At 74.0% G+C, this 52,727-nt stretch carries 50 protein-coding genes and 1 tRNA gene; 29 read left to right on the top strand and 22 right to left on the bottom strand.

Annotated features, from left to right (window positions below):
• The coding region (locus tag G8D98_RS13340; protein WP_166104291.1) for a DUF3662 domain-containing protein at positions 1–489 on the bottom strand (489 nt) is incomplete at its 3' end.
• A gap of 198 nt (positions 490–687) precedes the next feature.
• On the opposite strand from G8D98_RS13340, the gene G8D98_RS13335 reads away from it, so the two are divergent.
• The 6 genes from G8D98_RS13335 (at position 688) to G8D98_RS13310 (ending at position 7,685) form a co-directional block, all read left to right on the top strand.
• Positions 688–2,070, top strand: a complete 1,383-nt coding sequence (locus G8D98_RS13335) for a glucose-6-phosphate dehydrogenase (protein ID WP_166104287.1) — start codon at positions 688–690, stop codon at positions 2,068–2,070.
• 85 nt (positions 2,071–2,155) lie between these two features.
• Positions 2,156–2,238 (top strand) — tRNA-Leu (locus tag G8D98_RS13330).
• Positions 2,239–2,653: 415 nt separating this feature from the next.
• Positions 2,654–4,291, top strand: a complete 1,638-nt coding sequence (locus G8D98_RS13325; RefSeq protein WP_166104284.1) for a DNA glycosylase AlkZ-like family protein — start codon at positions 2,654–2,656, stop codon at positions 4,289–4,291.
• Between the two features lie 244 nt (positions 4,292–4,535).
• Positions 4,536–5,690, top strand: coding sequence for a glycerate kinase (locus G8D98_RS13320; RefSeq protein WP_166104282.1), 1,155 nt, complete (start codon positions 4,536–4,538; stop codon positions 5,688–5,690).
• A gap of 64 nt (positions 5,691–5,754) precedes the next feature.
• On the top strand, positions 5,755–6,192 hold the full coding sequence (locus G8D98_RS13315; protein WP_229661970.1) for a DoxX family protein: 438 nt from the start codon (positions 5,755–5,757) through the stop codon (positions 6,190–6,192).
• A 41-nt stretch (positions 6,193–6,233) separates the two neighbouring features.
• The gene (locus G8D98_RS13310; RefSeq protein WP_166104279.1) at positions 6,234–7,685 is read left to right on the top strand and encodes a DNA polymerase IV; all 1,452 of its coding nucleotides are present in this window, start codon (positions 6,234–6,236) and stop codon (positions 7,683–7,685) included.
• Positions 7,686–7,712: 27 nt separating this feature from the next.
• On the opposite strand, the gene G8D98_RS13305 is transcribed toward G8D98_RS13310, so the two are convergent.
• Positions 7,713–8,510 carry an alpha/beta fold hydrolase gene (locus tag G8D98_RS13305; protein ID WP_166104276.1) on the bottom strand — a complete coding sequence of 266 codons (798 nt, stop codon included), beginning with the start codon at positions 8,508–8,510 and terminating at the stop codon, positions 7,713–7,715.
• Positions 8,511–8,560: 50 nt separating this feature from the next.
• Here G8D98_RS13305 and G8D98_RS13300 point away from each other — a divergent pair, with 50 nt between their 5' ends.
• On the top strand, positions 8,561–9,874 hold the full coding sequence (locus tag G8D98_RS13300; RefSeq protein ID WP_166104273.1) for a condensation domain-containing protein: 1,314 nt from the start codon (positions 8,561–8,563) through the stop codon (positions 9,872–9,874).
• A 15-nt stretch (positions 9,875–9,889) separates the two neighbouring features.
• Here the strand turns inward: G8D98_RS13300 and G8D98_RS13295 are convergent, their stop codons facing one another.
• Positions 9,890–10,105 (bottom strand): DUF6767 domain-containing protein, encoded by a 216-nt coding sequence (locus G8D98_RS13295; RefSeq protein WP_166104164.1) that lies wholly within the window; start codon positions 10,103–10,105, stop codon positions 9,890–9,892.
• Positions 10,106–10,221: 116 nt separating this feature from the next.
• On the opposite strand from G8D98_RS13295, the gene G8D98_RS13290 reads away from it, so the two are divergent.
• Together G8D98_RS13290 and bfr are read left to right on the top strand one after the other, a co-directional pair.
• A complete protein-coding gene (locus G8D98_RS13290) occupies positions 10,222–10,449 on the top strand; it encodes a (2Fe-2S)-binding protein (protein WP_166104270.1) in 228 nt (75 codons plus the stop codon).
• Positions 10,436–10,930, top strand: coding sequence for a bacterioferritin (gene bfr, locus G8D98_RS13285; RefSeq protein ID WP_166104267.1), 495 nt, complete (start codon positions 10,436–10,438; stop codon positions 10,928–10,930). Before G8D98_RS13290 ends, bfr begins: the two co-directional genes overlap by 14 nt.
• Positions 10,931–10,957: 27 nt before the next feature.
• Here the strand turns inward: bfr and egtB are convergent, their stop codons facing one another.
• The 3 genes from egtB to G8D98_RS13270 form a co-directional block, all read right to left on the bottom strand.
• A complete protein-coding gene (egtB, locus tag G8D98_RS13280; protein ID WP_166104265.1) occupies positions 10,958–12,283 on the bottom strand; it encodes an ergothioneine biosynthesis protein EgtB in 1,326 nt (441 codons plus the stop codon).
• Between the two features lie 92 nt (positions 12,284–12,375).
• On the bottom strand, positions 12,376–15,165 hold the full coding sequence (locus G8D98_RS13275) for a DEAD/DEAH box helicase (protein WP_166104262.1): 2,790 nt from the start codon (positions 15,163–15,165) through the stop codon (positions 12,376–12,378).
• Positions 15,166–15,247: 82 nt separating this feature from the next.
• Positions 15,248–15,850: a TetR/AcrR family transcriptional regulator gene (locus tag G8D98_RS13270; protein ID WP_229661971.1), complete on the bottom strand. Its 603-nt coding sequence runs from the start codon at positions 15,848–15,850 to the stop codon at positions 15,248–15,250.
• A 121-nt stretch (positions 15,851–15,971) separates the two neighbouring features.
• Between G8D98_RS13270 and G8D98_RS13265 the strand changes: the two genes are divergently transcribed.
• Genes G8D98_RS13265 through G8D98_RS13245 form a run of 5 tightly spaced genes read left to right on the top strand, consistent with a single transcriptional unit; the run spans position 15,972 to position 20,911 of the window.
• The gene (locus tag G8D98_RS13265) at positions 15,972–16,751 is read left to right on the top strand and encodes an SDR family oxidoreductase (protein WP_166104259.1); all 780 of its coding nucleotides are present in this window, start codon (positions 15,972–15,974) and stop codon (positions 16,749–16,751) included.
• Between the two features lie 13 nt (positions 16,752–16,764).
• Positions 16,765–17,817, top strand: a complete 1,053-nt coding sequence (locus tag G8D98_RS13260) for an NADPH:quinone oxidoreductase family protein (protein WP_166104257.1) — start codon at positions 16,765–16,767, stop codon at positions 17,815–17,817.
• Positions 17,814–18,569: a 3-oxoacyl-ACP reductase FabG gene (fabG, locus tag G8D98_RS13255; RefSeq protein WP_166104254.1), complete on the top strand. Its 756-nt coding sequence runs from the start codon at positions 17,814–17,816 to the stop codon at positions 18,567–18,569. The genes G8D98_RS13260 and fabG overlap by 4 nt, the downstream gene beginning before the upstream one ends.
• Before the next feature lie 3 nt (positions 18,570–18,572).
• A complete protein-coding gene (locus G8D98_RS13250; protein ID WP_166104251.1) occupies positions 18,573–19,631 on the top strand; it encodes a phosphotransferase family protein in 1,059 nt (352 codons plus the stop codon).
• A 29-nt stretch (positions 19,632–19,660) separates the two neighbouring features.
• Positions 19,661–20,911, top strand: coding sequence for an acyl-CoA dehydrogenase family protein (locus tag G8D98_RS13245; RefSeq protein ID WP_166104248.1), 1,251 nt, complete (start codon positions 19,661–19,663; stop codon positions 20,909–20,911).
• A 22-nt stretch (positions 20,912–20,933) separates the two neighbouring features.
• Here the strand turns inward: G8D98_RS13245 and G8D98_RS13240 are convergent, their stop codons facing one another.
• The 8 genes from G8D98_RS13240 to G8D98_RS13205 all read right to left on the bottom strand — a co-directional run bounded on the left by G8D98_RS13240 (position 20,934) and on the right by G8D98_RS13205 (position 28,371).
• Positions 20,934–21,950, bottom strand: coding sequence for an alpha/beta hydrolase (locus G8D98_RS13240; protein ID WP_229661972.1), 1,017 nt, complete (start codon positions 21,948–21,950; stop codon positions 20,934–20,936).
• 74 nt (positions 21,951–22,024) lie between these two features.
• Positions 22,025–22,996, bottom strand: a complete 972-nt coding sequence (locus tag G8D98_RS13235) for a hypothetical protein (RefSeq protein ID WP_166104245.1) — start codon at positions 22,994–22,996, stop codon at positions 22,025–22,027.
• A gap of 122 nt (positions 22,997–23,118) precedes the next feature.
• Entirely contained in the window at positions 23,119–23,673 is a 555-nt protein-coding gene (locus G8D98_RS13230; RefSeq protein WP_166104242.1) for a YdeI/OmpD-associated family protein, read from the bottom strand.
• Positions 23,674–23,683: 10 nt separating this feature from the next.
• A complete protein-coding gene (locus G8D98_RS13225) occupies positions 23,684–24,841 on the bottom strand; it encodes a WD40/YVTN/BNR-like repeat-containing protein (protein ID WP_166104239.1) in 1,158 nt (385 codons plus the stop codon).
• Between the two features lie 155 nt (positions 24,842–24,996).
• Positions 24,997–25,860, bottom strand: a complete 864-nt coding sequence (locus tag G8D98_RS13220; RefSeq protein WP_166104235.1) for an aldo/keto reductase — start codon at positions 25,858–25,860, stop codon at positions 24,997–24,999.
• 62 nt (positions 25,861–25,922) lie between these two features.
• Positions 25,923–26,678, bottom strand: coding sequence for an acyltransferase domain-containing protein (locus tag G8D98_RS13215; protein WP_166104232.1), 756 nt, complete (start codon positions 26,676–26,678; stop codon positions 25,923–25,925).
• Positions 26,675–27,502, bottom strand: a complete 828-nt coding sequence (locus tag G8D98_RS13210) for a class II fructose-bisphosphate aldolase (RefSeq protein ID WP_166104229.1) — start codon at positions 27,500–27,502, stop codon at positions 26,675–26,677. Before G8D98_RS13210 ends, G8D98_RS13215 begins: the two co-directional genes overlap by 4 nt.
• Positions 27,499–28,371 (bottom strand): SIS domain-containing protein, encoded by an 873-nt coding sequence (locus G8D98_RS13205; RefSeq protein ID WP_166104227.1) that lies wholly within the window; start codon positions 28,369–28,371, stop codon positions 27,499–27,501. The genes G8D98_RS13210 and G8D98_RS13205 overlap by 4 nt, the downstream gene beginning before the upstream one ends.
• Before the next feature lie 237 nt (positions 28,372–28,608).
• Here G8D98_RS13205 and G8D98_RS13195 point away from each other — a divergent pair, with 237 nt between their 5' ends.
• Positions 28,609–31,923, top strand: a complete 3,315-nt coding sequence (locus tag G8D98_RS13195; RefSeq protein WP_187566670.1) for an ExeM/NucH family extracellular endonuclease — start codon at positions 28,609–28,611, stop codon at positions 31,921–31,923.
• 19 nt (positions 31,924–31,942) lie between these two features.
• Here G8D98_RS13195 and G8D98_RS13190 read toward each other — a convergent pair whose 3' ends face one another.
• From G8D98_RS13190 to G8D98_RS13170, 5 genes are read right to left on the bottom strand one after another with little or no spacing between them, the layout of a single operon-like run.
• Entirely contained in the window at positions 31,943–32,920 is a 978-nt protein-coding gene (locus G8D98_RS13190; RefSeq protein ID WP_166104225.1) for a quinone oxidoreductase family protein, read from the bottom strand.
• Between the two features lie 2 nt (positions 32,921–32,922).
• A complete protein-coding gene (locus G8D98_RS13185) occupies positions 32,923–33,285 on the bottom strand; it encodes a hypothetical protein (protein ID WP_166104223.1) in 363 nt (120 codons plus the stop codon).
• On the bottom strand, positions 33,282–34,145 hold the full coding sequence (locus tag G8D98_RS13180; RefSeq protein ID WP_166104220.1) for a DODA-type extradiol aromatic ring-opening family dioxygenase: 864 nt from the start codon (positions 34,143–34,145) through the stop codon (positions 33,282–33,284). Before G8D98_RS13180 ends, G8D98_RS13185 begins: the two co-directional genes overlap by 4 nt.
• A gap of 24 nt (positions 34,146–34,169) precedes the next feature.
• Entirely contained in the window at positions 34,170–34,952 is a 783-nt protein-coding gene (locus G8D98_RS13175; protein WP_166104217.1) for a citryl-CoA lyase, read from the bottom strand.
• The gene (locus G8D98_RS13170; RefSeq protein WP_166104214.1) at positions 34,949–36,130 is read right to left on the bottom strand and encodes a CaiB/BaiF CoA transferase family protein; all 1,182 of its coding nucleotides are present in this window, start codon (positions 36,128–36,130) and stop codon (positions 34,949–34,951) included. The genes G8D98_RS13175 and G8D98_RS13170 overlap by 4 nt, the downstream gene beginning before the upstream one ends.
• Positions 36,131–36,342: 212 nt before the next feature.
• On the opposite strand from G8D98_RS13170, the gene G8D98_RS13165 reads away from it, so the two are divergent.
• Positions 36,343–37,821 carry an amidohydrolase family protein gene (locus tag G8D98_RS13165; protein WP_166104211.1) on the top strand — a complete coding sequence of 493 codons (1,479 nt, stop codon included), beginning with the start codon at positions 36,343–36,345 and terminating at the stop codon, positions 37,819–37,821.
• A gap of 63 nt (positions 37,822–37,884) precedes the next feature.
• Entirely contained in the window at positions 37,885–38,700 is an 816-nt protein-coding gene (locus G8D98_RS13160; protein ID WP_166104209.1) for an IclR family transcriptional regulator domain-containing protein, read from the top strand.
• A 41-nt stretch (positions 38,701–38,741) separates the two neighbouring features.
• Here the strand turns inward: G8D98_RS13160 and G8D98_RS13155 are convergent, their stop codons facing one another.
• Positions 38,742–39,692, bottom strand: a complete 951-nt coding sequence (locus G8D98_RS13155) for an ROK family protein (RefSeq protein ID WP_240920868.1) — start codon at positions 39,690–39,692, stop codon at positions 38,742–38,744.
• 87 nt (positions 39,693–39,779) lie between these two features.
• Between G8D98_RS13155 and G8D98_RS13150 the strand changes: the two genes are divergently transcribed.
• The 4 genes from G8D98_RS13150 to G8D98_RS13135 all read left to right on the top strand — a co-directional run bounded on the left by G8D98_RS13150 (position 39,780) and on the right by G8D98_RS13135 (position 43,826).
• Positions 39,780–40,586, top strand: a complete 807-nt coding sequence (locus G8D98_RS13150) for a DeoR/GlpR family DNA-binding transcription regulator (protein ID WP_166104206.1) — start codon at positions 39,780–39,782, stop codon at positions 40,584–40,586.
• 185 nt (positions 40,587–40,771) lie between these two features.
• Positions 40,772–42,028 (top strand): ABC transporter substrate-binding protein, encoded by a 1,257-nt coding sequence (locus tag G8D98_RS13145; protein WP_166104203.1) that lies wholly within the window; start codon positions 40,772–40,774, stop codon positions 42,026–42,028.
• A 5-nt stretch (positions 42,029–42,033) separates the two neighbouring features.
• Entirely contained in the window at positions 42,034–43,005 is a 972-nt protein-coding gene (locus G8D98_RS13140; protein ID WP_166104200.1) for a carbohydrate ABC transporter permease, read from the top strand.
• Positions 43,002–43,826 (top strand): carbohydrate ABC transporter permease, encoded by an 825-nt coding sequence (locus G8D98_RS13135; RefSeq protein WP_166104197.1) that lies wholly within the window; start codon positions 43,002–43,004, stop codon positions 43,824–43,826. Before G8D98_RS13140 ends, G8D98_RS13135 begins: the two co-directional genes overlap by 4 nt.
• A gap of 198 nt (positions 43,827–44,024) precedes the next feature.
• Here the strand turns inward: G8D98_RS13135 and G8D98_RS13130 are convergent, their stop codons facing one another.
• The gene (locus G8D98_RS13130; RefSeq protein ID WP_166104194.1) at positions 44,025–44,729 is read right to left on the bottom strand and encodes a M50 family metallopeptidase; all 705 of its coding nucleotides are present in this window, start codon (positions 44,727–44,729) and stop codon (positions 44,025–44,027) included.
• Positions 44,730–44,800: 71 nt separating this feature from the next.
• Between G8D98_RS13130 and G8D98_RS13125 the strand changes: the two genes are divergently transcribed.
• The 6 genes from G8D98_RS13125 to G8D98_RS13100 all read left to right on the top strand — a co-directional run bounded on the left by G8D98_RS13125 (position 44,801) and on the right by G8D98_RS13100 (position 49,983).
• The gene (locus G8D98_RS13125) at positions 44,801–45,724 is read left to right on the top strand and encodes an N-acetylglucosamine-6-phosphate deacetylase (RefSeq protein ID WP_229661974.1); all 924 of its coding nucleotides are present in this window, start codon (positions 44,801–44,803) and stop codon (positions 45,722–45,724) included.
• 58 nt (positions 45,725–45,782) lie between these two features.
• Complete coding sequence (locus G8D98_RS13120) at positions 45,783–46,334, top strand: CBS domain-containing protein (protein WP_166104189.1); 552 nt, start codon at positions 45,783–45,785, stop codon at positions 46,332–46,334.
• Complete coding sequence (locus G8D98_RS13115) at positions 46,331–47,632, top strand: ArsB/NhaD family transporter (protein WP_166104186.1); 1,302 nt, start codon at positions 46,331–46,333, stop codon at positions 47,630–47,632. Before G8D98_RS13120 ends, G8D98_RS13115 begins: the two co-directional genes overlap by 4 nt.
• Before the next feature lie 9 nt (positions 47,633–47,641).
• The gene (locus tag G8D98_RS13110; protein WP_166104183.1) at positions 47,642–48,928 is read left to right on the top strand and encodes a cation:proton antiporter; all 1,287 of its coding nucleotides are present in this window, start codon (positions 47,642–47,644) and stop codon (positions 48,926–48,928) included.
• Positions 48,929–49,018: 90 nt separating this feature from the next.
• Positions 49,019–49,681: an LON peptidase substrate-binding domain-containing protein gene (locus G8D98_RS13105; RefSeq protein WP_166104178.1), complete on the top strand. Its 663-nt coding sequence runs from the start codon at positions 49,019–49,021 to the stop codon at positions 49,679–49,681.
• A gap of 20 nt (positions 49,682–49,701) precedes the next feature.
• Complete coding sequence (locus G8D98_RS13100) at positions 49,702–49,983, top strand: MazG nucleotide pyrophosphohydrolase domain-containing protein (protein WP_166104175.1); 282 nt, start codon at positions 49,702–49,704, stop codon at positions 49,981–49,983.
• Positions 49,984–49,993: 10 nt separating this feature from the next.
• Here G8D98_RS13100 and G8D98_RS13095 read toward each other — a convergent pair whose 3' ends face one another.
• Positions 49,994–50,692 carry a dienelactone hydrolase family protein gene (locus G8D98_RS13095; RefSeq protein ID WP_166104172.1) on the bottom strand — a complete coding sequence of 233 codons (699 nt, stop codon included), beginning with the start codon at positions 50,690–50,692 and terminating at the stop codon, positions 49,994–49,996.
• Positions 50,693–51,207: 515 nt separating this feature from the next.
• Between G8D98_RS13095 and G8D98_RS13090 the strand changes: the two genes are divergently transcribed.
• Both G8D98_RS13090 and G8D98_RS15705 read left to right on the top strand, forming a co-directional pair.
• Positions 51,208–52,194 (top strand): hypothetical protein, encoded by a 987-nt coding sequence (locus G8D98_RS13090; protein WP_166104170.1) that lies wholly within the window; start codon positions 51,208–51,210, stop codon positions 52,192–52,194.
• Between the two features lie 96 nt (positions 52,195–52,290).
• On the top strand, positions 52,291–52,727 hold a 437-nt coding region (locus G8D98_RS15705; RefSeq protein WP_420813551.1), incomplete at its 3' end, for a chaplin family protein.

Raw genomic sequence — 52,727 nt, 5'->3', positions numbered from 1 at the left:
CATCGCGGCGGCGCCGGCGGCCGCACCCGCGGAGCCGGCGGCGGGGGCGGCCGGGGCACCCGGGCCGGGGTGGGGGGCACGGGCGGCCTGGTGCACCCCGGTCATCCCGGTGGCGCGCGGGCGCGAGGCCTTGGACGGGCGCAGCCGGAAGACGCCGGTCTCGAGGTCGTCGTGCTCCTCGAAGACGATGTCGATCGGCCCGGCCGGCTGGTAGCGCTGGCCGTCGCAGTGCTCCTCGGCGGCCGCGACGAGGTCTTCCTCGACGCCGGGAAGGTCCGGGGAGAGCCGGTCGTAGTCGCCGGGGCTGAGCTCGATGACGAAGACGTTGGGGACGATGGCCCGCCCGGAGGCGGTCACGGCACGGTCGTCCATCGCCCGCCGGATGTGGCTGGCGATCTCGACGGGGTGCACGGCCGAGCGCAGGTGCCGGGCGAACGTGCCCTGGACGGCACGCTCGATGCCCGCCTCGAGGCGGTCGAGCAGACCCACCGTGCACCTCCTCATCGGTCTCGGGTACGGCAGACGTCCCTCCAGCGTATCGGGCGAGGCTGAGGGATCACCCAACCCGCGCGCCCGTGGCGCCCATGAGCCCGCCGGCCCGGGTGCGCTTCGCCGCCTCCGGTGCCGGTGCGGCCCGCGCGCCGCGTTCCCACCCCGAGTCCAGGTCGCTGCGGCATGCTCGAGGCCATGGCGACCCGCACCTCCCCGCCCGTGACCCTGCTCGTGCTCGGCGCCGCCGGCGACCTGACGCGGCGTCTCCTGCTGCCCGGGCTGGCCACCCTGCTGGGCACCGAACGGGACCGGCGCGTGCGGGTCCGTGGCGCGGACCGCGCCCAGCTGTCGCCGGCGCAGTGGCGCGCGCGGGTCGAGGACGCGTTCTCCTCGGTCGAGACGCCCACGGCGGTGACCTCACGGGTCGTCGAGGACACCGACTACGTGAGCGCCGACATCCTCGACCCGGACGCGCTCTCGCAGCTCGTCGGCTCGTGTGGCGAAGGCCCCCTCGTCGTGTTCTTCGCGCTGCCGCCGTCGGTGACGATGGACTGCTGCGAGCTGCTCGCCCGGGTCGACCTGCCCGAGGTCACCCGGCTCGCCCTCGAGAAGCCGTTCGGCACCTCCCGCGAGAGCGCTCGCCGGTTCAACGGGCTGCTGCACCGGGTCGTGCCCGAGGAGCAGGTCTTCCGGATCGACCACTTCCTCGGGGTCAACACCGTGCTCAACCTCGTCGGGCTGCGGTTCGCCAACCGGCTCCTGCAGCCGGTCTGGGATCGCGACCACATCGAGCGCGTCGAGATCGTCTACGACGAGGACCTCGCCCTCGAGGGCCGCGCGGGCTACTACGACGGTGCGGGGGCGCTGCGCGACATGCTCCAGAGCCACCTGCTGCAGGTGCTCGCGCTGTTCGCCATGGAGTCGGTGGCCACCCTCGACGCCGAGGAGCTGCAGGACCAGAAGGCGCAGGTGCTGCGCGCCACCCACCCGTGGGGGCGCAGCCCCTCCCGCGCGGCGCGGCGGGCCCGCTACACCGCCGGGCGGCTGGGCCGGCGCCGCGTGCCCGACTACACGGCCGAGAAGGGCGTCGACCCCTCCCGGATGACCGAGACGCTGGCCCAGGTGACCCTCGGGGTGGAGACCAACCGATGGGCGGGCGTCCCCTTCGTCCTGCGCAGCGGGAAGGCCCTCGGCACGGCACGCAAGGAGGTCGTCGTGACCTTCCGCGAGGTCGCCCACCTGCCCGAGGGGTTCACCGGCCGACCCGGCCCGGACCGGCTCGTCATCGGGCTCAAGCCGGGGTCGATGGACCTGACGATGACGATGAACGCCGAGGGCGACCCGTTCGACCTGGAGCAGAAGATGCTCTCGGCCAAGCTCGCGCCGCCGCGCATGCAGGCCTACGGCGAGGTGCTCGGGCAGGTGCTCGACGGCTCACGGCTGCTGTCGGTCCGCGCAGACTCGGCCGAGGAGTGCTGGCGGATCGTCGAGCCGGTGCTGCGCGCCTTCGGGCGTGGCTCGGTGCCGATGGAGGAGTACGCGGCGGGCTCGGACGGGCCGGAGGGCTGGCAGCGGTGAGCCCACCGGGCCCTGCAGGGGAGGGGGCGGCTTTGGCCGAACCGGGGTCCATCGGGCACACTGGGACAGCTCAGCAGAGCACCACGCGCAAGTGGCGGAACGGCAGACGCGCTGTCTTCAGGTGGCAGTGTCCTTACGGGCGTGGGGGTTCAAATCCCCCCTTGCGCACTCTGGGCTGGTCAACGAATCAGCTGGAAAAGACGGACGAAACTCCCGGTCGGGTCATCCGGCCGGGAGTTTCGTATCTGTTGGGGCGCCGACGTCACGCCCGGCCGGTAGTCAGGACGCCGTCGATGGATGCTGGGCCTCGTCGTCAGTGTCATAGGAAGACCTCAAGCACGAGTTGACGCCAATCGCATGACCGACGTCGGCACCCCGAGCAGTACCACTGGTCGGCACGTTCTGTCGTCGGACCTGAACTGGGAGTCGGCGATGAACTTGGCCAGGTGCAGGCATCGCACTCGTGCGGCCAGCCAGCCGAGTCCTGAAGCGTTGGGTGCCGGCCAGGCACTCATGTATTAAAAAATATGACTCCACGGGGCTAGACCGCATCAACGCGTATAACTATGCAATACTGTGGAGTATGGACACGAGTGACCTCCTTCGGGGTGGCGAGACGCTGACGACCGAGTTCAAGTCTCATCTCAACGATCGGGACCTCACCAAGGCCGCGACCTGCCTGGCGAACGCCCAAGGCGGCACACTCCTGCTCGGTGTGGATGACGACGGACGGGTCGTAGGTGCCCAGCCGCGCCCTGGCGGCCACATGGATCCGGCGCGGGTGGCGGCATACGTCCAGAACAGCACCGACCCCCCACTTGGAGTCGCGGTGAGCCTGGAGCACATCGACGGACAACAGGTGTTCCGCATCGATGTGCCGACGGCTACGCCAGGCCCTGTAGCGACCAAGGATGGGTACTACACAAAGCGAGTGCTCGACACCCTCGGCCAACCCCAGTGCGTGCCCATGTCGCCGCAGGAGATCGTGAGCATGGGGATGGTCACCCGCGGGCAGGACTACGCCGCTGCCGTCGCGGTGGGCGCCACCCAGACGGATCTCGACCCGGTTGAGTTCGACCGATATCGCCGACTCTCCAGCCTGACCAGGGACAGCACCGCGAACCTCCAGGACGAGGACATCCTTCGAGCTCTCGGTTTGGTCCCCCTTGCGGCTCCGGTGAGCCTCGGCGCCATCCTGCTGTTCGGCAGGGTTGAAGCAGTCGCACGATGGGTGCCCAACGCAGAGTTCATCTTCCAGGACCTGCGGGGGGCAAGCCCTTCCAACGAACGTCTGGTCGGGCCACTCCTGCGTGTCACCGAGGAGATGCAGGCACTCATCGATGCGCGAAACAGCGTGACGGAGCTGATGGCGGGTATCCACCGACTCGACGTCCCGCTCATCCCGTCAGTGACCCGACGCGAAGCAGTCGCGAATGCCATCGTGCACCGCGACTACTCGGCCCTCGGTCCGACGAGGGTGCAGATCGACGACGCCGAGTTCGTGGTGAGCAACCCAGGCGGTCTGCCACCTGGCGTCACGATCCACAACATCCTGGATGAGTCTCGTCCCAGGAGCCCGATCCTTGCCGACGCCTTCAAACGGGCCGGACTGGTCGAGCGCAAGGGCAAGGGGGTCAACGAGATGTTCGAGCAGCAGCTGCGGGCCGGCCGTGACGCGCCGAGCTATGCACGCTCCACGACGAACTCAGTTCTGGTTTCCGTCCCTCTCGGAACGGCGGACCTCGATCTGGTCCGCTTCCTGCTGACGTTTGAGAACGAACAGCAGCGCTCTCTGGGGTTGGACCAGTTGCGGGTGGTGCACGAGATAAAGGCGATGGGCTCAGCCGCTCCGAGCGAGCTCGCCGAGGCGCTGGCCATGCTCCCCGCAGCGGTGCGAAGCACCACCACGCAACTGGTCGAGCTGGGCATCCTCGAGAGCCGAGGCGTCGGCCGGAGCCGACGCCTGCACCTGACTCCCCGATTCTACGACCTGGCGCAGGATCGGACCGCCTACGTGCGCGTGAAGGGTGCAGACCCCATACAGCAAGAGCGAATGATCGGTGACTACGTGGATGCGTACGGATCGATCACCCGAGCGCAAGCGGCGGGGCTGTGCCAGGTGTCGCCGACGCAAGCCAGGGGGGTGCTCAAGCGCATGGTCGACCGCGGTGAGCTGCGATTGGTTGGCGAGCGCCGCGGCGCCAAGTACGTCCGGGAATGAGAACTCAGAGGTGTGCCTGGAGTCCACCATCGGCTGTGCCTGGAGAGCAACTGTGTGTTGTGTGGACGCAGGTCAGGGAGTTCGGGAACTACCCACTCGACCGCGACGTGCGACGTGCCCCGGGGCACGGGGCCAGCCGCACCGCACCAACCCCCGCGTCGCCCCCGGACCTCTGGGGCGTGACCCGGGGGTTTCGGCTGTCCTCGCCCGCCGGTGCCCCGGCCGGGTGCGGCAGGGTGGGGGCGTGACCCTCTCCACCGGCGGACCGGTCGTCCTGGCTCTGGACTCGTTCAAGGGCGCGCTCACCGCACAGGAGGCCGCGCGCGCGGCCGCGGCGGGCTGGCGCGAGGTCTTCCCGGACGCCGACGTGCGCGAGGTCCCGATGGCCGACGGCGGCGAGGGCACCGCCCGCACGATGGTCGCCGCGACCGGAGGGCACTGGGTCGAGGTGGAGTCACAGGACCCGCTCGGCCGGCCGGTGACCGCCGGCTACGGCGTGCTCGGGCCGGACGGGTCGGGACGGCTGCGCGTGGCGCTCGACGTCGCGACGGCCTCCGGCCTGGACCTGCTGCGAGCCGACGAGCGCGACGTCTGGCGGGCGAGCAGCGCGGGGACAGGCCTGCTGCTGCGGCACGCCCTCGACGCCGGGGCCGACGAGGTCGTCCTCGGCATCGGGGGAAGCGCGACGAGCGACGGCGGCGCCGGGCTTCTCGGCGCGCTCGGGGTGGACCTGCTCGACGCCGCCGGCACCCCGGTCGGCCCGGGCCCGGCGGGCCTGGGCGCCCTCGCCGTCCTGGACGCCACGCCGGCCCACCCCCGGCTGGCCGGGACGAGCATCCGGGTCGCCTGCGACGTGACCAACCCGCTGACCGGCCCCGAGGGGGCCGCCGCGGTCTACGGCCCGCAGAAGGGCGCCACGGCCGAGGACGTCCCCCGGCTCGACGCCGCCCTGGAGCGGCTCGCCCGGGTCGCGGGAGGCGACCCGCACACGCCCGGCGCCGGCGCGGCCGGCGGCATCGGGTTCGCCCTGCGCTGTGTGCTCGGTGCCGAGCTCGTCTCCGGCGTCGAGCTCGTGGCCGACACGGTCGGTCTGGAGAAGGCCTGTACCGGAGCGCGGCTCGTCATCACCGGCGAAGGCCGGCTCGATGCGCAGACCGCCGCGGGCAAGGTACCGCTCGGTGTCGCGCGGGTCGCCGCGCGACAGGGAGTGCCCACGGTGGCCCTCGTCGGGTCGCTCGGTCCCGGGTACGAGGGGCTGCTCGACCGGCTCGCGGCGGCCTGGCCGCTGGCACCCGGCCCGCGCACCCTCGAGGAGGCCCTGGCCGCCACGGCCGACGACCTGCGACGGACCGCACGCTCGCTCGCCGCCTCGCTGGCGGCCTGGGTGGGTGCCGGCTGAGAGCGGCCGCCACCCGCCCGCCCCGAACCCCCCGCGTGGCCCGCCGACCTCGCACACTGGGGGAATGGCCCGCCACGACGACCCCACCCCCACCCGCCGCGAACGCCTCTCCCGCGCCCTGCGCGCCACGAGCAAGGTGGCCCTGGGGGCCGCGCTCGTCGGCGCGGGCGTGGCCCACCTCACCGTGGCCCGGGAGGAGTTCCAGGCCCAGGTCCCCGAGTGGGTGCCCCTCGACGCCGACGACGTCGTCGTCTGGTCCGGGTGGGCCGAGATCGGCCTCGGCGCGACGACCCTGCTCACCTGGCGCCAGCCCACCCGCGCGCGGGTCGGGACCCTCGGCGCGCTCTTCTTCCTCGGGGTCTTCCCCGGCAACGTCGCCCAGTGGCTCGAGCGCAAGGACGGCTTCGGGCTCGACACCGACGAGAAGCGGATGGCGCGCCTGGCCGCCCAGCCGGTGCTCATGGCGTGGGCCCGCTACGCCGGGGACCCGCGGGGCGCCTGACGCGGCGCCGCGCGGTCGGTGGGGGGAGGGAGACTGGGTCCGTGCGTGCCCGCCCGGTGATCCTCCACCTGGACCTCGACGCCTTCTTCACCGCGGTCGAGCAGCTGCACAAGCCGTCCCTGCGGGGCAAGCCGGTCGTCGTCGGGGGGGTCGGCGGACGCGGTGTGGTCTCGACGGCCTCCTACGAGGCCCGCGCCTTCGGCATCCGGTCGGCGATGCCGATGGCCGAGGCCCGGCGACGCTGCCCGAACGCCGCCTTCCTCAGCCCTCGGTTCGAGGCCTACCGCGACTGCTCGCACGCCGTGATGGACCTCGCTCGTGAGCTGACCCCGCTGCTCGAGCAGGTCTCCATCGACGAGGCCTACCTCGACCTCACGCCGGCGCTGCCCACGGCCGACGCCGAGGCGGTCGCCGAGCTCGCGGCGGGCCTGCGCTCCCGGATCCGCGGGCGCACCGGGCTCACCGCCTCGGTCGGGGCCGGGACGAGCAAGCTCGTCGCGAAGATCCACTCCGACCTGGCCAAGCCCGACGGGCTGCTCGTCGTGCCCGCCGGCGAGGAGGCCGACCGGCTCGCCCCGCTGCCGGTCCGCACCATCCCCGGGGTCGGCCCGGCGACCGCCGCGCGGCTGGCCGCGCACGGCGTGACGACGGTCGGCCGACTGGCCACGCTCGACCTCGGCGAGGTGGTCGCACTCCTCGGCAGCGCCCACGGGCGGCAGCTGCACGCCTTCGCGCAGGGCCTCGACGACCGCGAGGTCGTCACCGAGCGGGCAGCGAAGTCGGTCTCGGCGGAGTCGACCTTTCCCACCGACGTCACCGACCGGCTCCGGCTCGAGCAGCACGTGCGCCGGCTCACGAGCCGGGTCGGGCAGCGGCTGCGCGCCGACGGACTCTCCGGGCGCACCGTCGTACTCAAGGCGCGGCGCTACGACTTCAGCACCCTGACCCGGTCGGTGACCCTCGACCAGCCCACCGACGACGACGCCGTCGTCCTGCGCCACGCCCAGCGCCTGCTTGCCGGGCTCGACGTCGCCGGCGGGCTGCGCCTGCTCGGGGTCGGGGTCTCGGGGCTGTCGCTCTACACCCAGCCCGACCTGCTCGACGGGCTGTTGGAGCAGGCCACCCCGGCTCGGCGCGCCCGCCCGGGAACCCCCGCCGCCGAGAGCGAGGAGGAGGACGTGGACGGCGGGTTCGTCCGGCCGGACGCCGGGGGTGGGCCGAGCGAGCCTCCACCCGACGACCCGTCGCCGGGCGAGCCGCCCCCGGAGGAGCCGGTGGGCCGGGCAGCCTGGCGCCCCGGCCAGGACGTCGAGCACGCCGCGCACGGGCGGGGCTGGGTGCAGGGCAGCGGGGTGGGGCGGGTCACCGTGCGCTTCGAAGGCCCGCACACTGAGGTGGGCCGGGTGCGCACCTTCGCCGAGGACGACCCCGAGCTCCTCCCCGCCGAGCCGCCGCAGTGGCGACCGCAGGACGAGCCCGCCGGGACGGGCTGACCGCCTGCGCCGGCGGGCGCCGGGAGGTCAGGAGCGGGCGGTCAGTGCGCCGGCGGTCGCGACGTGGTCGGCGAACAGGCCCGGCCAGGCCATGATCCCGTACGGGGTGCGCGCGACGACGAGGCGGCTGTCGTCGAGCAGCTCGTGCAGGAGAGCGGCGGTGCTCAGGGGGTGCCCCGCGTCGTCGCTCCAGGCGAGCACGAGCGTCGGCACGTCGAGCTCGCGCAGTGCCTCCGGCTCGGGCAGGTCGGTGGCGGCCGCACCCCGCAGGACGGTGGGCAGCAGCTCCTCGGGCACCGAGGGGTCGGTCAGGGGTGCATCGGCGAGCGCCGGCGGCGCCCCGGCCTCCTCGGCCCGGGCGACGAACGCCGCCAGCCCCTCGCGCTCGACGAGCTCGGCGTTGGCCAGGTAGGTGGCGGCCTGGGCCCGCCGGGTCGTCCACGCCGTCGGGGGAATCGCCAGCGTCAGGCTCGCGAAGCGCTCCGGGTGGCGCACGGCGGCGTGCAGCAGCGTCCCCGAGCCCATCGAGGGCCCGAGCCCGTGCACCCGCTCGCCGGGGGCCACCACGTCGAGCAGGGCGAGCAGGTCGTCGGCCAGGCGCGGCCAGGTGTAGCTGCGCGGGTCCGTGCCCCCGCTCGAGCGGCCGTGTCCGCGGGCGTCGTAGCGCAGCACGCGGTGCCCGCGCAGGGCGCGCCCGAGGTCGAGGCCGATGCGCTCGTCCCGCTCGCGCGAGGAGTTCAGGCCGTGCAGCTGCACCACGAGGGGGCCGGCATCCCCGGAAAGGTCGTAGTCGAGCGCCGCGTCGGGCAGGTCGAGGGTGGGCACACCGCCTCCAGGAGGAACCATCGTCGGGGATGCGCCTAGAGTACGGCGGCATGCGGCTGACGAACGTCGCGCAGATGTCGCTGCCGCCCGGCCGGGTCCGCAGCCTCGCGCTCGCGCCCACCGGTCCCCCCGGCCGCCGGCTCCCGGTCTCGTTCGACCAGGGCCGGCACGTCGGCGAGGGGGACCGGCCCGGGTCGTGGATGGCGGTCGCCGTCCGCCTCTCCGGTCCGGCAGACGAGGACGCCCTCGCCGAGGCCTGGCAGGCGGTCGTCCAGCGGCACGGGACGCTACGAACCGCCTTCTCCCGCACCGGCGACGGCGACCTGCGCCTGCACGAGGTCACCCTCGGTGCCGGGACGTGGAGCGAGCACCCCGTCGACGGACACGCCACCCGCGAGGTGCTGCGCGACGTCCTCGACACCGCGTGCCGGTCCTGTGCGGTCCCCTCGCACCGGCTCTGCCTCGTCGTGCCCGACGCCGACGCGGAGGACCCCCGGCCAGCCCTCGTCATCGCGGCCGACCACGCGCACGTCGACATGTGGAGTCTCGTGGTGCTCGTGCGCGACCTGCTCGCCTGCCTCGAGGACGTCCGGGCGGGGACCGGCCCCGTCGGGGCCTCCCTGCCGGCCGCGCCCGCCTTCGCCGAGCACACGGCAGCCCTCGAGGCCCGCCCGGCCGCTCCCGGGCAGGTCCGCCGTCGCTGGGCCGACATCCTCGAGGCCGAGGGTGGCCTGATGCCGCTCTTCCCGCTCCCTCTCGGCGACGTCTCCAGCGCCAGGCCCGAGGTCGTCGAGGTCCGCGACGTCCTCGACGCCGAGGAGGTCGGCACGCTCTCCCAGCGCGCCCACGAGGCGGGCCTGCGCACCATCGCCCTGGCGGTCTCCGCCCTGACGAGCGCGACCCGCGAGGTGGCGCACCGGCCGCTGCGGGCGGTCTTCCCGGTGCACAGCCGCTACGAGGGCCGCTGGCACGACGCCTGCGGCTGGTTCATCACGAACGCGGTCATCGAGTCCTTCGACCCGGACCCGGCGGCGTGCGCGTCGGCGGTCAAGGAGGCCCTCGGGCTGGGGTCGTGGCCGCTGGCGCCGATCCTCGCCCCGTGGGGCGGCATGCCGCAGGCACCGGGGATGTTCGCCGTCTCCTGGCTCGACACCCGGCGCCTGCCCGTGCGGATCGACCCCGCCCTGGAGCTGCAGTACGTCTCGGCCCGCATCCGCACGGACGGTGTCATGGTCTGGTTCGTCGTCAACGACTCGGGGCTGCACCTGCGCTGCCGCTACCCGGACACCCCACAGGCCCGCGAGAACGTCGGGGCCTGGCTGGACGCCGTCGAGCGCGCGCTGCGGGTGGCCGCGGCGTCCTGAGCGGCGCGGCCGCGCTCAGGCGGGTGAGCCCGGCGCGCCGGTGCGTCGCGGCGCGTGTCCCCGCCGGTTCTCCGCGAGTGCCTCGCGCAGCTCGTCGTCGTCCATGACGAGGTAGACCAGGCCGCAGTCCTGGGGCCCGGTGGCTCCGGGGACGCACAGGGTGCAGTACTCCCCCACGCGGATCGGGCACTTCGGGTCCGGCCGGCGGCGCGCGCGGGTCGGGAGGCTCACCCGCCCAGGGTACGCCGCCGGCGCGGCCTCCTCGCCCCTTGTTAGGCAAGGCTCACCTGCATGTGGTTAGGTGGGTCCAGCCGCGGACCCGCCGCGGGAGCCCAGGGAGGTCAGCGGTGATCGTCTGTCACTGCCGGGTCGTCAACGACACCGCGATCACCGCCGCCGTCGACGAGGGCGCCCACACCCTGGCGCAGGTCTGCCGGGCCACCGGCGCCGGCACCGACTGCGGGGGCTGCGTGTTCTCGGTCAAGGCCCTTCTCTGCGACCATGACGTCGCGAGCACCATCGAGACCGCGGTGGTGCCCCCCGTCGAGGAGGAGACCTTCCGTGCAGCCAGCTGACCCCCGCATCGTCGAGCTCTTCAACGAGGCCCTGACCTTCGAGCTCACGGTGACCAACACCTACTTCCTCCACGCGCGGATGCTCGACAACTGGGGCTTCACGCGGCTCGGCAAGGTGTTCTACGACCTGTCGATCGACGAGATGCGCGACGCCGACGCGCTGATCAACCGGATCCTCTTCTTCGAGGGCCACCCGAACGTCCAGAAGCTCGGCGCGATCACCGTCGGGGAGACCGCCGAGGAGATGCTCCGGCTGGCGCACCGCAGCGAGCTCGCCGCCGTGGCCCAGTTCAACGCCTCGGCCAAGGAGTGCCACGACCTCGGCGACCACGGGTCGGCCGCGGTGTTCGAGGAGATGGTCCGCGACGAGGAGAAGCACGCCGACTTCTTCGAGTCCCAGCTCGACGCCATCGAGCGGATCAGCATCCAGCAGTACCTCGCCCAGCAGATGGAGGCGGGCGCGGGCCCCTCGCCGTCCTGAGCGGTCGGCCACCCCGCGCGGGGAGGGTCAGCCGCGTCCGGCCGGCCCTCCCACCTCTCGGGGTGTCCCGCCGTCGGCCAGTCGGACGCCGGTGAGCGCCCAGCGCGCGCGGTGTGGGAAGAAGTTGCGGTAGGTCAGCCGAGCGTGGGCCGGCGGGGTGAGCGCACAGCCGCCGCGCAGCACCATCTGGTTGCTCATGAACTTGCCGTTGTACTCGCCGATCGCCCCGTCGGCCGCACGGAACCCGGGGTAGGGGTGGTAGGCCGAGGAGGTCCACTCCCAGCAGTCGCCGTAGACCTGGCGCAGCCGGTGCTCGCCACCGGCTGCGGGCGCCGCGCTCGGGTGGAAGTGCTCGAGGTCGGCGAGGTTGCCGCCGGAGCGCGCGGCGTCGCCCTGCCCGTCCTCGACGACGGCGTGCTCCCACTCCCCCTCGCTCGGCAGGCGCTTGCCGGCCCACGTCGCGTACGCCTCGGCCTCGTAGAAGCTGACGTGCCCGACGGGCAGCCCGGGGTTGACCGGCCACGTGCCGTGGAGGGTGTGCTCGAGCCAGACACCGTCGTGCTCGCTCCAGTACAAGGGCGCCCGCCAGCCCTCGCGCTGGACGGTGGCCCAGCCGTCGGAGAGCCACAGCTCGTGGCGCGCGTACCCGCCGTCGGCCATGAACCGCAGCCACTCGCCGTTCGTCACGAGCCGGTCGGCCAGCCGGTACGGCTCCAGCCACTGCCGGTGGCGGGGGAGCTCGTTGTCGAAGGCGAACCCCTCCCCCTCGTGCCCGACCTCGACGAGCCCGCCCTCGACGTCGACCCAGCCGAGGTCGTCGGGCTCGGTGCGGGCCGGCCGGGTGCCGCCGTAGACCGGCTCGAGAGGGTTGCGCGAGAGGACGTGCTTGATGTCCATGAGGAGCAGCTCCTGGTGCTGCTGCTCGTGGTGGAAGCCGAGCTCGACGGTGGGCGCGAGCTTGTCGACGGTGCCGTCGTCGAGGGAGGCGACCAGGTCGCGCATCCGGTCGTCGACGTTGCCCCGGTAGAGCCCGACGTCGTGCGCGCCGGGCCGGGTGACGAGCCCCCGGTCGGGGCGGGAGTACCGCGGCCCGAGGCTCTCGTAGTAGCTGTTGAAGAGGAACCAGTAGCGGTCCTGGAAGGGGGCGAACCCCGGCTCGTGCGGGCTGAGCACGAAGGTCTCGAAGAACCACGTGACGTGCGCCCGGTGCCACTTCGTCGGCGAGACGTCGGGCATCGACTGCACGGTCTGGTCCTCCGGCGACAGCGGCGCCGCGAGGCGCTCGGTGTGCGCCCGCACCTCGTCGTAGCGGGTGGCGAGGCTCGTGGCGTCCCACGGGGCGGTCGCGCTCATGGCCGGGGTCCTCTCCTCGGGTAGCCGGTCGCCCCCATCCTCACCCCGGCCGCGCGCTGCGGCCACCGGAGCGCGAGCGCGTAGGCGGCCGGTCAGCCCCCGCCGCCGGTGGGGGCCAACCCGGTGACGACGAGTGCCGGCTCGCCGGCCTCGTCGGTCGCCGCGAGGTCGAGCTCGGCGGTGATCCGCCAGTCGTGGTCGCCCTCCGGGTCCTGGAGGATCTGGGTGACCGCCCAGGTGCCGTCCCGCTGCTCGACGTGGAAGAGGGCCGGCCCGCGGGCGTCCGGGCCGGCGCCGACCTCGCCGTACTCCGCGAGGTAGCCCGCCGCGGCGTCCTGCCACTGCGCGGCGCTCAGCCCTCCGTCGAGCGCGGCCAGGGCCTCGTAGCGGCCGAGCGCCAGCAGCTCCACGCGCCGGAACATGCTCTGGCGCACCATGACCCGCAGCGCCCGAGGGTTTGCGCTCAGGGCTCGGCCCTCGGGGGTGGGGCGGACCTCGTCCTCGGCCGTCTGGGTGGGGTGGGTCAGGGCCTCCCACTCGTCGAGCAGGCTGGAGTCGGTGTGGCGGACCACCTCGCCCAGCCACTCGACGAGGTCGTCGAGCTCCTCGGTGCGCGCCGAGAGTGGCACGGTGGAGCGCAGGGCCCGGTAGGCGTCGGTGAGGTAGCGCAGGAGGACGCCCTCGGCCCGGGCGAGCTTGTGGTGGGCCACGAGCTCCCCGAAGGTCATCGCCCGCTCGAACATCTCGCGCACGACCGACTTCGGCGACAGGTCGCGTGGGTCGACCCAGGGGTGGCTGCGCCGGTAGGTGCGCAGGGCCTGGTCGAGCAGGTCGGCGAGCGGTCGCGGCCAGGTGACCTCCTCGAGGGCCTCCATCCGCTCCTCGTACTCCAGCCCGTCGGCCTTCATCGCGGCGACCGCCTCGCCGCGGGCCTCGAACTGCTGGGCCAGCAGGACCGGGCGTGGGTCGTCGAGGGTGGCCTCGATGACGCTCACGACGTCGAGCGCGTAGTCCGGCGACTCCCGGTCGAGCAGCTCCAGGGCCGCGAGCGCGAAGGCCGAGAGCGGCTGGTTGAGGGCGAACCCCTCGTGGAGGTCCATGGCCACCTGGAAGGGACCCTCGGCGTAGCGGGGGCCCTCGCGGCGCAGGAACCGCTCCAGGGGCGGGCGGTCCGCCGGGGTGTCCCGGAGGCCCTCCGCTGCCCCGGCCGAGGACGCGGGTTGCTCGGGGGTGGGCTCCTCGGGCGCCGCGAAGCCGGCGGCCGCGAGGGCCTCGCCGAGCGCGCCGAGCCCCTCCGACGGCGCCTCGGGGGTGTCCGCCCCCTGCTCGGCGGGGGCCTCGGGCTCCTCTGGCTCGGGCTCGGGGGGCAGCCAGTCCTTGAGGGAGGAGCCGTCGTCCGGCTCGAGGACCCCGGCGCTCAGCAGCGAGCCGACGACCTGCACGGCCCGCTCGAGGAGCCGTGCGCGCCGCTCGTCGTCCTCGTGGTTGTCGAGCACGAGGGTGTACAGCGCGTCCTGCTGGCCCTCCCACTGGTCGAGGACGCCGAGCACCATCGCGTGGGTCACCCGCATCCGGGGCCGCAGGGGCTCCGGCGGGGCGCCGACGAGCCGCTCGTAGGTGGCCTCGGTGTAGGACAGCGTGCCCTCGGGGGGCTTCTTGCGTACGACCTTGCGCTGTCGTTTCGGGTCCTCGCCGGCCTTGGCGAGCGCCTTGGCGTTCTCGATGACGTGCTCGGGTGCCTCGACGACGACGTGGCCGAGGGTGTCGAAGCCAGCACGGCCTGCCCGCCCGGCGATCTGGTGGAACTCGCGGGCGCGCAGCACCCGCTGCCGCCGGCCGTCGTACTTGGTCAGCGAGGTGAGCAGGACGGTGCGGATGGGGACGTTGATGCCGACGCCGAGGGTGTCCGTGCCGCAGATGACGGCGAGCAGGCCGGCCTGGGCGAGGGTCTCGACGAGCCGGCGGTACTTCGGCAGCATCCCCGCGTGGTGCACGCCGATGCCGTGCAGGACGAGCCGTCGGAGGGTGTGCCCGAAGCCTTTCCCGAAGCGGAAGCCGCCGACGGCCTCCTTGAGGGCGGCCTTGCGGGCCGCGGTGACGACCTCGACCGAAGCCAGGGCCTGAGCCTGCTCGACCGCTGCCGCCTGGGTGAACGACACCACGTAGACCGGTGCCTTGTCCTCGCGCAGCAGCAGCTCGAGGGTCTCGTGGACGGGCGTGAGCACCCACTCGTACTCCAGGGGCACGGGGCGCTGCGTGCCTGTGACGGCGAGGACCTCCCGCCCGGTGCGCGCGTGCAGGTCCTCCTCGATCGCATGCGTGTCGCCGAGCGTCGCCGACATCAGGAGCATCTGCGCGCCCGGCAGCAGTAGGAGGGGGGCCTGCCAGGCCCAGCCGCGGTCCGGCTCGCCGTAGAAGTGGAACTCGTCCATGACGACGAGCCCGACATCGGAGGAGTCTCGTTCGCGCAGAGCGTGGTTGGCGAGGACCTCGGCGGTGGCGCAGATGACCGGTGCTCCGGGGTTGACCGCCGCGTCGCCGGTGAGCATCCCGACGTGCTCCGCCCCGAAGGTCTCGACGAGGGCGAAGAACTTCTCGGAGACGAGTGCCTTGATCGGCGCGGTGTACCAGGAGCGCCGTCCGGTGGCGAGCGCCAGGGCGTGGGCGGCGACCGCGACGAGGGACTTGCCGGAGCCGGTCGGCGTGGCGAGGACGACGTGGGCCCCCTCGGTGAGGGCGAGCACGGCCTCCTCCTGGGCCGGGTAGAGCGTGAACCCCCGCTCGCCGGCCCACTCGACGAACACGTCCAGGGCGGCGTCGGGGCCGATGCCGGGGCCGCCCGGGCGGCCGTCGGCCCCGGTGAGGCGGTCGGTGAGGGTCATCGTCGGCGATTCTCCCCGATCCGCCGCTCCCCCGGGATGCCGGGCATGGCGGCCGGTCGCTCGGCGTGGACGGCCTCGCCCCTCAGCGGCCGGCACCGACGATGCGGACCGCGAGGTGCGCGTAGTGCTCACCGAGCTCCTCGGGGGTCCAGGCACCGTCCTCGCGGTACCAGCGGGCGACGTCGACGGCGAGCGAGAGGAGCGCCGCCGCCGCGACCCGCGGGTCCTCGCAGTGGAACGCGCCGTCCGCGACCCCGTCCTGGACGACCCCCTGCATCTCGGCGTCGACGGCGTGCCGCAGGGCCTCGACCTCCGTGCGGTGCTCCGGCGCCAGCGCCGCGAGCTCGTCGTTGACCACGCGGGCGAGGACGTGCGCCCGGGCGTGGTAGCTCACGACGTCGCGCACGACCGCGCGCAGCCGCTCCACGTGGTCCGCGCTCGAGGCCCGGGCCGAGCGCAGGACGGCGAGCATCGTCTCGTGGCCGCGGCGGGAGATGCGGTAGAGGATGTCCTCCTTGGAGCGGTGGTGGACGTACAGCGCCGCCGGGGACATGCCGGCGGCAGCGGCGATGTCGCGGGTGGTTGTGCCGTGGAAACCCTTGCGGGAGAAGGCCTCGACGGCGGCGTTGTACAGCCGGTCGCGGGCTTCGCCGGACCGTGGTGCCGGGCGTCGGGTCTCGGTCACGTCGTCCTCCTCGGGCGCGCTGCGACCGCGTCCGCCCGGGGACGGCGGGGGTTGACGCGGTGGCGGCACGACGGCCATGCTGTGCCTGAGCAAGCGCTTAGTCAACCCCTGGGAGGCACCGATGCCCACCGACGACACCGCCGCCGCGGCGGGCCGGCTCGCCGGCCGCGTCGCCCTCGTCACGGGCGCGAGCCGCGGCATCGGCCTCGGCATCGCCGAGCGGGTGGTCGCCGAGGGCGGGCGCGTGGTCCTCACCGCGCGCACCGAGGAGACGCTGACCGAGGCGGTCGACCGGCTCGGGGGCCCACCGGTCGCCCTCGCCGTCGCCGGCAGGTCGGACGACGCCGACCACCGGGCCGCGGCGGTGGCTGCGGCGGTGGGCACCTTCGGTCGCCTCGACCTGCTCGTCAACAACGCCGGGATCAACCCCGCCTACGGACCCCTGATGGACCTCGACCTCGACGCCGCCCGCAAGATCCTCGAGGTCAACGTCACCGCGAGCCTCGGCTGGACCCAGGCGGTCCACGCGGGCTGGATGCGCGAGCACGGCGGCGCGGTGGTCAACGTCGCGTCCGTGGCCGGCACCGCCCCGGCCCCGGGCATCGCCATGTACGGCGCGAGCAAGGCCGCGCTCATCCACCTCACCGAGGAGCTCGCCGTCGAGCTCGGGCCCGGCGTGCGGGTCAACGCCGTCGCCCCCGGCGTGGTCAAGACCCGCTTCGCGCGCGCCCTCTACGAGGGTCGCGAGGAGCAGGTCGCCGCCCGGTACCCGCTGGGGCGCCTCGGGGTGCCCGAGGACGTCGCCGGCGCCGTCGCCTTCCTCCTGTCCGAGGACGCCGCCTGGGTCACCGGGCAGACCCTCGTCGTCGACGGCGGGCTCACCCTGACCGGAGGCCTGTGATGGGCCGGAGCCGGTGAGGGCCTGGCAGGTCCCGGCCCTCGGCGAGCCGGCGGAGGTCCTCGCCCTCACCGAGGTACCCGAGCCGGTCGCCACCGCGGGGCGGGTCGTCGTGCGCGCCCTCGCCACGCCGGCCAACTTCCCGGACGTCCTCATGTGCCGGGGCCACTACCAGGTGCGTCCGCCGCTGCCGTTCACCCCGGGCATCGAGGTCTGCGGCGAGGTCGTCGCCGTCGGCGACGGGGTCGACGGGGTCGCGGTCGGGGAGCGGGTCCTCGGGACGACGGCGCTGCCCCACGGCGGGTTCGCCGAGCTGGCCGCTATGGACGGCGGGTCCACCTTCCCCGCCCCGGACTCGCTCGAGGACGCCCAGGCGGCCTCGCTGCACATCGCCTACCAGACCGGGTGGTTCGGGCTGCACCGGCGTGCGGGTCTGCGCGCCGGGGAGACCCTGCTCGTGCACGCGGCGGCCGGTGGCGTGGGCAGCGCCGCCGTCCAGCTCGGCCGCGCGGCCGGGGCCCGGGTCGTCGCGGTCGTCGGTGGGCCGCACAAGGCGCAGGTGGCGCGCCGGCTCGGGGCCGACGTCGTCGTCGACCGGCACACCGAGGACGTCGTCGAGGTCGTCCGCTCGGTCACCGGCGGCCGTGGCGCCGACGTCGTCTTCGACCCCGTGGGTGGCGAGGCCTACCGCAGCGCCACCCGGTGCGTCGCCTTCGAGGGGCGGATCGTCGTCGTCGGCTTCGCCGGCGGGGAGATCCAGTCCGCCGCGCTCAACCACGCCCTCGTGAAGAACTACGCCGTTCTCGGGCTGCACTGGGGGCTCTACGCCGCCCGCGAGCCCGAGGCCGTGCGGGACGTCCACGCCGAGCTCGTCCGGCTCGCGGACGCCGGCGCGCTCGCCCCCCTGGTCAGCGAGCGCCTGGGGCTCGAGGACGTCGCCGCGGGTGTCCAGCGGCTCGCGGACGGGCACACGGTCGGGCGGGTCGTCTACGTCGCCGACCCCGCCGCGCGCCGCCCGTCAGCGGACCCCGAACGACCCGACCCCGACCCGAGGAGGCCCCTCAGATGAGCACCGCCCGAACCGCTGTCGTCACCGGAGCAGCACGTGGCATCGGCGCCGAGGTCGCCCGCCGGCTGGCCGCCGACGGGATGTCCGTCGCCGTCGTCGACCTCGACGAGTCCGCCTGCCGCTCGACCGTGGAGGACATCGCGCACGCCGGCGGCACGGCCCTGGCCGTGGGCTGCGACGTGTCGGACGAGGAGGCGGTCACCGCGGCCGTGGAGCGGGTGGCCACCGAGCTCGGCCCGCCGACGGTGCTCGTCAACAACGCGGGCATCATCCGCGACAACCTGCTCTTCAAGATGACGACCGCCGACTGGGACGCCGTGATGGACGTCCACCTGCGCGGCGCGTTCCTCATGACCCGGGCCTGCCAGGCGCACATGGTGCAGGAGCGCTTCGGGCGGATCGTCAACCTCTCGAGCACCTCGGCGCTCGGCAACCGCGGGCAGGCGAACTACTCCGCCGCCAAGGCCGGGATGCAGGGGCTGACCAAGACGCTGGCCATCGAGCTCGGGCGGTACAACGTCACGGCGAACGCCATCGCCCCCGGCTTCATCGAGACCGACATGACCGCCGCGACCGCGGCCCGGGTCGGGGTCGACTTCGAGCAGTTCAAGGAGGCGGTGGCCCGTGAGACGCCCGTGGCCAGGATCGGCCGCCCCGCGGACATCGCCCACGCCGCCTCGTTCTTCTGCAGCGAGGGTGCCGGGTTCGTCTCCGGCCAGGTGCTCTACGTCGCCGGCGGCCCCCGCGACTGACCGATGAGCCCCTCCCCGACGCCCCCAGGGCTGGAGCCGGACGCCCTCACCGCCTGGTGGCGCCGGGTGCTCGGCGACGACCCGGACACCGCGCTGGCCGGCCCCACACGCCCCCTCGACGTCGAGCTCGTCGCCGGCGGGAAGTCCAACCTCACCTACCGGGTCGGCGACGGGGAGCGCACCTGGGTCGTGCGCCGCCCACCGCTCGGGCACGTCCTGGCCACCGCGCACGACATGGGACGCGAGCACCGCGTCGTCTCGGCCCTCGCGCCCACCGCCGTCCCAGTCCCCGCGACGTACGCCTTCTGTGCCGACGAGTCGGTCGTCGGCGCTCCGTTCTACGTCATGTCCGACGTGCCCGGCACGCCGTACCGGACTGTCGGCCAGCTCGCGCCGCTCGGCGAGGCGCGCACCCGGGCCATCAGCGAGCGTCTGGTCGACACGCTCGCGGCGCTGCACGCGGTCGAGCCGGAGGCGGTCGGGCTCGCGGACTTCGGCCGCCCCGAGGGCTTCCTCGGGCGCCAGGTGACCCGCTGGCGGACGCAGATGGCGACCTCTCTGACGACCGAGCGGCCGCTGGAGTCCCGCCTCGCCCGTGCCCTCGCCGACGGCGTCGAGGGCGCCGAGGCCGAGGCGCGTCCGGGCATCGTCCACGGCGACTACCGGCTCGACAACCTCCTCGTCGACGACCACGACCAGGTTGCCGCGGTCCTCGACTGGGAGATGGCCACCCTCGGCGACACCCGCACCGACCTCGCCCTGCTCGTGCTCTACGGCCGCCTCGCCGACCTCGCCCCGGGTGCGGTCGCCGACGCCGTCCGGGCTCCGGGCCACCTCGACGAGCGCGGGATGCTCGAGCGCTACGCCGCCACGTGCGGGCTCGGGCCGGTGCCGCTCGATTTCCACCTCGGGCTCGCGGCGTACAAGCTCGCGGCGATCCTCGAGGGCATCCACCACCGCTACCTCGCCGGGCAGACCGTCGGCGAGGGCTTCGCAGGGGTCGGCGCCGTCGTCGACCCCCTGCTCGCCGCCGGGCTCGACGCCGTCGGCGGCCACGCCTAGCATCCGCACCCGCCCCAGAGGAGACCGACGTGGACTTCACGCCCGATGCCCGGACCGAGCAGCTGAGCGGCGAGCTGCGCGACTTCCTGCACACCCGGCTCGTCCCCGCGGCGGCGGTGTTCGACGACCAGGTCGCCGCGCTCGCCGACCCGTGGGCGTGGTCGAGCGTCCCGGTGCTCCAGGAGCTGCGTGCCGAGGCCCGCGAGCGCGGGCTGTGGAACCTCTTCCTGCCGGGAGACACCGGGGGCCGTCGGCTCGGGGCCGGGCTGACCAACCTCCAGTACGCGCCCCTCGCCGAGCTCACCGGCCGGCTCGGCCGGCTGGCCCCGGCGGCGCTGAACTGTGCGGCGCCCGACACCGGGAACATGGAGGTGCTCGCGATGTTCGGCTCCCCCGAGCAGCAGGAGCGCTGGCTCGTCCCGCTGCTCGAGGGCAGGATCCGCTCGGCGTTCGCGATGACCGAGCCGGACGTCGCCTCCTCGGACGCCACGAACATCGCGACGAGCATCCGGCGCGAGGGCGGGGAGTACGTCGTCAGTGGCCGCAAGTGGTGGATCACCGGGGCGATGAACCCGCAGTGCGAGGTGTTCGTCGTCATGGGCAAGACCGACCCCGACGCCGACCGGCACCGCCAGCAGTCGATGGTCCTCGTTCCGCGCGACGCGCCCGGCGTGGAGGTCGTGCGCCCGATGACGGTCTTCGGCTACGACGACCACGACCACGGGGGGCACGCCGAGCTGGCCTTCCACGACGTGCGGGTGCCCGCGGCCAACCTCGTCGGGGAGGAGGGTGCGGGCTTCGCCATCGCCCAGGCGCGGCTCGGCCCGGGCCGGATCCACCACTGCATGCGGGCGATCGGCGTCGCGGAGCTGGCGATCGAGCTGATGTGCGCCCGGGCGAGCGAGCGGGTCGCCTTCGGGCGGCCGCTCGCCGAGCAGGGGGTCGTGCGCGACTGGATCGCACAGGCCCGGGTGCGGGTGGAGCAGCTGCGGCTGCTCGTCCTCAAGGCCGCGTGGCTCATGGACACCGTCGGCACCCGGGGGGCGCACACCGAGATCCAGGCGATCAAGGTCGCCACGCCGCAGACGGTCGAGTGGGTCCTCGACAAGGCGATCCAGGTGCACGGGGCCGGCGGGATCTCGCAGGACTTCCCGTTGGCCGCGGCCTGGGCGGGGGTGCGGACCCTGCGCTTCGCCGACGGTCCCGACGAGGTGCACACGAACGCCCTCGCCAAGGCCGAGCTGCGGCGCCAGGCGGCCGTCAGGGCGCCGGCCGGCTGAGCGGCCGGCGCCCTCTCGAGCGTCAGCCGGCGAGCATCTTGGCCACCCACGCGTCGCGGGTCGCGACCATGGCCTGCGCGACCGCGGTGTGCGGCGCCATCATGTCGCACCCGTGGAAGCCCCCCGGCCAGACGTGCAGCTCGGCCTGGACCCCCGCACGCCACAGGCCGGTGGCGTAGGCGACGTCCTCGTCGCGGAAGACCTCGGCGGTGGCGCAGTCGATGTAGGCCGGCGGTAGGCCGGTGTGGTCGGTCTCCCGGGCCGGGGCGGCGTACACGGACACCTCGTCGGTGCCCCGGCGCTCGCCGAGCAGCGCCGTCCACCCGGTGAGGTTGCTCGTGCGGTCCCACACGCCCACCCCGTCGATCTGGGCGGTCGAGACCGTGGCGTCACGGTCGTCGAGCATCGGGTAGATGAGCAGCTGGCCGGCGAGCTGCGGACCCGAGCGGTCGCGTGCGAGCAGCGCCGTGCCGGCCGCGAGGCCACCACCGGCGCTGGCGCCGGCGATGAGCAGCCGGGAGGTGTCGACGCCGAGCTCGTCGGCGTGCTCGGCGGTCCACACGAGCCCGGCGTAGCAGTCCTCGACGGGGTAGGGGTCGGGGTTCTCCGGGGCGAGGCGGTACTCGACGGTGACGACGACGGCCCCGAGCTCGGTGACCCAGGGGAGGAACTGGGCCAGACCGGTGAACCGGTCGCCCATGATCATCCCGCCGCCGTGGGTGTGGAAGACGACCGGTGCGGTGCCGGTGCGGTCCTCCCGTTCCAGGACGCTCACCTCGATCTCGTCGCCGAGATGGCCGGCGATGGTGTGGTCGGTCCGGCGCACCTTGGCCTCGGCCAGGGCCTCGTCGACCGGGACGTCCATCGGGAGGGGGGCGCGCAGCGCCGGGATCATCTCCGGGGTGATCGTGCTCGGCAGCGCCTCGGCGAGGGCGGCGAGCACGGCCTCGAGCTCGGGGTCGAACGGGGGACGGGGCAGCGTCGTGGACATCGGCGTCCTCTTCTCGTCGGGCACCACCTCGTCGTGGCGCTCTCCCATGGTCGGGCGGTGCCGCGGGCCGCGTCACCCGCCAGTCGCGGCGCGATCCGGGCCCGCGTGCGCCGAACGCGCGCTCAGCCGGGCCGGCCGAGCTGCTGGGCGAGGCGGGCGAGCTGGCAGCGGGCACGCCCGCGGGCCGTCCACGGGTCGTAGCCGAGGGCCTCGGCCAGCGCGGTCCGCCGGGCGGCCAGGCTCGAGTGGTGCATGCCCAACGCGGCGGCCGCCGCGCGCAGGCTCTCTGAGCCGACGAGCACGTCGAGGATGCGCAGGGAGCGCTCGTCGAGCGTGTCGAGGACGGCGACGTCGGGCGCGGGCGGGGTGCGCTGCGCGAGGGCGGCGGCGGCCTCGAGCAGCCCCCCGAGCTCCTCGGCGTCGACCGGTGCGCCGGTGGCCCGGCTGACCTGCAGGGCGAGCCTCGCCGCCGACGCCGACCGGACCAGCTGTGCGGGCTCACCCCAGGGGCCCAGGCCGACGGGCCCCTCCGCCGGAGCGGCGTCGCGCGGGTGGAGCACCGCGAGCCGCACCGGGCCGTCGGTGCCGGCCAGCACCGCGGAGGCGCCCGGGAGGTGCCGGTCCGCTGTCACCGCGAGCGCGCGCACCCGAGGGCCGAGCCCGGCCCGCGCGGCGGCCGCGGTCCGTTCCTGCGGGGTGCGCTCCCCGTCGAGGAGCACCCCCAGGGGGCCGAGGGAGCGTTCCCGGTGCCGGCCGCGCACGATGGACACCCCGAGCGCGCAGCGCTCGAGCACCATGGCGTCGTTGGCGTGTGCCGGACCCGTCCGCTCGAGCCACACCCGGCCGTCCGCCGCCGGGCGGCTCGGCCACCCGCCGGCCTCGCCGGCGGGCAGGCGCACCCCTTCGGGTGACATGCGCAGCGCGCCACCGGGCCAGCAGGCACCGGCGACGGTGCCGCTGAGCACCGCCGCGCCCTTGAGCAGGGCCTCGGTGCCGGCGGCCCCCGCGATGAGCGCGTCGAAGTACCCGATGACCTTCAGCTCGTCGCCCGAGGTCGGGTCCAGGGCGCTCAGGCGCCCTACGAGTTCCTGCATCGTCAGCTCCGTTGCCGGGAAAGCCCGATCCTACGACCCGGGCCGACGAAGACGGAGGGTTCGGCCGACGGCGCCGGCCCGCTCGTCCGCGAGATCGCCGGCCCGGAGTCCTGCCGACGGCCTCAGGACGGCTCGGGCAGCTTCCCGCCACGGGCGACGTCGGGGTCGGTGCACGCGGAGAGGTCGAAGCAGCACGGCCGGCGGGTGCCGTGGTCCATCTTGTCCAGCCCCACCCGCACGCGCTTGGCCCGCGTCTCGGGGCTGCGGGTGGCGCCGACCCACCGCACCCACTCCCAGCGGGCCATCGGCGTGATGTCGCGCCAGAGCTCGCGGATGTGCTCCGGGGCGGCGCCGAGGGCCTCGGAGAGGTCGGCCGGCACCTGGGGTTCCGGCCACTGCGTCGCCACCTGGAGCTCGACGTCGACGTGCTCCCCCGCGGAGAGGCCGGCCTCGCGGGCGAGCGCGTCCTCGACGCGCAGCCAGTGGCCACGGCGTCCGTCGGGCTCGACCACCGTGTCGAACCCGACGCCCCGCAGCGACGCCCGGGCGGCGACCTGCCCGCGTGAGGGCAGCGCGGCGCTGGCCTGCGCCGGCAGCCGCACCAGCCGGGTCGCCCCGACGATCTCGAGGTCACCGGCGAAGCGCACGGTCGTGCCGGCGGCGCTGCGCGTGGTCATGGGCGCAAACCTACGCCTGGACCTCGAGGACGTCGACGGACAGGACCGTCGGCAGGTGCCGGGCCACCTCGTCCCATGTCGCGCCCTCGTCGCGGCTGGCGAACACCGAGCCGCTGTTCGTCCCGAAGTAGACCCCTGCCGGGTCCCGGTGGTCGCCGCTCATCGCCTGGCGCAGGACGGTGAAGAAGCACGCCTCCTGCGGCAGACCGGAGCGCTGGGCCTCCCAGGTCACTCCGGCGTCGCGTGAGCGCCACACCGCCGCCGCGGCGTCGGGCGGGAAGCGGCCCGCCATGTCGCCGTTCAGCGGCAGCGTCCACACCGTGTCCGGGTCGCGCGGGTGGGCCCACAGCGGGAAGCCGAAGGTGGACGGCAGCCCGGCGGTGACGTCGTGCCAGGAGCGGCCCGCGTCGTCCGAGCGCCAGACACCGTGGTGGTTCTGCTGGTAGAGCCGGTCGGGGCCGGCCTGCTCGAGGTGGTGGACGCACATCCCGGTGAGGCCGTCCGAGGGCCCCGCGGGGTGGGCCACCCCCTCCTGCGCGGTCGGGTCCGCGAGGTCGTTGCACCGCCGCCAGGTGACCCCGCCGTCCTCGGTGACGAACACGCCGGCGGAGGAGATGCCCACCCACAGCCGCTCGCGGTCGACGGCATCGGGCACCACGGTGTGCAGGACCAGCCCGGCACCCCCGGGGACCCACTCCTCGCGCGAGGGATGGTCACTCAGGCCCTTGACCTCCGACCAGGTCCGGCCGTCGTCCTCGCTGACGAGCAGCATCGCGGGCTTGGTGCCGGCGTAGAGCCGCTCGCCCGAGCGGGCGAGGGACCACACCTGGTCGAACCCGTCGCCGAAGGGTGCCGGCTCCTCGCTCCAGCCGACCATCTGCGCGAACCCGGGGTCGCGGGCCGCCCAGGAGTCGAGCTCGCCGGTCGTCAGCTTGCACAGCGCCCAGGTGTGGCCGCGGTCGGCCGAGCGCCACACGCCCGCGCCGGACCAGGCGCCGCCCCCGCCCGCCCAGACCATCCCCGTCTCCGGGTCGCCGACGACGTGGTTGACCGGCCAGCCGTCACAGTAGGGCCCACGCACACTCCAGCCGGTGCGCTCGGGGGTGCCGTCGAGGACGAACGCGCCCTTGGTCGTCCCGACGAGCAGGTGGAGCGCCGTCCCGGTCATCGCGAGCCCCTTCGGGTGACGCCGCCCGTCTGCGGCGGTGGGCCCCAGTGTCCCGGTGGGCGGCGGTCGTGGCAACCGGCGCGGACGCCCCCCGACGGCAGCGACCCCGGGGGTCGGTGCGCGGGCACCGGCCCCCGGGGTCGCCGGGAGGAGGGTCAGTCGTCGCTGTCGAGCGCGGCGACCTCCTCGGCGGTCAGCTCGAGGTCGGCCGCCTGGGCGGAGTCGGTGATGGACTCCGGGCGCGAGGCGCCCGGGATGGGCAGGACGACGTCGGCGAGCGCGAGCTCCCAGGCCAGGGCGACCTGGTGGGGGCTCACCCCGTGCGCCTGCGCGACCTGCGCGAACGCGGAGTGCTCGTCCCCGAGGCCGGAGGCCTTCTTGATCCCGCCGAGCGGGCTCCACGGCAGGAAGGCGATGCCGAGCGAGGCGCAGTGCTCGAGCTCCTCGCGCGAGGAGCGGAAGGCCGGGGAGAACTGGTTCTGCACCGACACCAGCCGGCCCCCGAGGACCTCGTTGGCCTCGTCGATCTGGGCGACCGTCGCGTTGGAGATCCCGGCCCGCTGGATCACGCCCTCCTCGAGCAGCTCGACCAGGGCTCCGACGGACTCGGCATAGGGGACCGCCGGGTCCGGGCGGTGGAACTGGTAGAGCCCGATGGCGTCCACCCCGAGCCGCTTCGCGGAGGCCTTCGCGGCGTCCTTGAGGTACTCGGGCCGACCGTTGAGGGTCCACGAGCCGTCGCCGGGGCGCAGGTGCCCACCCTTGGTGGCGACCACGACGGCGGAGGTGTCCCCGCCGTACTCACGCAGTGCCGTGGCGATGAGCTCCTCGTTGTGGCCGACCTCCCCCGCGTCGCGGTGGTAGGCGTCGGCGGTGTCGATGAACGTGACACCGGCGTCGAGCGCCGCGTGGATGGTCCGGACCGAGCGCGCCTCCTCCGGGCGGCCCTCGATCGACATCGGCATGCCGCCGAGCCCGATCGCGCCGACCTGGAGGTCTCCGAGAGCACGCTGCTTCATGACATCAGCTCCTGTGTGGCAGAAGGGGCGGCGCGGTGCCGGGGCGGCACGCGCCGGGGTGGCTACCCCAGTGCCAAGGCACCCGAGGGCGCCGTTGTTCCCCGTGTCGTCAGCACACCCCGCGGGACCGACCAGTGGTAGCCGGCTCGGAGCCGGTCCACGGCCAGCCGCTCCAGGCGGGTGCGGGGACGCACGGCCCGCGGGTCGAGCACCTCGGCCATCGGCCGGCGGAAGAGGAACCGGCACACGTCCTGGTCGCCCTCGTCCGACGGCCGCGCCGGGCCGACCGCGAAGCGCCGGGTGAAGGCGGCGATGTTGCTGTCGGCGGGCAGCTCGCGCAGGGCCGGGTCGAACAGCCAGGTCGTGCAGTGGACCTCGGCGGTGCCGAGCAGCGCCTCCGCCCGCGCCAGCGAGGAGGAGACCGCGGCCGGGTCCAGCGGTCCGCCCTCGGGGATGTGCAGGGCGCGCCCCGCGGGCCCGGCCAGCCGCTCGTACTGCAGCCGCCCGACGGCCACGACGTCGCCGCGCAGCAGCCCGACGAGCCACGGCAGGTCCGCGTCGGCGCCGTAGCTGTCGACCTTGCGGCCGACGTCGGCCAGGGTCTCGGCGGTCGTCGGCTCGGGGAGGCCGAGAGAGCGGTGCCACCGCACCGCGGAGTCCTCCACGGCCCACAGCGCGGCCACGAGCGCCGGGAGGTCCGGCGCGGCGGGTGGTGGCGGGGCGGGAGCGTCGGCCTCCAGCGCGAGCAGCAGCCGCTCGACGAGCCCCGGGTCGGCCGGGCGCGTGGGCTCGGGGAGGGCGAGCCGGGAGCGGCTCATCCGTGCAGCAGGGTGAGCAGCCGGGCGACCTCGGCGGCGAGCGCCGAGCGCCCCGGGCCGATGTACCGGCGTGGGTCGACGAGGTCCGGCCGGGCCAGGGCGTCCCGGACGGCGGCGGTGAACAGGGCGTTGAGATGGGTGGCGATGTTGACCTTCGTCATGCCGGCGCGCACGGCGCCGGCGAGCCCGGCGTCGTCCAGGCCCGAGGAGCCGTGGAGGACCAGTGGCACCGCGACGGTGCTGGCGATCCGGCCGATGAGCAGCTCGTCGACGGCGGCGTCCCGGGTGGTCATCGCGTGCGAGGTGCCGACCGCCACCGCGAGCGAGTCCACGCCGGTGGCCTCGACGAACGCTGCGGCCTCGGCCGGGTCGGTGCGGACCCCGGGGGCGTGCACGCCGTCCTTGCCGCCCACCTCGCCGAGCTCGGCCTCGACCCGCACCCCGTGGGCGTGACAGTGCTCGACGACCGCGCGGGTCGTCGCCACGTTCTCCTCGTACGGGAGGGCGGACCCGTCGAACATGACGCTCGGGACACCGAGCGCGACCGCCGCGTGGACCAGGTCGACGCTCTGGGCGTGGTCGAGGTGGACGAGCACCGGGACCTCCGCCGCGCGCGCGAGCGCGAGGCCGGCGAGCGCCACGGGCTCGAACCCGCCGTGGTAGGCGGCGGTGTTCTGGCTGATCTGCAGGACCACCGGTAGCCCGGCCTGCTCGGCACCCCGGACGATCCCCTCGGCGTGCTCGAGGAGGACGACGTTGAACGCCCCGAGCCCCCGGCCGGCGGCGCGCGCGGCGCCGACGAGGTCGACCTGCGGCGTCGTCATCCGAGCACGACCGAGCGGGTCAGCGAGCGCGGGTGGTCCGGGTCGAGGCCGCGGGCCTCGGCGAGCGCCACGGCGAAGCGCTGGGCGACGACGAGTGCCGCGAGCGGGTCGAGGTCGTGGTGGACGAACCGGGCCCCGGTGGCGGCGACCTCGTCGGCGAGGCCGACGGGGACCTCCCCGAGGGCCCACACGAGACGACCGGGCTGGGCGATGCTCACCGGTCCGTGCCGGTAGTCCATGGCCGGGTAGGACTCGGCCCAGAACTGCGCCGCCTCCCGGGTCTTCAGCGCGGCCTCGAAGGCCAGCCCGACGCTCCAGCCCCGCCCGAGGAAGGTGCACTGCTCGGCATCGAGCAGCGCCTCCACGGGGACCGTCAGGGCGGTGTCGCACGCCTGCGCCAGCGGCTCGACGTCCTCGCCGAGGTGGGCGCGCAGCAGGGCCAGGGTGCTCGTGGCGAAGCGGGTCTGGACGACCGACTCCTCGTCGGCGAAGGGCAGCTCGACGACCTCGCCCGCGGCCCGTGCCGCCGGGGAGTCGGGCACCGCGGTGACGAGGGTGGAGGGGGTCTCCCCGATTCCGGCGAGCAGGTCGACGATCTCGGTCGTCGTGCCGGAGCGCGAGATCGCGAGCACCCGGTCGTACCGGCGTCCGGTGGGGAACTCGCTGCCGGCGAAGGCGTCGGTCTCCCCGTGGCCGGCCCGCTCGCGCAGTACCGCCCAGGCCATGGCGACGAACCAGCTCGTCCCGCACCCGACGACCGCGACCCGCTCCCCGGGCGCGGGCAGGAGGCCGGCGACCTGTGGGGCCAGCCCCGCGGCCCGGCGCCAGGTCTCGGGCTGGGAGGCGATCTCGGCGGTGACGTGCGGCATGGAAGGGCTCCTCGGGTGTGCCTGCTTGTGCGTGATCCTTGGCCTATTCGATCAGATTCGAGCATCTGATGCCACCGACTCTCGGCCGCCGAGCCCGTCGGCGACGTTCGCCGGGCGTTCACCCGGGCGTCCCGCCGCTCCGGTGGCCGCCTCCGCGGCCCGGTGTTACGTTCGCCACGAGCGGGTCGCAGACGTCGGATGACAGGCCGGCGCTCCCCGTCCACCCCAGGAGGATGCATGTCCCGGATGCCGCTGCGCCGGCTCGTGACGAGGGTCGCCGTGGGCGCCCTCGCGCTCGCCGCCCCCGTCGCCCTGACGCCCGCCCCGGCGTCGGCCGCCGCCCCCGACCTGTTCTTCTCCGAGTACGTCGAGGGGTCGAGCAACAACAAGGCGCTCGAGATCTACAACGCCACCGGCGCTCCGGTCGACCTCGGCGCGGGCGGCTACGCCGTGGCGATGTACTTCAACGGCTCGAGCACCGCCGGGACGACGGTCCCCCTCTCGGGCACCGTCGCCGACGGGGACGTCTTCGTCCTCGCCGACGACGACGCCGGCGACGCCATCGGCGCGGTCGCCGACCAGGAGTCCTCGAGCAGCTTCTTCAACGGCGACGACGCCGTGGTGCTGACCAAGGGCGGCTCGGTGCTCGACGTCGTGGGCCGCATCGGAGAGGACCCGGGCTCGCAGTGGGGCACCGGGGTCACCTCGACCCAGGACAACACCCTGCGGCGGATGGCGCAGGTCTGCAGCGGTGACAGCGACGGCACGGACGCCTTCGACCCCGCACAGCAGTGGGAGGGCTTCGCCCAGGACACCGTCGACGGCCTCGGCACGCACACCGCCGAGTGCGGGGGCGGCCCGGTGGAGGACGCCGCCCCGAGCGTCGTCTCGACCACCCCGGCCGACGGCGGCACCGCGACGCCGACGCAGACGCTGGGCGTCACCTTCTCCGAGCCGGTCGACCTCGCCGACGGTGCGGTCGGCTTGTCGTGCACCGAGAGCGGGGACGCCGCCGTCACGGTGACCGGCGGGCCGAGCACCTACGAGGTGGACCCGGCCGAGGACCTGGCCACCGGTCAGAGCTGCACGCTTACCGTGGCCGCCGACGGGGTCACCGACGTCGACACGCTCGACCCGCCGGACACGATGGCCGGCGACGTCGCGGTCACCTTCTCGGTGGCCACGGCGTGCGAGGCGGACTACACGCCCGTCTACGACATCCAGGGCAGCGGCACCAGCGCCGCGGTCACCGGCCCGGTGACCACCGAGGGCGTCGTCGTCGCGGACTACGAGGGGCCGAGCCCCGCCCTGCGCGGCTTCTACCTCCAGGACCTCGAGGGTGACGCAGACCCGGCGACCTCCGACGGCATCTTCGTCTTCAACGGCACCGCCGACTCGGTCGAGGCCGGTGACGTCGTGCGCGTCACCGGCACCGCCGGGGAGTACCAGGGCCAGACGCAGGTCTCCTCGGTCTCCTCGGTCGAGGCCTGCGGGAGCGGGTCGGTCGAGCCGACCGAGGTGACCCTCCCGCTCGCCGGCCCGGACGACCTCGAGCGCTACGAGGGGATGCTCGTCACCTTCCCGCAGGAGCTGTCGGTGACCGAGCACTACCTGCTCGGCCGCTTCGGGCAGGTGACCCTCTCCTCCGGCGGGCGGCTGCAGCAGCCGACGAACGTCGTCGAGCCCGGGCCGGAGGCGAACGCCCTCCAGGCCCGCAACGACCTCAACCAGGTCATCCTCGACGACACCCTGCAGAGCCAGAACCCCGACCCGGTGATCTGGGGACGGGGTGGGCAGCCGCTCACCGCGGAGAACACCCTGCGCGGCGGGGACACGACGACCGGGGCGACGGGCATCCTCACCTACACCTGGGGCGGCAGCTCGGCGAGCCCCAACGCCTACCGGCTGCGGCCGCTGAACCGCAGCGGCGAGGGCATCGAGTTCGAGGCGAAGAACCCCCGCCCGAGCACGCCCACCGACGTCGGCGGTGACGTCCAGGTCGTCGGGATGAACCTGCTCAACTACTTCACCACGCTCGACGACGGCTCGGCGGACGCCTGCCGTGGCGGTGTCGAGGGTGCGCCGATGGAGTGCCGGGGTGCGGAGACCCAGGAGGAGCTGGAGCGGCAGACGGCCAAGACCGTCGCCGCGATCACCGCGATGGACGCGGACGTCTACGGCGTCAACGAGATCGAGAACGACGGCTACGGCCAGGGCAGTGCCATCGCCTACCTCGTCGACCGACTCAACGAGGCGACCGCCCCGGGGACGTACGCGTTCGTCGACGTCGACGCCCGGACCGGTCAGACCGACGCGCTCGGCGACGACGCGATCAAGGTCGGCCTCCTCTACAAGCCCGGCTCCGTGACGCCGGTGGGCGACACCGCCGCCCTGAACACCGAGGAGTTCGTCACCGGAGGGGACAGCTCGCCGCGCAACCGGCCCTCCCTCGCCCAGGCGTGGCGGGTGGACGCGACCGGCGGTGTGTTCGTCACCGACGTCAACCACCTGAAGTCCAAGGGCTCGGAGTGCGAGACATCGGACACCGGGGACGGGCAGGGCAACTGCGCCGTCGTGCGGACCAACGCCGTGCGGACGCTGCTCGACTGGCTCGGCACCGACCCGACGGGCACCGGTGACGACGACGTCCTGCTCATCGGCGACTACAACTCCTACGCCAAGGAGACCCCGATCCGCACGCTCGAGGACGGTGGCTACACCAACCTCGTGGCCGCCTACCAGGGCGAGGACGCCTACTCCTACGTCTTCGACGGCCAGTGGGGCTACCTCGACCAGGCCCTCGGGTCGGCCTCCCTCGTGGGGCAGGTGACCGGCGTCGCGGACTACCACATCAACGCCGACGAGCCCTCGGTCCTGGACTACAACACGAACTACAAGTCGCCCGAGCAGCTCGACTCGCTCTACGCCCCCGACCAGTACCGGGTCTCCGACCACGACCCGGTGGTCGTCGGGCTCAGCCCCCGCGGGCCCCTCGCGGCCGGTGCCGCGTTCGCCGACGGCTCCGTCGCCTGCGGGCGGGGCAACGCCTCGCTCACGGTGACCGTCGAGGGCTCGGACGCCGCGACGGTGGAGGTCGACTGGGGCGACGGGTCGGTGAGCACCCGCGAGGACGTCACGGGTGAGGTGACCCTCGGGCACACCTACCGCAGCGCCGGCCGGCACACGGCGACCGTGACGGTCACCGACGACGAGGGTCGCACGACGACCACGACGGCCGAGGTCGTCGTCGAGTACCGGCTCGACGTCGTGCCGGGCGGTCGGCACCCGCTGACCCTGCCGCGGGGCGTCCACATCCCCGTGGTCGCGCTCGTGCGGGACTGCGACGGTCGTCCGGTCCGCGGCGGTGCCGCCCCCGAGGTCACGCTGACCGGGCCCGACGGGGAGCAGGTGTACTCCGGGACGATGTCCTCGGTCCTCGTCGCCTGGCTCGACACGGTGCCCACCCGGGGTCTGCCCCGGGGCACCTACGAGCTGACCGTGACCCTGCCGGAGACCGGGCAGTCCAGCAGCCGGTCGGTCCGGCTGCGCTGAGGACGCCGGCGTCGGCGGCTCAGGGGACGAGGACGACCCGGCCGTCGGCGCTGCCGTCCGCCACCCGCGCCCACGCCTCGGCGCAGGCGGTGAGCGGGTGCACCTCGTGGCGCACCGTGAGCCGGCCCGCGGCCGCGTGCTCGAGCACGGTCGCCAGGACCCCGGCACGGCGCCGTGCCGACAGGGCGGCGTTCGTGTAGCCGAGGACGGCGGCGCTGTGGCTGCGCAGCGCTGCGGAGCCGACGGACAGGGCCGGGCCGGCGCTGCTGCCGAGGTTGACGAGCCGGCCCCCCTCGGAGAGCACCGCCGCCGCGGCGGTCCCGGGTACGCCCGCGAGCGGGTCGACGACGACGTCCACCCCGCCGGGACAGGCCGCGCCCAGCGCTTCCGTGAGCTCCTCGGCGCGCTCGCCGGCGGTGAGCGGGACGACGACGTCGGCCCCGGCGGCGACCGCCGCGTCCCGGGCGCGTGCCGAGCGGGCGGCGGCGACCACCCGTCCGGCCCCGAGCAGCCGCGCGGCCTGGACGGCCACCTGGCCGACCACCCCACCGGCCCCGAGGACGAGGACGGTCTCTCCCGGGACCAGCCCGGCCCGGCCCTCGAGCACCTCCCACGCGGCGACCGCGGAGAGCCCGAGCGCGGCGACGAGCGGGTCGGGGCAGCCCGGGTCGAGCGGGACGACGTCCTCCACGCGGCAGCGGGCCCGCTCGGCGAGCGAGCCGTCGCCGGGTGCCATGCCGGCGCTCGAGGCGAACCACACCCGTGCTCCCGGCAGGGCGCCCGGACCCTCGAGGACGACCCCGACCCCCTGCACGCCGGGCACGTAGGGCAGGGCCGGCGCCCCGAAGTAGGAGGTGCCGCCCGCGCAGAGCAGGTCCAGCGGCGTGACCGGGGCCGCGGTGACGCCGACGAGCACCTCGCCGGCCCCGGGCGGTGGCTCCGGGCGGCGCACGAGCCGGGGCGGGTCGCCGTGGGCGGCGAGGACGGCGGCGCGCACGGTCAGGTCGCGATGTCGGGGTAGGGCAGCGCGATGTGCGCCAGCGCCTCGGCGTACCCCCGTTGGTAGGACATCGGCTCGGGGTGGTCGCGCTCGAAGAGGGCGATGAAGAGGGTCAGGGTGAGGAACGGGTGGGCACCCATCCCGAAGAGCGCGACATGGTCGTGCTCGCGCAGCGCGCGGCGCTCCTCGTCGGTGAAGGCCAGCCAGGTGCTGCGCTCGTCGTCGATGCAGCCGAGGATCCGGTTGGCCTGGGTCTCCTCCCACCAGGTGACCGTGGCCTCGGGCTCGGTGCGGTAGCGCTCGACGAGCTCGGGGTCCCGGTCGACGGTGAAGAGGAACTTGTTCAGCAGGTACTTGCTCATGCCAGCGCTCCCTCGGGGTACCAGGTGAAGTACGCCTCCATGGTGTGGAACAGGTCGAGGCTGTCGACGTGGTCGGCCCGCACCCCGTCGCCGGCGACGCCCATCATCAGCATGAAGTCCATGAAGCCGTGGGTCGCGTTGCCGGGGGCGTGCAGGCTCTCCAGGGTCACCTCGCCGAGGCAGCCGGTGAGGTCGCCGCTGGCGATCCAGTCCACGGCCTTGCGGTCGAACTCCGGGTCCGGGCCGTGGGGGCCGAACTGCCGGGGGCCGCCGAGCTCGAGGGAGAGGTGGCCGGTGCCGATGATCGCCACCCGCTGGTCGCTCGGCCAGGACTCCACGAGGGCCCGCAGGGTGCGGCCGAGCTCGACGAACCGGCTGGGCTGCGGCAGCGGCGGGGCGAAGATGTTCGTGTAGACCGGCACGATCGGCAGGTCGGCCTCGGGCCGCAGGGTGATGATCGGGCAGGTCACCGAGTGGTCGATCCGCAGCTCGTTGCTGAAGGCGAGGTCGAAGCCGGAGTCGAGCCCGCCGCGCAGGATGTGCGAGGAGAGCTCCTCGTGCCCCTCGAGGCGCAGCCGCGGTAGGCCGAACTCGCGCTCCTCGTTGTACCAGTTGGCGTCGTAGACAGGTGCCTTGCCGACGAGGAACTGCGGCATGTTGTCCAGCCACAGCTGGTGGAAGTGGTCGCTGCCGACCATGACGAGCACGTCCGGCCGGGCCCGGGTCAGGGTCTCGCGGAAGCGCTCGATCTTCGCGACCCACTCGTCGGCGAACGGCGGACGGTCCTCGCCCACGGCGGTGCTCGCGCGGTAGTAGAAGGGGTGGTGTGTCGAGGCGATGACGGCGACGACCTGCGCCATTGCGGGTCTCCTTTGCGGGAAGGGTCAGGACCGGGGGTCGACGTACTCGGCGGCCCGGTCGACGGTGAGGTAGGCGTCCATGCCGATCGGCCGGCGGCGCTCCTCGGCGAGCTGGCCGAGCAGGCCGGCACAGCGGGCCAGGAGGGCGAAGCCGCGCAGCATCTCGACCGGCAGCCCGAGGTCGGCGAGGGCGGCACCGCACACCCCGGCGCCGTTGAGCGGCAGCCGGCGGCCGAGGACCTGCTCGTGGACCCGCCCGACGGCCTCGAACAGCTGCAGGTGCGGGCCGTACTGCCCCTCCTCGCGCGCGATGCCGACGAGGACGGGGGTGCGCGGGTCGCCCTGCTTGTGCACCGGGTGCCCGAGGCCGGGCACGTAGCGCCCGGCGGCCCGGGCGCGCCGCACGGCCTCGAGAGCGACGGCGTCCCAGCCGGCGTCGTCGGTGGGCTGCTCCTCGAGGTCGTCGAGGACGGCGTGCAGGAAGGCGCCGCAGTCCTCGGTGACCCCGAGGAAGCGCGAGCCGCCACCGAGCAGGCCCGCGGCCAGCGCCCCCTGCAGGGAGTCCGGGGCGGAGAGGTAGGTCAGCCGGGCCGCGATCGCCGTGGGCGTGAACCCGTGGTCGGCGAGGGCGACGAGCACGGCCTCGAAGACCCGCACCTCGCCCGGCGTGGGCCGGCGCATCGCGACGAGCCAGAAGGCGAGCTCGCCGAACCCCACCGACCCCATGAGGTCGCCGGTGAGGTCCTGGCCGAGAAGGCGGATCTCGTCCTCGCTCGAGGTGCCGAGGGAGGTGGGGAAGGTCGTCATCGCGGCTCCTCCTGCGTGGCCGGGTGGGGCGGGGCAGCGAGCCACCGGCGCAGCTCGGCGCCGTGCTCGTCGAGGGCGGGTGGCGGCAGGTCGTAGCGGGCCTGGCTGTCCGAGAAGCGGATCGGGTTGCGGACCGACGGCACTGCCGCGTCGCCCTCGCCGACGACGACGACCGGGTCGAGGCCGACCTCCTCGGCGAAGCGCACGCCGCCGTCCACGGTGTTGATCGGGCCGCACGGCACGCCGGCCGCGATGATGTCGCGGAACCACTCCATCGCGGTACGGGTCCGCAGGCACTCGACGAGCAGCGGCCGCAGGGCCTCCCGGTTGGCCGTGCGGTCCTCGTTGCGGGCGAAGCGCGGGTCGTCGGCGAGCTCGGGCACCCCGAGCACCTCGACGAGCCGGCGGAACTGGGTGTTGTTGCCGGCGGTGACGATGAGGTCGCGGTCGGCGCAGGGCAGCGGCTCGTAGGGGAAGAGGCTCGGGTGGCTGTTGCCCATCCGGTGCGGGACGACGCCTCCCGCGACGAACGCGCTGGACTGGTTGACGAGGCCGGAGAGTGCCGAGGAGAGCAGGTTGACCTCGACGTGCTGGCCGCGGCCGCTCTCGTGCCGCGCGTTGAGGGCGGCGAGCGTCCCGATCGTCGCGTGCAGCCCGGCCATGACGTCGAAGACCGAGATGCCGGCACGGAACGGCGGGCCCTCGGGGTCGCCGGTGAGGCTCATGAGCCCGGAGATGGCCTGGACGATGAGGTCGTAGCCCGGCAGGTCCCGCCCGCCGGGCCCGCTGCCGAAGCCGCTGATCGAGGCGTAGACCACGCCCGGGTTGGTCTGCGCAACGGTCTCGTAGTCCAGGCCGAAGCGCGCCAGCCCGCCCGGCTTGAAGTTCTCCAGGAGCACGTCGGCGCGGCGGGCGAGCTCCTGGGCGAGGGCGCGGTCCCCGTCGTCCTTGAGGTCGAGGGCGACCGAGCGCTTGTTGCGGTTGACCCCGAGGTAGTAGGTCGAGACCCCGTCGCGGACCGGGGGGCTCCACGTGCGGGTGTCGTCCCCGCCGGGGGACTCGACCTTGACCACCTCGGCGCCGAGGTCGGCGAGGAGCATCGAGGCGTAGGGCCCGGCGAGGATGCGGGAGAAGTCGGCGACGAGGAGCCCCGAGAGCGGTCCACCGCTCGTACCCATCGCTGACCTCCTCGTCGGCGCCGTATACGGACAGGTGTCCGCTGGCTGTTGGTCCGCCGATCCTCGCCGCTGTGACGGCTGCTGTCAAGGCATCCGGGCGAGACTGCGACCCCGACCCTTGACAGTCGGCGGCCGCGCGGGGGACAGTGAGTGCGGCGTGGTGTCCGCTGAGCGGACGGACGTCCGACCGATCAACGACGATGGGAGAGACGATGGCTCACACCGAGGTGGCCGACGCGCCGGCCGTGCTGTTCCGCGGGGGGACGGTGCTGACGATGGACGACGCGCACACCGTGCTCACCGGGGCCGACGTCCTCGTCGTCGGTGACCGGGTCGCCGAGGTCGGTCCCGGCCTCACCGGCCCCGAGGGGACGCTCGAGGTCGACGCCGCCGGCGGCATCGTCATGCCGGGCATGGTCGACACCCACCGACACATGTGGCAGACGGCGATGCGTGGGTACGGCGCGGACTGGACGCTCACCCAGTACTTCGTCTGGTACTACCTCGAGAGCGGCAGGCACTTCCGGCCCGAGGACGTCCACACCGGCAACCTCCTCTCCGCGTGGGAGTCGCTCGAGGCCGGCGTGACGACGACCGTCGACTGGTCGCACGGCCTGCAGAGCATCGACCACGCCGAGGCGGCGGTCGACGCGCTCGCCGCCGTGCCGGGGCGCTTCGTGCTCGCCTACGGCAACATCCAGGCCGGCCCGTGGGAGTGGACCGCCGACCCGGCGCTGCGCGGGTTCCTCGACCGGCGCCGCGGCGACCTCTACGGCTGGCAGCTCGCCTTCGACGTCACCGGCGACCCCTCCTTCCCCGAGAAGGCCGCCTTCGAGGCCGCCCGCGAGCTCGGGCTGCCGGTCACGACGCACGCCGGTGTGTGGGGCGCGACCAACGACGACGGCATCCGGCTGATGACCGAGGCCGGGTTCGCCGACGAGTCCACCGTCTACGTGCACGCGGCCACCCTCTCGACCGACAGCTACCACCGGATCGCGGCCACCGGCGGCTCGGTGTCGGTGTCGACCGAGTCCGAGCAGAGCGCCGGCCAGGGCTACCCGCCCACCTGGCAGGTCCGCAAGCACGACATCCCGGTCTCGCTGTCGATGGACACGAGCGTGTGGTGGAGCGGGGACCTCTTCTCGGCGATGCGCACGACGCTCGGCGCGGACCGCTCCCGGGAGCACCTCGAGGCGCACGCCGTCGGCGACACCGTGACCAACGTCCACCTGCGCGCCGAGCAGGTGGTCGACTGGGCCACCCGAGGCGGCTCCCGGGCGCTCGGCACCGACGAGCTCGGCCGCCTGACGCCCGGCGCCAAGGCCGACGTCGTCCTCCTGCGCAACGACCGCTCCCCGGTGTCCTTCCCGCTGCTCAACCCCTACGGCCACGTCGCGTTCCAGGCCCAGCGCGGCGACGTGCACACGGTCCTCGTCGACGGCCGGGTCGTCAAGCACGAGGGCGAGCTCGTCGGGGTCGACCTGGCCGACCTGCGCCGCCGGGCCGACGCCACCGTCGAGCACCTGCGCTCGGTCATGGGCGAGGACGCCTGGGTGGCCGGGATGAACCCCGCCATGCCGGACGCCGACGACAAGGTGCTCGACAACCCGTACCAGTACACCGACTTCCGCACCGACACCACGCTCGCCCGGGGCAGCATCTTCGGCGAGCCAGGGGCCGGCGAGGGGTGAGGGTGCCGGCCCGCGCGTAGGGTCGGGTCGACCCCGGAGGCTCGCGGACGGAAGGAGACGGCGGTGGCCGGTCGTGGTCGGGGACCCGACTTCGTCGAGGCGCTCGCGCGCGGCCTCGACGTCATCACCTGCTTCGACGCGGCGCACCCTCGCCGGTCGCTGAGCGAGGTCGCCGCCGCGACGGGCCTGGCCCGGCCGACCGCGCGGCGGCTCCTGCTCACCCTCGAAGAGCTCGGGCACGTCCGCCAGGTCGGCGGTGACTTCGAGCTCACCGCCCGGGTGATGTCGCTGGGGTCGGCGTACGTCGCCTCGCTCGGGCTGTGGCAGATCGCGCGCCCCCGGATGGAGCACCTCGTCGCCCAGACCGGGGAGTCCTCCTCGATGGCCCAGCTCGACGGCTCGGACATCGTCTACGTCGCCCGGGTCGCGGTACCGAAGATCATCGCCCTGCGGGTCGAGATCGGCACCCACTTCCCGGCGCCGCCCACCTCGCAGGGAAAGGTCCTGCTCGCGGCCCTCTCCGGGGCCGAGCTCGACGCCGTCCTCGACCGGCCGAGCCGCTCGGCCGTCGCGCCCCGGACCCGGTGGGAGCGACCGGCGCTCGACGCCGAGCTGCGCACGGTGCGGGCCCGCGGGTGGGCGCTGGCGGACGAGGAGCTCGCCCCGGGGGTGCGCTCGGTCGCGGTGCCGGTGCGCGACGGGACCGGTGCCGTCCGGGCCGCGATGAACGTCACCGTGCACGCAGCGGAGACCTCCACCGAGACGCTGGTCGAGAAGCACCTGCCGCTGCTGCAGCGCGCGGCCGGTGAGGTGAGCGCTGACTGGGCGACCTGGCAGGCCCGCCCCTACGCCGAGCTCGGGGCCGGCGCGGGCGCCTGAGCATCGACGCCGGCCGCCGAGGGGGACCGCGCCGCCGGGGCTCAGCTGCCGACGGGGACGAGGTGGGCCGCGCCGATGGCGCCCGCCCACTCACCGAGCTCGGCCCGCACCACCTCGAGCGCCGGGTCGGGGACCCGGGCGGTGAGCGCGGCGCGCAGCGGGTCGAGCAGCACCGGCCCGGCCTCGGCCATCCCCCCGCCGACGACGACCCGGCGGGTGCCGGCCGCCGCGACCACCGGGGCGAGCGCCCCGGCGAGCGTGTCGACGGCCGCGTGCCAGATCTGCGACGCGAGGGGGTCGGCGCCACCGACCGCCTCGGCCACCGCGCGGGCGTCGCCCTCGCGCCCGGCCGCCTGCCAGCGGCGGGCGACCGCCCGGGCGCCGACCACCGTCTCGAGGCAGCCGCGGCGGCCACACCCGCACTCCAGACCGTCGGGGTCGACGCGCACGTGGCCGAGCTCGCCGGACCACGTCGTGCCGTGGACCACCCGCCCCCCGCTCATCAGGGCGATGGCGACGCCGGTGCCGAGCGGCACGAACAGCACGTCGTCGACGCCGCGCGCCGCGCCGAGCAGGTGCTCACCGAGCAGCCCGGCCCGCACGTCGTGCCCGATGACCACGTCGGTCCCGACGGCACGGGCCACGGTGGCCCGCAGGTCGAGGTCGGCCCAGCCGAGGTTGGCCGCCCACACCCCCACCCCGGCGACCTCGTCGACGAGCCCCGGGACGACGACCCCGACCCGCTGCGGCCTCGGCAGCGAGGGGTCGGCGGCGACGAGCCGCTCGACCGCCTGCGCGACGACCTCCCCGACCCGGGCGCCGACGTCCGCCGGGGTCGGCTCGACGTGCCGGCCCACGACGCCGGCCCCCTGGCGCAGCACGACCTTGACCCGGGTGCCGCCGATGTCGACCCCGGCGGTCACCGGGACCGACGGCGTCACGGCGTCCTGCGGGGACGGGTGCTCCGCCGTGGACTCGTGGACGTCGAACACGGGGGCTCCTGCGCGATTGCGATGGAATGGGCGGCTGATCGAGCATAGACGCACCGGCAATGCGCGCTCGCACCCTACGATGGCCCGGTGAGCGACGAGGCGAACGGCACCCGCACGCCGACGTCGCGCTGGGCGGTCGTCCTCGACCTCCTCGCGACCCGGGGGCGGCTGACCGTCGCCGAGACCGCGCGCGAGCTCGGGGTCTCCGAGGCGACGGTGCGCCGCGACTTCGCCGAGCTGGCCCGGCGCCAGCTCGCGACCCGCCACCACGGCGGGGTCGTCGCCACGGCGGTCTCCTACGAGCTGCCCTACCGCTACCGCTCCTCGCAGACCGACGACGAGCTCGAGCGGATCGCCGCCCGGGCGGGCGGCCTCGTGCGCCCGGGAGAGGTCGTCGTCCTCAACGGCGGTACGACCACCACCGCGGCGGCGCGCGCGATCACCGCCCGCGAGGACCTCGCCGGGGCGGGCGGCGAGCGGCTCACCCTCGTGACGAACGCCCTGAACATCGCCGCGGAGGCGGTCCTGCGCCCCCACGTGCAGTGCGTCTCGCTCGGTGGCGTGGCCCGGCCGGAGTCCTACGAGGTGAGCGGCCCGCTGGCCCTGCAGGTCCTCACCGGCCTGTGGTTCGACGTCGCCGTCGTCGGGGTCAACGCGCTCTCCGCGGCGGAGGGCGCGACCTGCCGCTTCGAGGACGAGGCGGCGGTCGTGCGCAGCATGGTCGAGCGCTCGCGCCGGGTGGTCCTCGTCGCCGGCGGCGACAAGCTGGGGGCGCGCACGTTCGCGGCGATCTGCCCCGCGGAGCGGATCACGACGCTCGTCACCTCCGCGCCCGAGGGCCACGAGGAGGTCCGGGCGCTGCGGGCCCGCGGCGTGGACGTCGTCTGCGTCTGAACCGCGCTCGGGCGCCGCAGACACCCCGACACGGTGACGAATGATGCGCAAACGTGACCGCTTGCACGTTCTATCGCGCACAATCATGCGCACCTGTACAGTGACGTCTTCGGACGGAGCGCACGGCCGCGGCCCGGACGGGGGCCGCAGCACACCGGGCGACCGGCTTCTCCACGAGGAGTGAGATGAGCACCACGCGACGACACACCATCCTGGGCGCGACCGCGGCGGGCGGCGCCCTGCTCCTGACCGCCTGCGGCGGCGGCACCGGGGCCGACCAGGCCGGTGGCGGGGGTGACGACGCCGAGAAGGCGACGACGATCACCCTGATGGCGGCGGAGTACTCCAAGGACAACACCAAGGCGTTCTGGGACGCCTTCGCCGACGAGTACAAGAGCACGTACGGCTACACCCTCGACGTCAACGTCGTCAGCTGGGACAACATCGACCAGCAGTCCTCGACGATGATCCAGAACAACCAGCCGCCGGACATCCTCAACCTCAACGCCTACGCCAGCTACGCCAAGGACGGGCTGCTCTACGACAGCGACGAGGTCCTGCCGGACGAGGCCAAGTCCGACATCCTCCCGACGTTCGTCCAGTACGGCACCTACGACGGGAAGTTCTACGGCTTCCCCGACCTAGCGAGCGCCCGGGCGCTGTTCTACAACACGAGCCTCTTCTCGAAGGCCGGCATCGCCAACCCGCCGACGACGTGGGAGGAGCTCGAGGCGGACGCGCAGAAGATCACCGACGGCGGCGACGTCGGCTACGCCATGCCGCTCGGCCCGGAGGAGTCCCAGGGCGAGTTCTCCATGTGGCTGTTCAACAACGGCGGTGACTGGAAGACCGACGGCAGCTGGGCGATCAACTCCGAGCAGAACGTCGAGACCCTGACCTTCATGAAGAAGCTCGCGGACGAGGGCGTCACCCAGGCCAACCCGGCCCGCACCAACCGGGCCGACGCCTTCGACCTGTTCGCCTCCGGCAAGGCCGGGATGGTCGTCGGCTTCAGCCCGCTCGCGGCGTCGCTCGACGAGGACGGCACGGTCGACTACGCCGTGGCGCCGTTCCCGAGCAACGACGGGACCGAGAGCAAGACCTTCGGGGTCACCGACTACCTCATGGCCTTCAAGAAGTCCGGCAACCAGGACGCCGTCAAGGCGTTCTACGAGCTGTACTACTCCAAGGACCAGATCAACACGTTCATCGAGAAGGAGGGCTTCCTCCCGGTGACCCAGTCCGGCCTGGAGTACTTCCAGAAGGACGACAAGCTCAAGGTCTACCTCGACACCCTGCCGAACGCCCGCCTCACCCCGACCGACGACCCGACGTGGGACAAGATCAAGCTCGCCGTCCAGCAGAACCTCGGCTCGGCGATGACGGGTGACCCGCAGGAGACGCTCGACAAGCTGCAGCAGACCGCGGAGTCGGAGGGCTGAGCCAGGTGACCACCACCGGCGACGTCCAGGCGCCGTCGTCGGGCCGCGCCACCCCCGGTGGACCCCGCCCGCGCCGGCGGCGGTCCACCGGGATCGGCCGGGTCAGCACGCCCGTCGCGCTGCTCTGGCTCGCGCCGGCCATCGCGCTCATCGTCGGCGTCGTGCTCTTCCCGGCGGTCATGCTCTTCCGGGCCTCGCGCTCGGAGTACTCGATCACCGGGCTCTACCTCGGCAGCGCGGGGTGGGAGAACTACAGCAAGGTCCTCTCCTACCCCGACCTGCCGGTGGTGCTGAAGAACACCCTCGTGTGGGTCGTCGCGGTCGTCGCCTTCACCATCGTCATCTCACTGGCGCTGGCGCAGCTGCTCGTCAAGGACTTCCCCGGCCGGCGCTTCGTGCGGTGGGCGGTCATCGTCCCGTGGGCGGCCTCCCTCGTCATCACCAGCCAGCTGTTCGTCCTGCTCTACGACTACAACTACGGCCTGGTCAACCACGTCCTGCTCGGGCTGCACGTCATCGACACCCCGATCAGCTTCCTCGGGGACGACCGCTTCACGATGGCCTCGATGGTCGTCGTCGGGGTGTTCGTGTCGCTGCCGTTCACGACGTTCGTCTTCATCGCCGGCCTGAACGCCATCCCGACCGACGTCATGGAGGCGGCCGAGGTCGACGGCGCCTCCCCGTGGCAGCGGTGGCGGCGGATCACCCTGCCGCTGCTGCGCCCGGCGATGCTCATCGCCACCGTCCTGAACACGATCTACGTGTTCAACAGCTTCCCGATCATCTACACGCTCAACGACCGCAACCCGGGCTTCGGGCACGACACCCTCATCACGTTCATGTACAAGCTCGCGTTCAAGAGCCAGGAGAAGGACGTCGGGATGTCCGCCGCGACGGGCGTCATCAATGTGCTGATCATCCTCGTCGTCGTGCTCGTCTACCTCAAGGTCGTCAACTGGCGGGAGGAGACGCGATGACCCGCACCCGCCGCCCCCGACTCGTCGCCTTCGGCGCGGCCGTCGTGGCCGTCGTCTTCCTCGCGCCCTACCTCGTCATGGTGCTCGACAGCCTGCGCACGAGCACCGACGTCAAGACGACGCCGCCCTCCTTCCTGCCGCGGGTGTGGCAGTGGGACACCTACGCGACGGTGCTCGGCGACGGCCGTTTCCCGCACTGGCTGTTCACCTCGCTCGTCATCTCGCTCGGGGCGACGGCGGTGGTCATCCTCGTCGCCATCCCCGCGGCGTTCATGACCGCGCGCCACCACTTCCCCGGGCGCCGGCTCTTCCTCCTCGTCGTCCTCATCACCCAGATGTTCGCGCCGACCTCGCTCGTCGTCGGGCTGTACCGGCAGTTCTTCGAGCTCAACATGATCAACACCTACGGCGCGCTGATCATCACCAACGCGGCGTTCAACCTGGCGTTCGCGATCTGGATCCTCCACGGGTTCTTCAGCTCGATCCCGCTCGAGGTGGAGGAGGCCGCGGCGCTCGACGGCGTCGGGCGGTTCGGGATGCTCCGGCGGATCATGCTGCCGCTGACGCTGCCGGGGCTCGTCACCGCGACGATCTTCACCTTCATCGCCGCCTGGAACGAGTACGTCGTGGCGCTGACCCTGATGATCGACGACGACAAGAAGCCGCTGACGGTGGGCTTCCGCTCCTACGTCACCGGCTACGAGCAGAACTGGGACCAGCTGTTCGCCGCCTCGGTCATCGCCGTCGTGCCCGTCGTCATCCTCTTCGCGCTCATCGAGAAGCACCTCGTCGGCGGCCTGACCGCCGGCTCCGTCAAGTAACACCCGCCCCACCCCCACCGGAAGACCTCTCCCGGTGGGGTCAGGGTCGCTGGGCCCTGCTGATCTCGCTGGTCCGAGGTGCTGTGGCGCCGGGGTTGGGCGAGGTCGACGGTGCTGGGCGAGTGGCGCAGGGGTGGGAGAGGTCTTCCGGTGGGCCGGTGGGCCGGTGGGCCGGCGGGGTGGCGGGGTGTGGGGCGGTCAGGGGGCGAGGGCGGGCAGCAGGGTCGCGCCGAGGGCCCAGGTCGCGGCGGCGCACACGAGCGCGAAGGTGAGCAGCCACAGCGGCCGGGGCAGGTGGGTGAGGCGGGCGAGCACCGCGGCGTCGCTGTGCAGGTCGCGGCTGCCGGCGACCGCGGCGAGGTGGCGCCAGGCGCCGACGACGAGGACGATGCCGGTGCCGACGAGCACCTGGGCGTGCAGCTGCCGCGACCCGGACCACCACAGCCAGCCGGCCAGGGCGCCGACGGCCAGGACGACCGCGACCGTGAGCAGCGACCGGGAGCGCACGAGCGCCAGGGCGAGCACGAGCAGGACCACCCCGAGCACCGTCGGTGCCCACCCGCGCACCCCGAGCCACGCGAGCACGGCCCCGACGACGGCGGGCGCCGGGTAGCCCGCCCACGTCGTGGCCGCCCGGCCGGGTCCACTCGCCCGTCCCACGGTGACCGCCTGGCCGGACATGTCGCCCCGCAGGACGAAGCCGGTGAACCGGCGCCCCACGGCGAGGCCGACGACGGCGTGCCCGAGCTCGTGCACGAGGGTCACCCCGAGCCGGAGCACTCCCCACACCGGCCCGACGGCGACGGCCACGAGCGACCCCGCGAGCACGACGAGCAGCGCCCGGCCACCGAGGAGCACCGGGTCCGCCGGCTGCAGCCGCTCCCAGAGGGCACCGAGGTCCACGACCGGGACCGTAGCGAGCGCACCTGTGGCCCCGTGCACCGGTGACGGGGGATTCGGTAGCGTCGGTCGGTGTGAACGGGCTCGTCGACATCCACTGCCACGGCGCGGCCGGGGCCGAGTACGGGTCGAGCATCGAGGGGAGCCGCACGGCGTCGGCCCTCCACGCGGAGGCGGGCGTCGAGCGGCGCGTCGCCAGCCTGGTCTCGGCGCCCTTCGCCCGGCTCGTCGAGCAGGTGGGCACCCTCGCACCGCTCGTCGCGGACGGCACGCTCGAGGGCATCCACCTCGAGGGCCCCTTCCTCGCGATGGGGCGCCGCGGCGCCCACGACCCCGCCGCCCTCGCCGACCCCGACCCCGCCCTCGTCGAGCGGCTCGCCGAGGCCGCCGCCCTCGGGGGCGCGCCGGACGCCCTGCGGCAGATGACCTTTGCACCCGAGCGGCCCGGCGCTGCCGCCCTGGTGCGCGCACTGGTCGAGCACGGCGTGCGACCTGCGGTGGGGCACACCGAGGCCGACGCCGCGACGACGGCGCGGACGCTCGCCGAGGTCGCCGACCTGCAGAACGCCCCCGCGCTGGTCACCCACCTGTTCAACGGGATGGCGCCGATGCACCACCGCGCCGGCGGGCCGGTCGCCGTCGCGCTGACCGCCGCGGCCCGCGGGGAGGCCGTCGTCGAGCTCATCACCGACGGGGTCCACGTGTCGGCGGAGGTCGTGCGGATGGTCTTCGAGACCGTCGGGCCCGGAGCCATCGCGCTCGTGTCCGACGCGATGGCCGCCACCGGACTCGGGGACGGCCGCTACCGCCTCGGCGGCCTCGAGGTCGAGGTCACCGACGGCACGGCCCGCACGACCGACACCGGCTCGATCGCCGGGAGCACCTCGACCCTCGCCGACTGCGTGCGCTGGGCCACCGAGGTCGCCGGCCTGCCGGAGGAGGATGTCCGTACCGCCGCGACGACCACGCCGCTGCGCGCCCTCGGCCTGACGCCGTGACTTCCCGCGCGAGCCGCCGGCCGGCTCCGACACCGACCACCAAGAGAGGGAGGACCCGATGAGAGCCCAGGACCTCGTCGAGCAGGTGCCCACCGTGACGCGGCAGACGACCGGAGCGGAGGCGGCGCGGGTCGTCGCCGAGTACCGGCTCTCGGCCGTCGTCGTCGCCGACGAGTCCGGGCGGCCCATCGCGGTCATCCCCGGCAGCCAGCTCTTCGGGCTCGTCCTGCCCCGCTGGGTGCGCGACGACCGCACGCTCGTGCACGCCTACGACGAGAAGGGCGCGGACGAGATCTGCGAGCGCCTCAACGAGGCGACCATCGGCGACCTCCTCGACGACGAGAAGCTCACCGCCTCCAAGCCTCCCTCGGTGCTGCCCGAGGACACCCTCCTCGAGATCGCCTCGGCGATGGACGACGCCCACACCCCGATGCTGCTCGTCGAGGACAAGGAGGGCACCTACTACGGCGCGCTGACGATGTCGCGCGTGCTCGCCGCCATCGCGACCGCGGCCGGCCAGGACAGCGACCTCATCCGGCGCCGGCTGGAGAAGGACATCATCCTGCGCGGCACGCCCGAGCAGTCCGGCCCGACCCGCGAGGCGCCATGAGCCTCACCGCGGTCCTCGCCGTCGTCGTCTTCGCCGGTGCCTACGTCCTCATCGCCAGCGAGAAGGTCAACCGCACCGCGGTGGCCCTCGGGGGCGCCGCCCTCATGGTCGTCCTCGGGGTGGTGCGCGGCAAGGACGTCTTCTTCTCGGAGGAGACCGGCGTCGACTGGAACGTCATCTTCCTGCTCCTCGGGATGATGATCATCGTCAGCATCCTGCGCCAGACCGGCGTCTTCGAGTTCGTCGCGATCTGGGCGGCGCAGAAGGCCAAGGCGCGCCCGTTCCGGATGATGGTGCTGCTCGTCGTCATCACGGCCCTCGCCTCGGCCCTGCTCGACAACGTGACGACCGTGCTGCTCGTCGCACCGGTCACCCTGCTGCTGTGCGAGCGGCTCGCCCTCGCCCCGGTCCCCTTCCTGCTCGCCGAGGCGATGGCGAGCAACATCGGCGGTGCCGCCACCCTCATCGGTGACCCGCCGAACATCATCATCGCCAGCCGGGCCGGGCTGACCTTCAACGACTTCCTCGTCCACCTGGCGCCCATCGTCCTCGTCCTGCTCGTCGCCTTCGTCGGGCTGGCCTGGCTGCTGTGGGGCCGGCGGCTGCGCTACAACGGCGAGCGCGCCGAGGCGGTCATGCAGCTGACCCCGGGCGAGACGATCAGCGACCACCGGCTCCTGCGCCGGATGCTCGTCGTCCTCGGGCTGGTGCTGCTCGGCTTCCTCACCCACAGCCTCACGCACCTGGAGCCCTCGCTCGTCGCCCTGCTCGGCGCGGGCGCCGCCGTACTCGTCTCGCGGCTGCCCTCGGAGGACTTCCTCGCCGACGTCGAGTGGGAGACGCTGCTGTTCTTCGCCGGGCTGTTCGTCATGGTCGGCGCACTCGTCAACGCCGGGGTCATCCACGAGCTGGCCCAGAGCCTCACCGACACCATCGGCGACAACTACCTCGTCGCCAGCCAGGGCGTCCTCGTCGGCTCCGCGGTGCTCTCCGGCATCGTCGACAACATCCCCTACGTCGCGACGATGTCGCCGATCGTCCACGACCTCGTCGGCGCGGGCGGCGACCTGCCCCCCGGCCAGCAGTCGCTGTGGTGGGCGCTCGCCCTCGGTGCCGACCTCGGGGGCAACGCGACCGCGATCGGGGCGAGCGCCAACGTCGTCGTCACGGGCATCGCGCGGCGCAACGAACACCCGATCTCGTTCTGGACGTTCACCAAGTACGGCCTGGTCGTCACCGCGGTGACGGTGGGGCTGTGCGTGCCCTACGTCTGGCTGCGCTACTTCGTCCTGGCCTGAGGAGGCGCCGTGCTGTCAGCGTTCGCCGTGCTGCTGTGCTCCACGGCGCTGCTCGCGTGGCTCAACGAGCGCTTCCTGCGGATCCCGACGACCGTCGGCGTCACCCTGGCCGCGGCGCTCGCCTCGACCGTCCTCGTCGTCCTCGACGCGTTCGGCATCGGGGTGGGGCTGCGCGAGGCGGTCGAGTCGATCCTGGAGACCCTGGACTTCAGCGAGTTCGTCCTCGACGGCATCCTCTCCATCCTGCTCTTCGCCGGCGCGCTCGGCCTCGACGCGCGGCGGATGCTGCGGCAGCGGGTCAGCATCCTCACCCTCGCCGTCCTCGGCACGCTCATCAGCACCGTCCTCATCGGGCTCGGGTCGTGGTCGGTGCTCGCACTGCTCGGGGCCGGGATCCCGCTGGCCTGGGCGCTGCTCTTCGGCGCCCTCATCAGCCCGACCGACCCGGTGGCCATCCTCGACCTGCTCAAGCGGGCGCGGGTGCCCGAACGGCTGCGCCACCTCATCGCCGGGGAGTCGCTGTTCAACGACGGCATCGGCGTCGTCCTCTTCGTCGTCATCGGCGGCGCGGTCGGGGTGGGGGCGCACGGGAGCGAGGACCCGACGGTCGCGAGCGTCGCCCTCGTCTTCCTGCGCGAGGCGGTCGGGGGCATGCTCTTCGGGCTCGTGCTCGGCTGGGTCGGGTACACGCTGTGCCGCACGATCGACGGGCACGTCGTCGAGGTGATCCTCACCCTGGCGATGGTCGTCGGGGGCTACTCCGGGGCCGTGGCCCTGGGGCTGTCGGGGCCGCTCGCGATGGTCATCGCGGGGCTGGTGATGTCGGCCGGCAAGGACGCCGCGTTCCACGGGGAGACCCGCCACCACGTCGAGGGGTTCTGGGAGACTCTCGACCAGGTGCTCAACATCCTCCTCTTCGCGTTCATCGGCTTCGACGTCCTCCTCGCCGACTCCTCGCCCTCGCTGCTCCTGGCCGGGCTCGCCATCGTCGCCGTGACGCTGGTCGCCCGGCTGGTCTCGACCGGCATCCCGATGCTGCTCGTCAGACGGCGCGACGGCTACGGGCCGTGGACGGTCCGGCTGCTCACCTGGGGCGGCCTGCGTGGTGGGATCGCGATCTCCCTGGCCCTGGGCCTGCCGTCGGTGGAGGAGCGTCCGGCGATCGTCACGGCGACGTACGTCGTGGTCCTCTTCACGATCGCCGTGCAGGGCCTCACGGTGGGCCCGGTGATCCGGCGGGCGGCCGCGGCCCTGCCGGCCGGCCCCGCCGGTGCCAGCGCTTCCTCGCCCTCCTGAGCCGCCGGCCCGCCGACGGGCAGCCGCGGGAGGAGCACGGGCACGCAGCGGCCCACGGGGCGCGCGCCCGCCGCGTGCCTACAGTGGGGCATGCACTCGCTGCCGATCTTCCCGCTCGGCGGCGTCCTGCTGCCTGGTGGCCGGATGCCGCTGCAGCTGTTCGAGCCCCGCTACCTCGCGCTGGCCCAGCGGCTCGCCGCCGAGCCGGAACAGGAGCGCCGCTTCGGCATCGTCCGGATCCGCCAGGGCCACGAGGTCGGGGAGGGTGCGGCCACCGAGCTGCACGAGGTGGGCTGTGAGGCGGTCGCCGACGCCATGGCGCTGGCGCAGGCGGGCGCCGGTGCCGTGGTCCACCTCGTGGCCCGCGGAGCGCGCCGCTTCCGCCTCGAGGGTCTCGACGAGGACGCGGGCACCCCGTACCTGACCGGGCGGGTGTCCTGGCTCCGGGAGGGCGGCGAGGACGACCACGGCCTGGACGAGCTGTGCTCCAGGGTGCTGCGGGCCCACGCGCGCTACCTGGATGCGGTCGGAGCCGGAGCGGACCCCGTGGAGGCCAGGCCCGGGCAGCTCGCCTACCGGGTCGTCGAGCGGATGGTCCTCGACCCGGTCGACCAGCAGCGGGTGCTCGAGGGCCCGGACGCGGCGGACCGGCTCCGCAGGGTGCTGACGCTGCTCGCGCGCGAGACCGCGATCGTCGAGCGGTTCGGGGCGCTGCCGACGCCACCGGACCCCGGCGGCGCCTCGCTCAGCTGACCCTCGCGTAGGGTCGCGGCATGGACCTCGCCCACCTCCAGGAGGTCATCGAGCGCACCTACGGGGAGCGCGACCGCGCCCGCGGCGTGCCGTCCACCGTCGCGTGGCTGGCCGAGGAGGTCGGCGAGCTGGCCCAGGCGGTGCGCAAGGGGACGCATGCCCAGCGGGAGCACGAGTTCGCCGACGTCGTCGCCTGGGTCGCCTCGCTCGCGAACCAGACCGGCGTCGACCTGGAGCTCGCGCTGGCCCGCTACCGCGAGGGCTGCCCCCGGTGCGGCGGGATGCCCTGCCACTGCCCCTGACCGGTCGCGCTCAGCCGGTCGGCAGGGTGGCGGCGAGGAAGGCCTCGGTCGCCGTCCATGCCCGGGCGCTCGACGCGGGGTCGTGGTTGACGAAGTCGTCGTTGTCGAAGGCGTGGTCGGCGCCGGGGAAGGTGAGGAACTCGACCTGGCCGGTGCCGGAGGTGACGCTGCCCCGGATGCGCTCGACCTGGTCCATCGGGATGTAGGAGTCGGCCTCGCCGAAGACGTGCAGCGACGGCGTCGAGACCGCCGGGACGACGTCGACGAGCTGGGGCAGTGCCGAGCCGTAGTAGGACACGAGCGCGTCGGCGGGCTCCTCGGCGACCGTGGCGTACCCGAGGCCACCGCCGAAGCAGAAGCCCACGACTCCGACGCCGCCCTCGACCTCGGGGCGCTCGCGCAGCGCACGCAGCACCGCCGTGGCGTCCTCCACGGCGGTGTCCCAGTCGAGCCGGCCGACGACGTCCATCGCCTGCTCGAGCATCGACGGCCCGGCGGGCACCTCGCCCACCCCGACCCGCCAGAAGATCTCGGGCGCCAGGACGACGTAGCCGAGCTGTGCGAGGTCTTCGGCCCGTCGGCGGATGTAGGCGCTCACCCCGAAGATCTCCTGGAGCAGGAGGATGCCCGGGCCGCGGCCCGAGGCCGGCAGCCAGCGGTGGACGGGGAGGTCGCCACCGTCCACGGGGAGGTCGATGCGGTCGCTCATGACGCCCAGTATGTCCGCCGGGCGCCCACGGCCCTGGCCGAGCTCCTTCCTGTCGGGAAACTGTTCGCCCCCGTTCGCGCCGGGTGCTCGCTCGCGCGCAGACCCACGCCGGCCGGGCGCTCCCCAATGTCACTACCGGGCCGAATGCCTGTCCCAGAATGGACAAGGGCTTCTCGAGAATGTCGTGGGTGGAGGGGCTCTTCGACAGGCGGGGCGCCCCGTCCGGGTATGCGTCGCGGGCCGGTTCGTCGCGGAAATCCGTCCTGACCTGGGGGTTCTGTGGTCTGCCCGGCCGGGGCGCGCGACGCTCTTGTCCTTCGTTGTCATCGGCGGCCGGATCCGCGCCGCCGGTTCCGTGGCGCATTCTCCCCGGGTTGGCTTCCTGCAGCGGAAATGCCTCGCTACCACCGGTCCTCGGTCCGTGGACAATTTCCGCAATGGGGTCGAAATGCGCCCGCGGGTGTGTTTTCGTGGACGGGACGAGAACCGCCGAGGTCAGAGGGAGGTGGCAGCCGATGTCTCTGACGCGCTGGAGAGGTCTGCCGGTCCGGCTGCTCCTCGCTGCCGGCTTCGCGGCCGCGTGCTGGGTGCTGCTGTCGCCGTCGGCGCATGCCGAGGACCGCCCCGTCGCCCACCTGCTCGACCGCGTCGCCTCGTCCGCGGACGCCGTGGTACCCGGCGCGACATCCGACGACGCGGAGAGCGCGGCGCCCGTCCGCGAGACGGTGGAGCGCGCGTCCTCCGCCGGGCGCGAGGCCGTGTCACGGACGGCGACCCGGGTGAACCACACCACTCAGCAGGCAGCCCGCGCGGTGACCACCACCGTCGAGCGGACGACCGACACCGTCGCTGCGGCGGCACCCGCGGCCTCCCCGGTCCTCGACCGGGTCGACGGCCTCGCCGCCGACGCCACGGGAGTGGTCGAGACGACGACCGAGCGCGTCACCTCCACCGTCACCGACACGGTCGACCGCGCTCTCGACTCCGGCCGTGGAGGCGTCCCGGCCGACCCGGTGGCCCCTCCGTCGGCACCGTCGGGCCCCACCACCGGGTCACCGGCCCCGGGAGTGGCCGAGAAGCCGGGGACCGCCACGCGCGCCGCGACGGCCGATGCCGGGTCCGCCGCCGCGCAGCTCCGAGCCCGCCAGCTCGCCGACCGTCGTGCGGCCCGCGTGGAGGACGCGACCGCGACCTCCGGCCCGGCGGTGGGCGCCACCGTGGCGCCGGCGAGCGTCCTCACCGAGACCGCGACCATGCTCGTCGCGGCGCTCCCCACGATCCCCAGGGCTCCCGAGCCCCTGCACCCGCTGCCGTACCTCGTGTCGGCGGCGTTCGCGGGAGCCCTGGCCTTCTTCGGCGGGCGCGGTGACCGCGCCGGCAGCACCGTTGGTGTGCTGCCGGCGCGGGCCGCCCTGCCGTCCGCCGCCGCGGAGGCGGTCCGTGCGTTCCTGCGGGGCCCGGCCCGAGCACCGGCCCTCGCCCCCGGTACGAGTCCCGACTGAGTGGTGCCCGACGCCCGATGAGCCTCCCGGCTCGGGCGCACGGCTCTCTCCCCGCGTTCTTGCGGGGCCCCTCACCAGTCAGGAAGGACTACAGACATGCATGCATACGTGCGCAGAGGGCTCCAGGCAGCCCTCCTCGTGGGCGGCGGGCTCCTGTTCGCCGCACCGGCCTGGGCCGACGACACCACGTCCGGCACCGACAGCCTCCTCGGAGGCGACCAGGTCATCTCGGCGGTCACCGCGCCGGTGACGGTCTCGGGTAACTCCGTCTCGGTTCTCGGGGACTCGGAGTCGTCGTCGGCGCAGACGGGGACGGGTTCTGGGTCGGGTTCGGCGCAGGGCTCGTCGTCCTCGACGAGCACCGATGGAGATGACTCGGTGGCCGGCGGGAACCAGGTCGAGGCGCCGGTCACCGCGCCGGTGACGGTCTCGGGTAACTCCGTCTCGGTTCTCGGGGACTCGGAGTCGTCGTCGGCGCAGACGGGGACGGGTTCTGGGTCGGGTTCGGCGCAGGGCTCGTCGTCCTCGACGAG

Origin of the sequence: Phycicoccus endophyticus (genome assembly GCF_011326735.1) — a bacterium.
Classification (GTDB): Bacteria; Actinomycetota; Actinomycetes; order Actinomycetales; family Dermatophilaceae; genus Phycicoccus; species Phycicoccus endophyticus.
This window is presented reverse-complemented; position numbering and strand designations above follow the sequence as displayed.

Excerpts from the sequence above, each read along its gene's own strand:
- G8D98_RS13335 (WP_166104287.1), top strand. The coding sequence starts at position 688 with ATGGCGACCCGCACCTCCCCGCCCGTGACCCTGCTCGTGCTCGGCGCC.
- G8D98_RS13325 (WP_166104284.1), top strand. The coding sequence starts at position 2,654 with ATGGACACGAGTGACCTCCTTCGGGGTGGCGAGACGCTGACGACCGAG.
- G8D98_RS13315 (WP_229661970.1), top strand. The coding sequence starts at position 5,755 with ATGGCCCGCCACGACGACCCCACCCCCACCCGCCGCGAACGCCTCTCC.
- G8D98_RS13300 (WP_166104273.1), top strand. The coding sequence starts at position 8,561 with ATGCGGCTGACGAACGTCGCGCAGATGTCGCTGCCGCCCGGCCGGGTC.
- egtB (WP_166104265.1), bottom strand. The coding sequence starts at position 12,283 with ATGAGCGCGACCGCCCCGTGGGACGCCACGAGCCTCGCCACCCGCTAC.
- G8D98_RS13275 (WP_166104262.1), bottom strand. The coding sequence starts at position 15,165 with ATGACCCTCACCGACCGCCTCACCGGGGCCGACGGCCGCCCGGGCGGC.
- G8D98_RS13265 (WP_166104259.1), top strand. The coding sequence starts at position 15,972 with ATGCCCACCGACGACACCGCCGCCGCGGCGGGCCGGCTCGCCGGCCGC.
- fabG (WP_166104254.1), top strand. The coding sequence starts at position 17,814 with ATGAGCACCGCCCGAACCGCTGTCGTCACCGGAGCAGCACGTGGCATC.
- G8D98_RS13250 (WP_166104251.1), top strand. The coding sequence starts at position 18,573 with ATGAGCCCCTCCCCGACGCCCCCAGGGCTGGAGCCGGACGCCCTCACC.
- G8D98_RS13240 (WP_229661972.1), bottom strand. The coding sequence starts at position 21,950 with ATGGGAGAGCGCCACGACGAGGTGGTGCCCGACGAGAAGAGGACGCCG.
- G8D98_RS13235 (WP_166104245.1), bottom strand. The coding sequence starts at position 22,996 with ATGCAGGAACTCGTAGGGCGCCTGAGCGCCCTGGACCCGACCTCGGGC.
- G8D98_RS13230 (WP_166104242.1), bottom strand. The coding sequence starts at position 23,673 with ATGACCACGCGCAGCGCCGCCGGCACGACCGTGCGCTTCGCCGGTGAC.
- G8D98_RS13225 (WP_166104239.1), bottom strand. The coding sequence starts at position 24,841 with ATGACCGGGACGGCGCTCCACCTGCTCGTCGGGACGACCAAGGGCGCG.
- G8D98_RS13220 (WP_166104235.1), bottom strand. The coding sequence starts at position 25,860 with ATGAAGCAGCGTGCTCTCGGAGACCTCCAGGTCGGCGCGATCGGGCTC.
- G8D98_RS13215 (WP_166104232.1), bottom strand. The coding sequence starts at position 26,678 with ATGAGCCGCTCCCGGCTCGCCCTCCCCGAGCCCACGCGCCCGGCCGAC.
- G8D98_RS13210 (WP_166104229.1), bottom strand. The coding sequence starts at position 27,502 with ATGACGACGCCGCAGGTCGACCTCGTCGGCGCCGCGCGCGCCGCCGGC.
- G8D98_RS13205 (WP_166104227.1), bottom strand. The coding sequence starts at position 28,371 with ATGCCGCACGTCACCGCCGAGATCGCCTCCCAGCCCGAGACCTGGCGC.
- G8D98_RS13195 (WP_187566670.1), top strand. The coding sequence starts at position 28,609 with ATGTCCCGGATGCCGCTGCGCCGGCTCGTGACGAGGGTCGCCGTGGGC.
- G8D98_RS13185 (WP_166104223.1), bottom strand. The coding sequence starts at position 33,285 with ATGAGCAAGTACCTGCTGAACAAGTTCCTCTTCACCGTCGACCGGGAC.
- G8D98_RS13180 (WP_166104220.1), bottom strand. The coding sequence starts at position 34,145 with ATGGCGCAGGTCGTCGCCGTCATCGCCTCGACACACCACCCCTTCTAC.
- G8D98_RS13175 (WP_166104217.1), bottom strand. The coding sequence starts at position 34,952 with ATGACGACCTTCCCCACCTCCCTCGGCACCTCGAGCGAGGACGAGATC.
- G8D98_RS13170 (WP_166104214.1), bottom strand. The coding sequence starts at position 36,130 with ATGGGTACGAGCGGTGGACCGCTCTCGGGGCTCCTCGTCGCCGACTTC.
- G8D98_RS13165 (WP_166104211.1), top strand. The coding sequence starts at position 36,343 with ATGGCTCACACCGAGGTGGCCGACGCGCCGGCCGTGCTGTTCCGCGGG.
- G8D98_RS13145 (WP_166104203.1), top strand. The coding sequence starts at position 40,772 with ATGAGCACCACGCGACGACACACCATCCTGGGCGCGACCGCGGCGGGC.
- G8D98_RS13135 (WP_166104197.1), top strand. The coding sequence starts at position 43,002 with ATGACCCGCACCCGCCGCCCCCGACTCGTCGCCTTCGGCGCGGCCGTC.
- G8D98_RS13120 (WP_166104189.1), top strand. The coding sequence starts at position 45,783 with ATGAGAGCCCAGGACCTCGTCGAGCAGGTGCCCACCGTGACGCGGCAG.
- G8D98_RS13115 (WP_166104186.1), top strand. The coding sequence starts at position 46,331 with ATGAGCCTCACCGCGGTCCTCGCCGTCGTCGTCTTCGCCGGTGCCTAC.
- G8D98_RS13105 (WP_166104178.1), top strand. The coding sequence starts at position 49,019 with ATGCACTCGCTGCCGATCTTCCCGCTCGGCGGCGTCCTGCTGCCTGGT.
- G8D98_RS13100 (WP_166104175.1), top strand. The coding sequence starts at position 49,702 with ATGGACCTCGCCCACCTCCAGGAGGTCATCGAGCGCACCTACGGGGAG.
- G8D98_RS13095 (WP_166104172.1), bottom strand. The coding sequence starts at position 50,692 with ATGAGCGACCGCATCGACCTCCCCGTGGACGGTGGCGACCTCCCCGTC.
- G8D98_RS13090 (WP_166104170.1), top strand. The coding sequence starts at position 51,208 with ATGTCTCTGACGCGCTGGAGAGGTCTGCCGGTCCGGCTGCTCCTCGCT.